Origin of the sequence: Ideonella sp. (assembly GCF_035254525.1) — a bacterium.
Lineage (GTDB): Bacteria > Pseudomonadota > Gammaproteobacteria > Burkholderiales > Burkholderiaceae_C > Ideonella.
Genome location: NZ_DATFAN010000209.1, coordinates 1 through 54,832, shown reverse-complemented (window position 1 = coordinate 54,832; position 54,832 = coordinate 1). Strand labels below are relative to the sequence as shown.

General features: G+C 70.0%; 56 protein-coding genes and 1 pseudogene (1 of these 57 cut by a window edge). 34 read left to right on the top strand and 23 right to left on the bottom strand.

From position 1 onward, the window contains the following. The 3 genes in view from VJ693_RS23430 to VJ693_RS23420 are tightly spaced (each overlapping or abutting the next) and all read right to left on the bottom strand, a layout consistent with a single transcriptional unit that may run on beyond the window. Positions 1-245, bottom strand: partial view of an aspartate kinase gene (locus VJ693_RS23430; protein ID WP_324158262.1) — the beginning only. 361 nt of this gene lie to the left of the window's left edge; the window shows 245 of its 606 coding nt (coding positions 1-245); the start codon lies at positions 243-245; the stop codon falls past the left edge of the window. After that, positions 245-1,357 carry a hydantoinase/oxoprolinase family protein gene (locus VJ693_RS23425; RefSeq protein ID WP_324158261.1) on the bottom strand — a complete coding sequence of 371 codons (1,113 nt, stop codon included), beginning with the start codon at positions 1,355-1,357 and terminating at the stop codon, positions 245-247. Before VJ693_RS23425 ends, VJ693_RS23430 begins: the two co-directional genes overlap by 1 nt. Next, on the bottom strand, positions 1,344-2,306 hold the full coding sequence (locus tag VJ693_RS23420) for an ATP-grasp domain-containing protein (protein ID WP_324158260.1): 963 nt from the start codon (positions 2,304-2,306) through the stop codon (positions 1,344-1,346). The genes VJ693_RS23425 and VJ693_RS23420 overlap by 14 nt, the downstream gene beginning before the upstream one ends. Positions 2,307-2,333: 27 nt before the next feature. Here VJ693_RS23420 and VJ693_RS23415 point away from each other — a divergent pair, with 27 nt between their 5' ends. From VJ693_RS23415 to VJ693_RS23375, 9 genes are all read left to right on the top strand, one after another. Beyond that, the gene (locus tag VJ693_RS23415; RefSeq protein WP_324158259.1) at positions 2,334-3,077 is read left to right on the top strand and encodes a HisA/HisF-related TIM barrel protein; all 744 of its coding nucleotides are present in this window, start codon (positions 2,334-2,336) and stop codon (positions 3,075-3,077) included. 279 nt (positions 3,078-3,356) lie between these two features. Then, positions 3,357-4,574 carry a formylmethanofuran dehydrogenase gene (locus VJ693_RS23410; protein WP_324158257.1) on the top strand — a complete coding sequence of 406 codons (1,218 nt, stop codon included), beginning with the start codon at positions 3,357-3,359 and terminating at the stop codon, positions 4,572-4,574. Positions 4,575-4,716: 142 nt separating this feature from the next. Continuing rightward, positions 4,717-6,396, top strand: a complete 1,680-nt coding sequence (locus VJ693_RS23405; RefSeq protein ID WP_324158255.1) for a formylmethanofuran dehydrogenase subunit A — start codon at positions 4,717-4,719, stop codon at positions 6,394-6,396. Beyond that, a complete protein-coding gene (gene fhcD, locus VJ693_RS23400; protein WP_324158253.1) occupies positions 6,393-7,313 on the top strand; it encodes a formylmethanofuran--tetrahydromethanopterin N-formyltransferase in 921 nt (306 codons plus the stop codon). The genes VJ693_RS23405 and fhcD overlap by 4 nt, the downstream gene beginning before the upstream one ends. After that, the gene (locus VJ693_RS23395) at positions 7,310-8,131 is read left to right on the top strand and encodes a formylmethanofuran dehydrogenase subunit C (RefSeq protein WP_324158251.1); all 822 of its coding nucleotides are present in this window, start codon (positions 7,310-7,312) and stop codon (positions 8,129-8,131) included. The genes fhcD and VJ693_RS23395 overlap by 4 nt, the downstream gene beginning before the upstream one ends. Before the next feature lie 35 nt (positions 8,132-8,166). After that, positions 8,167-8,700 (top strand): formaldehyde-activating enzyme, encoded by a 534-nt coding sequence (gene fae / locus VJ693_RS23390; protein ID WP_324158249.1) that lies wholly within the window; start codon positions 8,167-8,169, stop codon positions 8,698-8,700. 2 nt (positions 8,701-8,702) lie between these two features. Further along, complete coding sequence (gene pabB / locus VJ693_RS23385) at positions 8,703-10,583, top strand: aminodeoxychorismate synthase component I (RefSeq protein ID WP_324158247.1); 1,881 nt, start codon at positions 8,703-8,705, stop codon at positions 10,581-10,583. Continuing rightward, positions 10,580-11,227 (top strand): HAD family hydrolase, encoded by a 648-nt coding sequence (locus VJ693_RS23380; protein ID WP_324158245.1) that lies wholly within the window; start codon positions 10,580-10,582, stop codon positions 11,225-11,227. The genes pabB and VJ693_RS23380 overlap by 4 nt, the downstream gene beginning before the upstream one ends. 164 nt (positions 11,228-11,391) lie before the next feature. After that, positions 11,392-12,576 carry a methyl-accepting chemotaxis protein gene (locus tag VJ693_RS23375; RefSeq protein ID WP_324158243.1) on the top strand — a complete coding sequence of 395 codons (1,185 nt, stop codon included), beginning with the start codon at positions 11,392-11,394 and terminating at the stop codon, positions 12,574-12,576. Between the two features lie 74 nt (positions 12,577-12,650). Here VJ693_RS23375 and VJ693_RS23370 read toward each other — a convergent pair whose 3' ends face one another. Continuing rightward, positions 12,651-13,763 (bottom strand): substrate-binding domain-containing protein, encoded by a 1,113-nt coding sequence (locus VJ693_RS23370; protein WP_414652358.1) that lies wholly within the window; start codon positions 13,761-13,763, stop codon positions 12,651-12,653. A gap of 150 nt (positions 13,764-13,913) precedes the next feature. On the opposite strand from VJ693_RS23370, the gene VJ693_RS23365 reads away from it, so the two are divergent. From VJ693_RS23365 to VJ693_RS23345, 5 genes are all read left to right on the top strand, one after another. Further along, on the top strand, positions 13,914-14,387 hold the full coding sequence (locus VJ693_RS23365) for a formate dehydrogenase subunit gamma (RefSeq protein WP_324158239.1): 474 nt from the start codon (positions 13,914-13,916) through the stop codon (positions 14,385-14,387). Between the two features lie 71 nt (positions 14,388-14,458). Next, the gene (locus tag VJ693_RS23360) at positions 14,459-16,021 is read left to right on the top strand and encodes a formate dehydrogenase beta subunit (protein WP_324158237.1); all 1,563 of its coding nucleotides are present in this window, start codon (positions 14,459-14,461) and stop codon (positions 16,019-16,021) included. A 15-nt stretch (positions 16,022-16,036) separates the two neighbouring features. Further along, positions 16,037-18,907, top strand: coding sequence for a formate dehydrogenase subunit alpha (gene fdhF / locus VJ693_RS23355; RefSeq protein ID WP_324158235.1), 2,871 nt, complete (start codon positions 16,037-16,039; stop codon positions 18,905-18,907). A gap of 11 nt (positions 18,908-18,918) precedes the next feature. After that, a complete protein-coding gene (gene fdhD / locus VJ693_RS23350) occupies positions 18,919-19,752 on the top strand; it encodes a formate dehydrogenase accessory sulfurtransferase FdhD (RefSeq protein ID WP_324158233.1) in 834 nt (277 codons plus the stop codon). Continuing rightward, positions 19,752-19,988, top strand: coding sequence for a formate dehydrogenase subunit delta (locus VJ693_RS23345; protein ID WP_324158231.1), 237 nt, complete (start codon positions 19,752-19,754; stop codon positions 19,986-19,988). The genes fdhD and VJ693_RS23345 overlap by 1 nt, the downstream gene beginning before the upstream one ends. On the opposite strand, the gene VJ693_RS23340 is transcribed toward VJ693_RS23345, so the two are convergent. From VJ693_RS23340 to VJ693_RS23330, 3 genes are all read right to left on the bottom strand, one after another. After that, the gene (locus VJ693_RS23340; protein ID WP_324158229.1) at positions 19,978-20,643 is read right to left on the bottom strand and encodes a M48 family metalloprotease; all 666 of its coding nucleotides are present in this window, start codon (positions 20,641-20,643) and stop codon (positions 19,978-19,980) included. The two genes, VJ693_RS23345 and VJ693_RS23340, sit on opposite strands and share 11 nt — an antisense overlap. An 83-nt stretch (positions 20,644-20,726) precedes the next feature. Then, positions 20,727-21,377 (bottom strand): response regulator transcription factor, encoded by a 651-nt coding sequence (locus VJ693_RS23335; protein WP_324158227.1) that lies wholly within the window; start codon positions 21,375-21,377, stop codon positions 20,727-20,729. After that, the gene (locus VJ693_RS23330) at positions 21,374-22,729 is read right to left on the bottom strand and encodes a HAMP domain-containing protein (RefSeq protein WP_324158225.1); all 1,356 of its coding nucleotides are present in this window, start codon (positions 22,727-22,729) and stop codon (positions 21,374-21,376) included. Before VJ693_RS23330 ends, VJ693_RS23335 begins: the two co-directional genes overlap by 4 nt. A 175-nt stretch (positions 22,730-22,904) precedes the next feature. Here VJ693_RS23330 and pqqA point away from each other — a divergent pair, with 175 nt between their 5' ends. From pqqA to pqqE, 5 genes are all read left to right on the top strand, one after another. Continuing rightward, on the top strand, positions 22,905-22,979 hold the full coding sequence (pqqA, locus tag VJ693_RS25740) for a pyrroloquinoline quinone precursor peptide PqqA (protein ID WP_414652357.1): 75 nt from the start codon (positions 22,905-22,907) through the stop codon (positions 22,977-22,979). A 129-nt stretch (positions 22,980-23,108) separates the two neighbouring features. Beyond that, positions 23,109-24,029, top strand: a complete 921-nt coding sequence (pqqB, locus tag VJ693_RS23325; RefSeq protein ID WP_324158223.1) for a pyrroloquinoline quinone biosynthesis protein PqqB — start codon at positions 23,109-23,111, stop codon at positions 24,027-24,029. Between the two features lie 4 nt (positions 24,030-24,033). Further along, entirely contained in the window at positions 24,034-24,756 is a 723-nt protein-coding gene (gene pqqC / locus VJ693_RS23320) for a pyrroloquinoline-quinone synthase PqqC (RefSeq protein ID WP_324158221.1), read from the top strand. Beyond that, on the top strand, positions 24,753-25,028 hold the full coding sequence (gene pqqD / locus VJ693_RS23315; RefSeq protein WP_324158219.1) for a pyrroloquinoline quinone biosynthesis peptide chaperone PqqD: 276 nt from the start codon (positions 24,753-24,755) through the stop codon (positions 25,026-25,028). Before pqqC ends, pqqD begins: the two co-directional genes overlap by 4 nt. Beyond that, complete coding sequence (pqqE, locus tag VJ693_RS23310) at positions 25,019-26,188, top strand: pyrroloquinoline quinone biosynthesis protein PqqE (protein WP_324158217.1); 1,170 nt, start codon at positions 25,019-25,021, stop codon at positions 26,186-26,188. The genes pqqD and pqqE overlap by 10 nt, the downstream gene beginning before the upstream one ends. A 22-nt stretch (positions 26,189-26,210) precedes the next feature. Here pqqE and VJ693_RS23305 read toward each other — a convergent pair whose 3' ends face one another. The 13 genes from VJ693_RS23305 to xoxF form a co-directional block, all read right to left on the bottom strand. Continuing rightward, positions 26,211-26,735 carry a thioredoxin family protein gene (locus tag VJ693_RS23305; protein WP_324158215.1) on the bottom strand — a complete coding sequence of 175 codons (525 nt, stop codon included), beginning with the start codon at positions 26,733-26,735 and terminating at the stop codon, positions 26,211-26,213. Continuing rightward, positions 26,732-27,562, bottom strand: a complete 831-nt coding sequence (locus tag VJ693_RS23300) for a quinoprotein dehydrogenase-associated SoxYZ-like carrier (protein ID WP_324158213.1) — start codon at positions 27,560-27,562, stop codon at positions 26,732-26,734. The genes VJ693_RS23305 and VJ693_RS23300 overlap by 4 nt, the downstream gene beginning before the upstream one ends. Next, on the bottom strand, positions 27,559-28,542 hold the full coding sequence (locus VJ693_RS23295) for an MBL fold metallo-hydrolase (RefSeq protein ID WP_324158211.1): 984 nt from the start codon (positions 28,540-28,542) through the stop codon (positions 27,559-27,561). Before VJ693_RS23295 ends, VJ693_RS23300 begins: the two co-directional genes overlap by 4 nt. A 7-nt stretch (positions 28,543-28,549) precedes the next feature. Further along, positions 28,550-29,119, bottom strand: coding sequence for an SRPBCC family protein (locus VJ693_RS23290; RefSeq protein ID WP_324158209.1), 570 nt, complete (start codon positions 29,117-29,119; stop codon positions 28,550-28,552). Between the two features lie 53 nt (positions 29,120-29,172). Then, positions 29,173-30,120 carry a YncE family protein gene (locus VJ693_RS23285; protein WP_324158207.1) on the bottom strand — a complete coding sequence of 316 codons (948 nt, stop codon included), beginning with the start codon at positions 30,118-30,120 and terminating at the stop codon, positions 29,173-29,175. Positions 30,121-30,136: 16 nt separating this feature from the next. Beyond that, complete coding sequence (locus VJ693_RS23280; protein WP_324158205.1) at positions 30,137-30,979, bottom strand: quinoprotein dehydrogenase-associated SoxYZ-like carrier; 843 nt, start codon at positions 30,977-30,979, stop codon at positions 30,137-30,139. Continuing rightward, a complete protein-coding gene (locus VJ693_RS23275; protein WP_324158203.1) occupies positions 30,976-31,932 on the bottom strand; it encodes a quinoprotein relay system zinc metallohydrolase 2 in 957 nt (318 codons plus the stop codon). Before VJ693_RS23275 ends, VJ693_RS23280 begins: the two co-directional genes overlap by 4 nt. A 6-nt stretch (positions 31,933-31,938) precedes the next feature. Next, entirely contained in the window at positions 31,939-32,301 is a 363-nt protein-coding gene (locus VJ693_RS23270; RefSeq protein ID WP_324158201.1) for a hypothetical protein, read from the bottom strand. A gap of 58 nt (positions 32,302-32,359) precedes the next feature. Next, positions 32,360-33,013, bottom strand: coding sequence for a hypothetical protein (locus VJ693_RS23265; protein ID WP_324158200.1), 654 nt, complete (start codon positions 33,011-33,013; stop codon positions 32,360-32,362). 81 nt (positions 33,014-33,094) lie between these two features. Beyond that, positions 33,095-34,120: a tetratricopeptide repeat-containing serine protease family protein gene (locus VJ693_RS23260; protein WP_324158198.1), complete on the bottom strand. Its 1,026-nt coding sequence runs from the start codon at positions 34,118-34,120 to the stop codon at positions 33,095-33,097. Between the two features lie 24 nt (positions 34,121-34,144). Further along, the gene (locus tag VJ693_RS23255) at positions 34,145-35,035 is read right to left on the bottom strand and encodes a substrate-binding domain-containing protein (RefSeq protein ID WP_414652353.1); all 891 of its coding nucleotides are present in this window, start codon (positions 35,033-35,035) and stop codon (positions 34,145-34,147) included. Further along, a complete protein-coding gene (locus tag VJ693_RS23250; protein WP_324158196.1) occupies positions 35,032-35,436 on the bottom strand; it encodes a cytochrome c in 405 nt (134 codons plus the stop codon). The genes VJ693_RS23255 and VJ693_RS23250 overlap by 4 nt, the downstream gene beginning before the upstream one ends. A gap of 136 nt (positions 35,437-35,572) precedes the next feature. Then, a complete protein-coding gene (xoxF, locus tag VJ693_RS23245; protein ID WP_324158194.1) occupies positions 35,573-37,393 on the bottom strand; it encodes a PQQ-dependent ethylene glycol dehydrogenase XoxF in 1,821 nt (606 codons plus the stop codon). A 502-nt stretch (positions 37,394-37,895) separates the two neighbouring features. Here xoxF and VJ693_RS23240 point away from each other — a divergent pair. From VJ693_RS23240 to VJ693_RS23215, 6 genes are all read left to right on the top strand, one after another. Continuing rightward, on the top strand, positions 37,896-38,609 hold the full coding sequence (locus VJ693_RS23240; protein ID WP_324158192.1) for an ABC transporter ATP-binding protein: 714 nt from the start codon (positions 37,896-37,898) through the stop codon (positions 38,607-38,609). A gap of 167 nt (positions 38,610-38,776) precedes the next feature. After that, entirely contained in the window at positions 38,777-39,715 is a 939-nt protein-coding gene (locus VJ693_RS23235) for a PQQ-dependent catabolism-associated beta-propeller protein (protein ID WP_414652356.1), read from the top strand. Beyond that, the gene (locus VJ693_RS23230; RefSeq protein ID WP_324158190.1) at positions 39,712-40,872 is read left to right on the top strand and encodes a branched-chain amino acid ABC transporter substrate-binding protein; all 1,161 of its coding nucleotides are present in this window, start codon (positions 39,712-39,714) and stop codon (positions 40,870-40,872) included. Before VJ693_RS23235 ends, VJ693_RS23230 begins: the two co-directional genes overlap by 4 nt. Next, positions 40,854-41,696 (top strand): ABC transporter permease, encoded by an 843-nt coding sequence (locus VJ693_RS23225; RefSeq protein WP_324158188.1) that lies wholly within the window; start codon positions 40,854-40,856, stop codon positions 41,694-41,696. The genes VJ693_RS23230 and VJ693_RS23225 overlap by 19 nt, the downstream gene beginning before the upstream one ends. After that, positions 41,693-42,664, top strand: coding sequence for a sensor histidine kinase (locus VJ693_RS23220; RefSeq protein ID WP_324158186.1), 972 nt, complete (start codon positions 41,693-41,695; stop codon positions 42,662-42,664). The genes VJ693_RS23225 and VJ693_RS23220 overlap by 4 nt, the downstream gene beginning before the upstream one ends. Then, on the top strand, positions 42,661-43,302 hold the full coding sequence (locus VJ693_RS23215; RefSeq protein ID WP_324158184.1) for a response regulator transcription factor: 642 nt from the start codon (positions 42,661-42,663) through the stop codon (positions 43,300-43,302). Before VJ693_RS23220 ends, VJ693_RS23215 begins: the two co-directional genes overlap by 4 nt. Here the strand turns inward: VJ693_RS23215 and VJ693_RS23210 are convergent. Further along, positions 43,283-44,533 (bottom strand): cyclopropane-fatty-acyl-phospholipid synthase family protein, encoded by a 1,251-nt coding sequence (locus VJ693_RS23210; protein WP_324158183.1) that lies wholly within the window; start codon positions 44,531-44,533, stop codon positions 43,283-43,285. The genes VJ693_RS23215 and VJ693_RS23210 overlap by 20 nt on opposite strands. Positions 44,534-44,552: 19 nt before the next feature. Further along, the gene (locus tag VJ693_RS23205) at positions 44,553-45,320 is read right to left on the bottom strand and encodes a Crp/Fnr family transcriptional regulator (protein WP_324158180.1); all 768 of its coding nucleotides are present in this window, start codon (positions 45,318-45,320) and stop codon (positions 44,553-44,555) included. 151 nt (positions 45,321-45,471) lie between these two features. Between VJ693_RS23205 and VJ693_RS23200 the strand changes: the two genes are divergently transcribed. The 9 genes from VJ693_RS23200 to VJ693_RS23160 all read left to right on the top strand — a co-directional run bounded on the left by VJ693_RS23200 (position 45,472) and on the right by VJ693_RS23160 (position 54,678). Beyond that, on the top strand, positions 45,472-45,882 hold the full coding sequence (locus tag VJ693_RS23200) for a DUF302 domain-containing protein (RefSeq protein WP_324158178.1): 411 nt from the start codon (positions 45,472-45,474) through the stop codon (positions 45,880-45,882). Between the two features lie 61 nt (positions 45,883-45,943). Then, a complete protein-coding gene (locus tag VJ693_RS23195) occupies positions 45,944-46,642 on the top strand; it encodes a hypothetical protein (RefSeq protein ID WP_324158176.1) in 699 nt (232 codons plus the stop codon). A gap of 234 nt (positions 46,643-46,876) precedes the next feature. Next, entirely contained in the window at positions 46,877-49,144 is a 2,268-nt protein-coding gene (locus VJ693_RS23190) for a TonB-dependent receptor (RefSeq protein ID WP_324158174.1), read from the top strand. Between the two features lie 159 nt (positions 49,145-49,303). Next, complete coding sequence (locus tag VJ693_RS23185) at positions 49,304-50,326, top strand: MoxR family ATPase (protein WP_324158172.1); 1,023 nt, start codon at positions 49,304-49,306, stop codon at positions 50,324-50,326. A gap of 13 nt (positions 50,327-50,339) precedes the next feature. Then, positions 50,340-51,212, top strand: a complete 873-nt coding sequence (locus tag VJ693_RS23180; protein WP_324158170.1) for a DUF58 domain-containing protein — start codon at positions 50,340-50,342, stop codon at positions 51,210-51,212. After that, complete coding sequence (locus VJ693_RS23175; protein WP_324158168.1) at positions 51,209-52,078, top strand: hypothetical protein; 870 nt, start codon at positions 51,209-51,211, stop codon at positions 52,076-52,078. The genes VJ693_RS23180 and VJ693_RS23175 overlap by 4 nt, the downstream gene beginning before the upstream one ends. A 1-nt stretch (position 52,079) precedes the next feature. Further along, complete coding sequence (locus VJ693_RS23170; protein WP_324158166.1) at positions 52,080-53,132, top strand: vWA domain-containing protein; 1,053 nt, start codon at positions 52,080-52,082, stop codon at positions 53,130-53,132. Further along, positions 53,123-53,674 carry an MxaK protein gene (locus VJ693_RS23165; RefSeq protein ID WP_324158164.1) on the top strand — a complete coding sequence of 184 codons (552 nt, stop codon included), beginning with the start codon at positions 53,123-53,125 and terminating at the stop codon, positions 53,672-53,674. Before VJ693_RS23170 ends, VJ693_RS23165 begins: the two co-directional genes overlap by 10 nt. Continuing rightward, positions 53,671-54,678 (top strand): MxaL protein, encoded by a 1,008-nt coding sequence (locus VJ693_RS23160; RefSeq protein ID WP_324158162.1) that lies wholly within the window; start codon positions 53,671-53,673, stop codon positions 54,676-54,678. Before VJ693_RS23165 ends, VJ693_RS23160 begins: the two co-directional genes overlap by 4 nt. Here the strand turns inward: VJ693_RS23160 and VJ693_RS23155 are convergent. Then, positions 54,627-54,832, bottom strand: a pseudogene (locus VJ693_RS23155) (NAD(P)/FAD-dependent oxidoreductase); the annotation flags it as partial. The gene VJ693_RS23160 and the pseudogene VJ693_RS23155 sit on opposite strands and share 52 nt — an antisense overlap.

Genomic DNA, 54,832 nt, shown 5'->3' with positions numbered 1-54,832 from the left:
AGCTGCAGCGTGGGGTTGATGGCATGGAGCTGGTAGGCGAATTGCGCCATCGCGAGCACGGCCATGTTGTGCGCGGCCAGGTCGCCGAATTGCCAGTGGGATTGGATGCGGCGCACCTCGTCGGAGAACACACCGCCGCCGGCGACGATCGTGACCCGGCCGCCGCCGAGCCGGGCCAGCAGATCCAGCCAGTGCGGCAGCATGGGGTCGGCGCACAGGCTGCCGCCGATTTTCACGACCCACATCAGCGTCGCTCCCGATCGGACAGCATGGCCACCGCCACGCAGGGGGCGCAGACCTGGGCCCAGGCGGCTCTGTCGGCGGCCTGGTCGGCGGCTTGCTCGCTGCCATCGCCATGGGGCGCGATGCGCGCGAGCTCGCTGCCGTAGGGCAGCACGGCAGGCGCGCCGCTCGCCGCGCCAGGCCCGATGGCGCTGGCCAGCACGTCGGGCACCAGGAAGTCGCCGCAGCCGGCGCTGACCACCACGGCCCGCCCGCCGAGGCCATGCATCGTCATCACGCGGCGAAGCTGGCTGCCGATCTCTGCCACCTGGCAGCCGCGCCAAGCCAGCGCGAAGTCGAGCCAGTCGGCGGGGCTGCCGTCGCGGGCGTCCAGCCCGATCATGCGGGCCAGGCGGGCGCGGGTGGCGTTGAGGTCCTTGGCCGCGTTGTCGGCCGGCGGGTACAAGTCATGGGCCGGGTTCAGCTCGCCGGTCAGTCGGTAGACATCGGCCACCGTCGCAAAGTATTCGTTCATCACGTTCAACGGGTTGCCGCGCCACGCGATCTGCCGCGTCAGCGCGCACAAGGGGGTTCGCACCACGCCGTGGTAGACCAGCTCGCCGGTCGCCAGGCGCTGGACGTCGCTGCGGGCGGTGGTGAGCACCCGCCCGCCGCGAAACGCGATCAGGTCGGTGGTGGTGCTGCCGATGTCGACCAGCACGCCTTCGTCCAGGCACTGCGCGGCATGCTGGGCGGTGGCCAGCCAGTTGGCGGAGGCGATCTGGGCCCAGCGCCCGGCCAGCTCGCCCGCGTCGCACCAGCCGTCGTCGCCGGCGAAGTAGCGTGGCGCGGGCAGGGTGGCGGCCATCGTGGCGGCGATGCGCTGCACGCCTTCCTCGCGGTGGCAGAACAGGTCGACCATCTCGCCGGTCATGGTCACCGCGTGCCGCATCGTGTCCATCGCCGGCCAGCGGGCGCGGGCCTGCTGCAGCACGCGCTCGAGCTGGTCCAGCCCCTGCCACAGCGGGCAGGCCCACTGCGCGACGTCGACCACCTCGCCGCCCTGCAGCACACAGGCCTTGACATGGGCGCCGCCGACATCCCAGCCGACCACCGCGTTGTCAGACGAGGGCATCGGACCACTCCCGCGTGTGCGCACGGACCACGTCCGCCGCCAGGTTGCGGCCCAGCGCGGCCGACAGCCCCACGTAGGCACAGGTCACACGCGGGTTGAGCTCGATCACCACCGGTCCGCGTGTTGGATGCCAGACGAGATCGATGCCGACGAAACCGTGCAGGCCCGGCACCGCACGGGCGACCCGGGATGCCAGCGCGCTCAGCGCCGCGCCACGTTCGCTGGTGGGCGGGATCACGTTCACGTCGACGCCGTTGAAGGTCAGCTGGCCGTCGCTCGACATGCCGATGCGCTGGCGGTTCACGCTCAGCAGCTCGGCGCCGGCGTTGCTGCACAGCACGGAGATGCTCAGTGGCTCGCCCTCGACCCAGGGCTCGATCGTGGTCGGGCCTTCGGCCCTCGACCGGGCGTCTTGCTGGGCCGCGGCGTGGCTGGCATGCACCCGGGTCGCCACGCAGCCCGCGCCGTCGTCGGGCTTGACGACCCAGCGGGTGGGCTGCGCGCCGGGTGTGATGCCGAGCGGCGTCGGCAACCCCGCGTCGTGCAGGCGCCTGAGCGTGGCACCCTTGCTGGAGGCCAGCTCGATCGCCGCGCGATCGCAGCCCAGCCAGCGGTCGGCGCCGACGCACCCGTGAAACTGCGCCAGCAGGCCGCCGGTCTCCGGGGCCACGATCCAGGCCAGGTCGTGCTGCGCCGCCTGGCGGGCCACGAAGTCGAACACCGATTCTCCCGCGCATGCCTGCACCGCCCGCGCGCTGCCGGCCGCCAGCGGGGCGCGCTCGCAGGCGGCGACGCTGACGCTGCAACCATCGATGCGCAGCAGGTCGGCCACCAGCGCATCGCGCATCGCGCGGCCCATCGGCATCAGCTCGTCGCCGGCCGCGCCGTCGGTGTCCCCGTCGATCAAACCACCCCCGGTGAGATACTCGAAAACAAGCACTCGGGTCATCGATTCGTCCTCAATTCCATTCCTTCAATGTCGAGCATGCAGGGCGGCGTTCGCCTCATTCCGGTGATCGACCTGCTGGGCGGGCAGGTCGTGCGTGGCAAGGGGGGTGATCGACAGGCCTACCGGCCGATTGTCTCGGCCCTGTGCGGCAGCCACGATCCGCTCACCGTGGCGCGCATCCTGTGTGCGCACTGCCAATCGAAGCAGCTCTATCTGGCCGATCTCGATGCGCTGATGGGCGGCGCGGTGCAGCGACCCGTGCTGCTCGCGCTGCTCCAGGGCCTGCCTGAACTCGAACTGTGGCTGGACGCGGGCTTCGCCGATGCGGCAGGGGCCACGCGCCTGATCGACAGCCTGGGCGCTGCGGGCCGACGCGTGGTGCCGGTGTTCGGCAGCGAGTCGCTGCGTTCGCTGGACGGCCTGCGCGCCTTCGGCCGCACCGGCGACGCGGCCGCCGAGCCGGTGCTGTCGCTGGATCGGCGCGGCCCGCAGCGGCTGGATGCCGCCGGCTGCTGGGATGCCCCGGCGCAGTGGCCCCGCCGTGTGATCGTGATGACGATGGAGCGCGTCGGCTCCGGCGCCGGCCCCGACCTGCAGACCCTGGCCACGGTGCGGCGCCTGGCGCCCGGCGCCACGCTGATCGGCGCCGGCGGCGTGCGCAACGAGGCCGATCTGGTCCAGGCCCGGCAAGCCGGCGCCGATGCGTGGCTGGTGGCCAGCGCGCTGCATGACCTGCAGATCCCGCCACGCGTCGAGCCCGCTGCCTGCTGAGCGCTGGCCCCGCGATCCCGCCGGCGGCTGAATCCGCGGCCGGTGGTGAAGGAGACGCCAGCTTGCCATGCCCTGGGTTGATCACGAATCGTGCCATGCCGGGCCGGACCGCCACAGCCATGCGCGAGGCGGTCTGCGCGGGTCCGGCCCGCCAAAACCGCGACACTGTGTGGCACATCTGGCCGTGACGTCCGGCGGCCATGGCGGACCAGGCCCGGCCGTCCCGAGGCATGGGCGGCGGGATGGGCCCAGGCACGTCGCTTGCGTCGTGACCTTCCCATGACCGATTCCGATTCAGGCTCGGGCGTGGGCGCCGCGCCCTGGACCTGCCCGTTCTGCCCCCTGCTGTGCGACACCTTCGGCGTGACGGCCGCGGCCGGTGCGCCCAGCCTGGCGCTGCAAGGCAGCGATTGCCGCCGCGCCGGCGCCGGGCTCGCGCAGTTCACCCCGCAACCGGCGGCGGCCTCGCCGCAGCGCGACGGCCAGGCCTGCAGCCTGGAGGCGGCCATCGACGCGGCGGCCGCCATCCTCGCGGCCAGCCGGCAGCCGCTGTTCGGCGGCCTGGGCACCGACGTGGCCGGGGCCCGGGCGCTGTACCCGCTGGCCTGCGAGACCGGCGCGATCTGCGACTCGGCGCAAGGTGACGTCCTGATGCACGGCGTGCGCGCCCTGCAGGACCGCGGCCGCTTCTCGACCACGCTGGCCGAGGTGCACGAGCGCGCCGACCTGGTGGTCTGCGTCGGCGCCGACCCGAGCGAGCGCTACCCCTTGTTCCTCGAACGCTGCGGCATCGCCCCGGCCGATCCGCGGCTGGCCATCCTGGTCCCTGCCGAGGGGCAGGATCTGTTCGACACCGTGGCCTTGCTGGCGGCGGCGGTCGAAGGCCGCGCGGTCCAGGGCGGCCTGCCGCCGGCGTTGGCGGCCCTGTGCGAGCGGCTGCACGCGGCGCGCTACGCGGTCCTCGTCTACGAGACCGGCCGCCTGCCGGCGCATGGTGCCTTGATCATCGAGGCCATCAACCGCGTCGTCGCCACGCTGAACCGGCGTACCCGGGCGGCGGCGCTGGCGCTGGCTGGCGGCGAGGGCGCCTCGGCGGTGAACGACGTCTTCACCTGGCTGTCGGGCCTGCCGCTGCGCTCCCGTGCCGGGCCGGCGGGGCTGGAGCACGAACCATTGCGCTTTGGCGCGCCACGCCTGCTGGCGGATCACGCGGTCGACGCGGTGCTGTGGGTGTCCAGCTTCGTGGCGCAGCCGCTGCCCGCGGCGCCGGGCCTGCCGCGCATCGTGCTGGGCCACCCGGCGATGGCCACGGACGACGGCGTCTTCATCCCGGTGTCCACGCCGGGCATCGGCTCGGCAGGACACCTTTTCCGCGTCGACGGCCTGGTCGTCGTGCCCTTGCGGCCTGTGGTTGCTGACCCATTGCCGACCGTGGCCGAAGTGGTTCAGCGCCTGACGGTGGCGGTCCGCGCGCGGCGGCAGGGGGTGGCGGCATGAGCCCCGCCCGGCCGCCCGAAGGGGCTCATTCCCTCTCGGAGGGACGGGGCTGCAGGCCCAAGGGTGCACCAGTGAGCACGCCGGGCCGCCCCAAGGGCGAATTCCCCCTCGGGGGGACGGCGCGAAGCGCCAAGGGGGCTGCATGACAGCCCTGCGATTGAAGGGCGGGCGGGTCGTCGACCCGATGCAGGGTGTCGACGAAATCCGTGACGTGTGGATCGTCGACGGGCGCATCGTCGATGCGGCCAGCGCCCCGGCCGACGCGAGCGAGATCGACGCCAGCGGCTGCGTCGTGATGGCCGGTGGCATCGACATGCACACCCACATCGGCGGTGGCAAGGTCAACCTCTCGCGGCTGCTGCTGCCCGAGGACCACCGCGCCGGCGGCAACCCGATCGCGCTGCCGGCCAACCCGCTGGAGCTCGCCTCCTGCGGCAACTGCGCGCCGGGCACGCTGGCCACCGGCTACCGCTACGTCGAGATGGGCTACACGTCGGCCTTCGAGCCGGCGATGGTGGCCGCCAACGCGCGCCACGCCCACATGGAGATGGGCGACATCCCCATCCTCGATCACGGCGCCTACGTGATGCTCGGCAACGACGAGCTGATGCTGGAGATGCTCGCCCGCGGCGAGCCCTTCGAGCGCATCCGCGACTACATGGGCTGGACGATCCACGCCACCAAGGCGATGGGCGTCAAGGTCGTGAACCCGGGCGGCATCTCGGCCTTCAAGTTCAACCAGCGCAAGCTCGACGTCGACCAGCCGCATGCCCACTGGCAGGTCACGCCGCGCCAGGTCGTGCATGCGCTGGCCCGGGGCCTGCGCGAACTGGGGGTGCCGCACCCGCTGCACATCCACGGCAGCAACCTCGGCGTGGCGGGCAACATCCAGTCCACGCTCGAGACGATCGCCGCGCTCGACGGGCTGCCCGGCCACCTCACGCACATCCAGTTCCACGCCTACGGCACCGAGGGGCCGAAGAAGTTCTCTTCGGCCGCGCTGCAGCTCGTCGAGGCGGTGAACGCGCACCCGAACATCAGCATCGACATCGGCCAGGTCATGTTCGGCCAGACGGTGACCGCCTCGGGCGACACGATGCGGCAGTACGCGCAATCGCACCTGGCCAGCCCGCGCAAGTGGATCGGCGCCGACATCGAGTGTGAGGCCGGCTGCGGCGTGGTGCCGTTCCGCTACCGCGAGCAGAGCTATGTGAACGCGCTGCAGTGGACCATCGGGCTGGAGATCTTCCTGCTGATGAACGACCCCTGGCGCGTGGTGCTGACCACCGACCACCCGAACGGCGGCCCGTTCACCAGCTACCCGCACCTGATCCGCCTGCTGATGGACCGCAGCTTCCGCGAAGAGCAGCTCGCCAAGCTGCACCCCGAGGTGGCGGCCCAATCGGCGCTGCGCTCGATCACGCGCGAGCTGAGCCTTGCCGAAATCGCCATCATGACCCGCGCCGGCCCGGCCCGGCTGCTCGGCCTGAAGGACCGCGGCCACCTCGGCGTGGGCGCCGCGGCCGACGTGGTGATCTACCGTGACCAACCCGACCGCGAAGCGATGTTCACGACCCCCGAATACGTGTTCAAGGATGGCGCGCTGGTGGCCCGCGCCGGGCGCATCACCGCCACGCCGGTGGGCGGCACGCACTTCGTCGAGCCCGACTACGACCACGGCATCGAGAAGACGCTGCGCAAGCACCTGGGCGCCCACGGCTCGGTGAACTTCGACCACCTCGCCATCGGCCACGACGAGCTGTGCAGCTGCTGCAACGGCGGGCGCTTGCTGCCGTCAGCTTGCTTCGAGGCGGCGGCATGAGCGGGGCGCTGATTCTCAACGGGGTCGCGATCGACGACGGTTTCGCCGAAGCCTTCCCGATGAAGGCGACGCGCCTGCTCATCACCGCCCACAACCTGACCTGGGCGCGGCATGCGGCCGTGGCCGCGACCGGCTTCGCGACCTCGGTGATCGCCTGCGGCTGCGAGGCCGGCATCGAGGCCGAGCTGCCGCCCGAGCAGACGCCCGACGGCCGGCCCGGGGTCAGCGTGCTGATCTTCTCGATGTCCGGCAAGGAGCTGGCCAAGCAGGTCGAGCGCCGCGTCGGCCAGTGCGTGCTGACCTGCCCAACGACTGCGGTGTTCGCGGGGCTATCCGAAGGCGAAGCCATCGCGCTGGGCAAGAACCTGCGCTTCTTCGGCGACGGCTGGCAGATCTCGAAAGTGATCGCGGGCCAGCGCTACTGGCGCATCCCGGTGATGGATGGTGAGTTCGTCGCGCAGGAAACCACGTCGGTGACCAAGAGCGTCGGCGGCGGCAACCTGCTGCTGCTGGCACGCGACACCGATGCGGCCCTGGCCGCGGCCGAAGCCGCGGTGGCGGCGATGAAGCGGCTGCCGAACGTGATCATGCCGTTCCCCGGCGGCGTGGTGCGCTCGGGCTCGAAGGTGGGCAGCAAGTACGCGAGCCTGGGCGCTTCGACCAACGATGCGTTCTGCCCCAGCCTGTTCGGGCTGGCGGCGCACACCGAGCTCACGGCCGAGACCCGCTGCGTGATGGAAATCGTGATCGATGGCCTGACCGAAGCCGACGTCGGCGCCGCGATGCGCGCCGGCATGGATGCCTGCATCGCTCTCGGTGCGGCGGGCGGCCTGCTGCGCATCTCGGCCGGCAACTACGGCGGCAAGCTCGGGCCCTTCCACTTCCACCTGCACAAGCTGATGGGGGTGAAGGCATGAGCGGTATCAGGCTGAAGCTGAAGCAGGCGCCGGCCCTGCGGGTGGAGTTGCGCGGTGTGAACCCGGGTGCCGCGGCGGGGCTGGCCATGGCGGAGATCGAGCGCCTGCCGGTGACGCACGGCAACCAGACGCTGCCGTTGGCCGAGTTCTTCTCAGTCGCGGCCGCCGGTGACGATGGCGACTGGCTCTTCGAAGGCGACCTGTCGCGCTTCGACCGCCTCGGCTGGCAGATGGATGGCGGGCGCATCGTCGTCGACGGCCCGGTGGGCGACTACGCCGGCGCGGGCATGACCGGCGGCGAAGTCCACGTGAAGGGCTCGGCCGGGGCGCTGGCGGCCTGCGAGATGGCCGGCGGCTCGCTGCAGGTCGACGGCGACGTGGGCGACTTCGCGGCCAGCACGCTGCCCGGCAGCATGGACGGCATGCGCGGCGGCCAGCTGATCGTGCGCGGCAACGCCGGCGAGCGTTTCGGCGACCGCATGCGTCGCGGCACCGCGCTGGTGTTCGGCGATGCGGGCGACTTCCTCGCCTCGCGCATGGTCGCCGGCACCATCGCCGTCGGCGGCCGCGTCGGCGCCCACCTGGGCTACGGCATGCGGCGTGGCAGCGTGGTGCTGGCCGGCAGCGCGGCCGCGGGCGTTAAAGTGGCGCCCACTTTCGTGCCGGCGCTCGTCGAGCCGCTGGTCTTCTGGCAACTGCTGTCGCGCGACCTGTCGCGCCACGGCGGGCCGTTCGCGGCGCTGCCTTCGCGGCGCATCCAGCGCCACCTTGGCGATGTCTCGTCTTCGGGCATGGGCGAGCTGATCCTCGCGCTCTGAACACGCCGTCCCTTTCTCTTCACCTCAACGATCCCATGAGCAGGAATTACCTCTTTCACGCCGGCGAGGCGACCGTGCTGGCCAAGGAAGGCCAGTTCACCGATGCGATGCCCGAGATCCTGATCGGCCGCACCGACGGCCCGGTGGGCCAGGCTTTCGCCAACATGATGGCGCAGAGCAAGGGCCACACGGCGATGTTCGCGATCCGCGCCTGCAACCAACTGGTGCGGCCGGCGACCATCATCGTGCCGAAGGTGACGCTGAAGGACGCGGCCAACATCGACCTGTTCGGTGGCGTGGTGCAAAGCGCCACCGCCGATGCGGTGGTCGATTGCCTGATCGAGGGCATCATCCCCAAGGACATCGCCAACGAGCTGTGCATCATCAGCCTGGTGTGGATCGACCCGCGCTGCGCGAAGGACGAGAACCTCGACAAGAAGGACATGTACCGCACCAACCTCGAGGCCACCAAGCTGGCGATCCGGCGTGCGTTGAACAACGAGCCTTCCGTCGACGAGTTGATCGCCAATCGGCACAAGATCAAGCACGACATGGACGACTGGAGCTGAAGGTGGACGTCTTCGCGCTGCTCGACGATTGCGAGGCCACGGCCGAGCGCCCGTCGAGCCGGCTGTACGAAGGCTTCGTGCGCGAGCACCGCTGCACCGACCCGGCCGAGCTGGAAGCCGTCTGGGCCCGGGTCGACGAGGACCAGCGCGCCGGGCTGCATGCGGTGCTGCTGGCTGACTACGAGTGGGGCGCGAAGCTGCTGAAGGCGGGGCACGCCGGGCTTGCGCCGGCCGATGCATCGTGCCTGCGCGTGCTGATGTTCGAGCGCCTGCAGCGGCTTTCCCGCGAGGAGGTCGATGTGTGGCTGGCCGAGCGCGCGCTGCAGGAGCCGCCGGGGGCCGCGGGCGTGATGAGCCTCGAGCCCAGCGTCGACCGGGCGGCCTTCACCGAGGCCATCACCCGGGTTCACGAGGCGATCCGCGCCGGCGAGACCTACCAGATCAACTACACCTACCGGCTTCATGGCCAGGCCTACGGCTCGCCGCTGGCGCTGTACCGGCAGCTGCGCCAGCGCCAGCCGGTGGCTTACGGCGCTTTCATCGGGCTGCCCGGCGGCGAGGCGGTGCTGTCGTGCTCGCCCGAGCTGTTCGTGCGCCATGAATGGCGCGATGGGGCGGGGCTGCTGACGGCACGGCCGATGAAGGGCACCGCGCCGCGCATCGCCGAGCCGCAAAGCGACAGCGAGACCGCGCGTTTGCTGTCGCTGGACATCAAGAACCGGGCCGAGAACCTGATGATCGTGGACTTGCTGCGCAACGATCTCGGCCGCATCTCGCGCATCGGCTCGGTCAAGGTGCCGGCGCTGTTCGCGATCGAGCCCTACGCGACGGTGTTCCAGATGACCTCGACCGTGCAGGCCGAGATCCAGCCCGAGCTCGGCTTCGGCGAGCTGCTGCGCGCGGTCTTCCCCTGCGGCTCGATCACCGGCGCGCCCAAGCACCACACGATGGAGTTGATCGCCGAGATCGAGACGACGCCGCGTGGCCTGTACTGCGGCGCGATCGGCTGGGTCGATGCCCCGAAGGGCGGGGCGCGCCTGGGCGATTTTTGCCTGTCGGTCGTGATCCGCACGCTGACGCTGGGCGCGCCGGCGCAGGGGCTGCGGCCCGCGCGGCTGGGCATCGGCGCCGGCATCGTGCTGGACAGCCAGGCGGACGACGAGTTCGAGGAGTGCCGGCTGAAGGCCCGCTTCCTGACCGGGCTGGACCCGGGTTTCGCGCTGTTCGAGACATTGCGCTGGACGCACGACCAGGGCCTGCATCAGGTCGACCGCCACCTGGCGCGCCTGGCGCACAGTGCCCGAGTGCTGGGCTTCGCGTTCGACGAGGCGGCCGCGCGCTTGGCCCTGGCCGCCGCGGCGAAGCGCCTGCCGGCGGGCGGGGCCGCGCGGGTGCGGCTTGCGCTGGCACACGATGGCCGTCTGGCCTGCAGCCACGGCCCGCTGGCGCCGCTGGCCGCGCCGGAGGTGACGCTGCTGATCGCCGACGAAGCCTTGCCCGACCACAACCCGCTGGCCGCCCACAAGACCACGCTGCGCCGTCACTACGATGCCGGCGTGCGGGCGGCGGAGCAGGCTGGTGCCTTCGACAGCCTGTTCTTCACGACGGACGGCCGCCTTGCCGAAGGCGGCCGCAGCTCGGTGTTCCTGAAGATCGGTGGCCAGTGGTGGACGCCGCCGGTGGCCGACGGCGCGCTGCCCGGCGTGATGCGCGGGCTGCTGCTCGAGGACCCGGCCTGGGCCGCGCGCGAGCGCAGCCTGCGGCGTGGCGACCTGCTGGGCGCCGAGGCCATCGTCGTCTGCAATGCCTTGCGTGGAGCGCTGCCCGCCCGCCTGAGCGACGGGATGTCGATTGGCGGCCTGCCGGGGCGCGACGCGGCGTGAAGCTGGCCCTGTTCGACCTGGATCACACGCTGATCCCGTTCGACAGCGGCATGGCCTGGATGGGCTTCGCGGCCTCCCGTGGCCTGCTGCCGCCGCAGGCCGAGGCCGAGTACCTCGCGTGGTGCCAGCGTTATGTCGCCGGCGCCGTGGACATCCAGGCCCTGCACCGTGGGCTCGTGCAGCCGCTGGCGTGCTTCACGCTGGCCGAACTGGCGCCGTGGCTTGTGCAGTTCGAGGCGGAAATGGCACCCAGGTTGCCGGCCCACATGCGTGCGCTGGTCGAGCGGCATCGGGCCGCCGGCGACCTGTGCGCCATCGTCACGGCAACGACCCGCCTGATCGCCGAGCCCTTTGCGCGCGCATTCGGCGTGCCGCACCTGGTGGCCACCGAGGCGCAGGCCGTGGCTGGTTCACTGACCGGTGAGATTGCTGGCGAACCCTGTGCCCGGCAGCACAAGCTCGCGCGTGTCGAGCAATGGCTGGCCGGCCAGGGAAGCTGCCTCGCGGCCTTCGAGCGATCGTGGTTCTATTCCGATTCGGCGAGCGACTTGCCGCTGCTGTCCGCGGTGAGCCATCCAGTGGCGGTGCGGCCCGATGACCGCCTGCGCCGCCATGCCGAACAGGCCGGCTGGCCGGTGTGGTAGCCAGGCGCCGGGGCGGCACTTGACCGAAGACAAGCGACCAACCCGCCAAAAACTGCCGTCCCTTCGGCTCACTTCCGGCTAATGCTCGGACGCCTCGTCACCGATATTGCGGGTACACGGGCGCCACCGCGTTTGATCGAGCGCCCGGTTCCCGGAGACAGCACATGCAGTGGATTCGTCAAGTCAGCCTGGTCAAGCGGGTCACGATCGGCTTTGCCGCGATGGGGGCCCTGGTGGGCGCTGCCGGCGGCTGCGCCGCCTGGGCCCTGGTGCGGCAGGCCGACGCCCTGGAGGCCCTGGCAAAGGCGCCCGGCGGCATCAAGCCGGCGGACCTGCTGGCACAGCACGAATGGGCGGCCAGCCTGTCCTGGGGTTTCGGCGCGACGGCACTGGCCGGTGCGGCGGCGGCCCTGCTGGCCGGCTGGCTGATCCGCGGCAGCATCAAGGATTCGGTCGAGTCGACGGTGCACTGCGTGGTGCGCATCGCCGGTGGGGACCTCGAAACCAAGATCGATTCGCCGGGGAAGGACGAGATCTCCTGGCTGCGCGCCGAGCTGAACTCGATGCGCAAGAAGCTTCGCTCGGCGGTGCTGGAGGTGCGCCAGACGGTCGACAGCGTGAACCACGCTTCCGACGAGATCGCCAGCGGGAACACCGACCTGTCCACGCGCACCGAGAACCAGGCCAGCGCGCTGCAGGCGACCACCAGCGCCGTGCGCCAGCTGGCCGACACCGTGCGCAGCAATGCCGACAGCACGCGGGAGGCCCGCAGCGTCGTGGCCCAGTCGAGCGCGGTGGCCGAGCGCGGTGCACAGACCATGCGCGAGGTCGTCGAGCGCATGGGCGAGATCAACGCCAGCTCGAACCGCATCTCCGAGATCATCGGCGTGATCGATGGCATCGCATTCCAGACCAACATCCTGGCGCTGAACGCCGCGGTCGAGGCAGCGCGGGCCGGCGACCATGGCCGCGGCTTCGCGGTGGTGGCTTCCGAAGTGCGCAGCCTGGCCCAGCGCAGCTCGACGGCGGCGCGCGAGATCAAGGTGCTGATCGGCGATTCGAGCGAGCGTGTCGACGCGGGCTCGAAGCTGGTCAACGACGCCGGCCAGACCATGCAGGAGATCGTCGACAGCGTGACCCGCGTGTCGGGCCTGATCAACGACATCGCCGAAGCCGGCCAGTCGCAAAGCAGCGACATCGGCCAGGTGGACAACGCGATCACCCAGATCGACACCATGACGCAGCAGAACGCTGCGCTGGTCGAGCAGCTGGCCGCGTCGGCCCAGGCGCTGCGCGGCCAGTCGACCCGCCTGCACGACTCGATGAAGAGCTTCCGCGTCGCGGCCTGATGTCGGCCCCTACGCCGCTTCGCGTCGGTCCCCCACGGGGATCAGGCCGCTTGGGGCGGCCCGGCGCGGCCTGATCAGCGGCTGCTGGCGCCGCGCCGCTTCGATGCCGCGGCGGCCGCCGGCTGCGGGAAGGCCTCGGCCAGCGTCATCACCCGGCCCGCGCCTTCGGCGGCATAGCCGGAGATGCGGTCCACCGTCTGCCGGAAATCGTCGCTGGCCATGATCTGCAGCGCCTGCTGCACATGCGGCAGCTCGAGCGAGCGCTCGTCGCACAGCAGCAGGTAGCGCTCGGTCTGCAGCGGGATGAAATCGAGCTTGAACCGGCGTGCCGGCGCCTCCAGCCCGAAGCCCACGTCGGCCATGCCGCTGGCCACGTAGGCCGCCACCGCGGCGTGCGTGTATTCGCCTTGCTCGTAGCCGGCGATGCGGGCCGGTGCGATGCCGGCCCTCTCGAGCAGCAGGTCGAGCAGGAACCGGGTGCCCGAGCCGGGCTGGCGGTTGATGAAGCGCACGCCCGGGCGGGCCAGGTCAGCCACCTCGTAGACCTTGCGCGGGTTGCCCGCGGCCACCATCAGGCCCTGGCGCCGCGTGGCCACGTGGATCAGGCGCCGGCTCGCTGGCTCCAGCCAGGGCGCGTAGTGCGCCACGGTGCGGGCCTCGAACTCGCCCAGCGGTACGTGAAAGCCCGCGAGCTCGCAGGCGCCGTCGTGCAGGGCCGCGACCGCTTCGACGCTGCCGCCGTACTTCAGCTCGACCGGCACCTGCGCCGCGACGAGGCGGTCATGCAGCGTCGCGACCGCAAAGCCGTGGCTGGCATGGATGCGCAGCGAGCTGGGCCGCTCCATCAGCACGCTGCGCAGCTCGACCTCCAGCTCCGACGCCAGCGTGTCCAGCACGGGCGACAGCCGCGCCGCGATGCGCCGGTCGGCCCAGACGAGCTTCTCGGCCAGCGGCGTCAGCAGCGAGCCCTTGCCGCGCTCCATCAGCAGCAGCGGTGCGCCGAACAGCGCCTCGCCCTGGCGGATCAGCGCCCACGCGTGGCGGTAGGACACCTGGGCCTTGCGGCAGGCGGCGAGCAGGCTGCCGTGCTCCTGCACATCGACCAGCAGCCGGATGACGCGGGCCGGCAACTCTTCGCCGCCGGGCTGGCGGATGGACCACTGGGGCTGGATCGAGACGCGGTGCATGGTGGTGATCAGGGTCATCCTTCGGCTGTCGACAGCATAAGGCATTCGCCGCCGTTGTCATATTGCGCCCAATGGAACAGCTGCCTACAGTCGGCGCAACGGCAGCGATTGCTTTATGCCTGCCGCGGCACATGATTGGAGACACAGCCCATGGCAGAAGCGATCGACATCGACAGCGTGCGCCGGATCGCGGCCGCGCACCAGGCCACGCCCGGCGGCTTGCTGCCGGCGCTGCATGCGATCCAGGAGGCGCTGGGTCACATCCCGCCCGATTCGGTGGGGGCGATCGCTGAAGCGTTCAATCTGTCGCGCGCCGAGGTGCACGGCACGATCAGCTACTACCCGCACTTTCGCAGCCAGCCCGCCGGGCGCTGCGTGGTGCAGGTGTGCCAGGCCGAGGCCTGCCAGGCGATGGGGGCGCCGGCGCTGATGGCCCACGTGCGGCAGCGGCTTGGTTGCGCGCCGCACACCAGCTCGCCGGATGGCGCATTCACGTTGGAGCCGGTGTACTGCCTGGGCCTGTGTGCCTCGTCGCCGGCGGTGGTGATCGACCAGGCGGTGCACGGCCGCATGACGCCGCAGAAGTTCGACCGGCTGGTGGCCGAGACGGAGAAGTCGGCATGAGCCTCGCCCGGCCGCCCGAAGAGGCGAATTCCCTCTCGGAGGGACAGGGCCGCAGGCCCAAGGGTGCACCAATGAGCCGGCCGGTGACGGTGTACGTGCCGCGTGATTCCGCGGCGCTGGCGGTCGGGGCCGATGCGGTGGCGGCAGCCATCGCGCACGAGGCCGCGCAGCGCGGCGTGGGCGTGCAGATCGTGCGCAACGGCTCGCGCGGCCTGTTCTGGCTGGAGTCGCTGGTCGAAGTGGCCACGCCGCAGGGGCGGGTGGCCTACGGCCCGGTCGAGCCGGGCGATGTGCCGGCGCTGTTCGATGCCGGGTTCCTGAGCGGCGGCGCGCATGTGCTGTCGCAGGGCCTGACCGACGCCATTCCCTACCTCGCGACGCAGCAGCGCCTGACCTTCGCCCGCATGGGGATCACCGACCCGCTGTCGATCGCCGACTACGAGGCGCACGAAGGCTTCGCCGGCCTGCGCCGCGCGATCGCGGCCGAGCCGGCGGCGGTGGTGCAGCAGGTGCTCGACTCGGGCCTGCGCGGGCGCGGCGGCGCCGCCTTCCCGACGGGCATCAAGTGGAAGACCGTGCTCGCCACCGAGGCGGCACAGAAGTACATCGTCTGCAATGCCGACGAGGGCGACTCCGGCACCTACTCCGACCGCATGACGATGGAGGGCGACCCCTTCATGCTGATCGAGGGCATGACGATCGCCGGCCTGGCCGTGGGCGCCACGCGTGGCTACGTCTACGTCCGATCCGAATACCCGCATGCCATCGCGACGCTGAACGAGGCGATCGGCATCGCCCGCCGCGCCGGCTACCTCGGCCCCGACGTGCTCGGCTCGGGTCGCGCCTTCGAGCTCGAGGTGCGCGTCGGCGCGGGCTCCTACGTCTGCGGCGAGGAAACCGCGCTGCTCGAAAGCATCGAGGGCCGGCGCGGCGTGGTGCGCGCCAAGCCGCCGCTGCCGGCGATCGAGGGCCTGTTCGGCCAGCCGACGGTCATCAACAACGTGATCACCTTCGCCAGCGTGCCGATCGTGATGGCGCGTGGTGCCGCGCACTACCGAGACTACGGCCAGGGCCGCTCGCGCGGCACGCTGCCGATGCAGCTGGCCGGCAACATCAAGCGCGGCGGTCTGGTCGAGCGCGCCTTCGGTGTGACCTTGCGCGAGCTGCTGTTCGACTACGGCGGCGGTAGCGCGACCGGCCGGCCGATCAAGGCCGTGCAGGTCGGCGGGCCCCTGGGCGCCTACGTGCCCGAATCGCAGTGGGATGTTCCGCTCGACTACGAGGCCTACGCGGCGGTCGGCGCCACCGTCGGCCACGGCGGCATCGTCGCGCACGACGACACGGCCGATCTCTCGAAGCTGGCCCGCTACGCGATGGAGTTCTGCGCCATCGAAAGCTGCGGCAAGTGCACCCCGTGCCGCATCGGCTCGACCCGCGGGGTGGAGGTGATCGACAAGATCACGTCGAACCAGAACCGGGTGCAGCAGGTGAAGCTGCTGCGCGACCTGTGCGACACGATGGTCCACGGCTCGCTGTGCGCGATGGGCGGCATGACGCCGTTCCCGGTGTTGTCCGCGCTGAACCACTATCCCCAGGATTTCGGGATCGAGACGCCCGACCGCGAAGCCGCCTGACCTACCGGAGCCAACATGCACGATTCCCTGCACGACATCGATCGCGGCACCCCCAAGCGCGAATCGGCCGAAGAGGTCACGCTCGAGATTGACGGCCAGCTCGTCACCGTGCCCAAGGGCACCTCGCTGATGCGCGCGGCCACCGACGCAGGCGTGATGGTGCCCAAGCTGTGCGCCACCGACAGCCTCGAGCCTTTCGGTTCGTGCCGGCTGTGCCTGGTGGAGATCGAGGGCCGCCGGGGCTTTCCGGCCTCGTGCACGACGCCGGCCGAAGCCGGCATGAAAGTGCGCACCCAGACGCCGCGCCTGCAGGAGCTGCGCAAGGGCGTGATGGAGCTCTACATCTCCGACCACCCGCTCGATTGCCTGACCTGCGCGGCCAACGGCGATTGCGAGCTGCAGGACATGGCCGGCGTCACCGGCTTGCGCGAGGTGCGCTACGGCTTCGACGGCGCCAACCACCTGCAGGCGAAGAAGGACGAGTCCAACCCGTACTTCACCTACGACGCGAGCAAGTGCATCGTCTGCAACCGCTGCGTGCGGGCCTGCGAGGAGACGCAGGGCACGTTTGCGCTGACCATCAGCGGGCGCGGTTTCGAATCGCGCGTCTCGCCGGGCCAGGACCAGGCCTTCATGGATTCCGAGTGCGTGAGCTGCGGCGCCTGCGTGCAGGCCTGCCCGACCGCGACGCTGCAGGAGAAGTCGGTCATCTGGCTGGGCCAGGCCGAGCACAGCGTGACGACCACCTGCGCCTACTGCGGCGTGGGTTGCGGCTTCAAGGCCGAGATGAAGGGCAGCGAGGTCGTGCGCATGGTGCCCTGGAAGGACGGCGCTGCGAACGAGGGCCACTCCTGCGTCAAGGGCCGTTTCGCCTGGGGCTACGCGACCCACAAGGACCGCATCACCACGCCGATGATCCGCAAGAAGATCACCGACCCGTGGACGGTGGTGAGCTGGGACGAGGCCATCCAGTACGCCGCCAGCGAGTTCAAGCGCATCCAGGCCCAGCACGGGCGCGACGCGATCGGCGGCATCACCTCGTCGCGTTGCACCAATGAGGAGACCTACCTCGTTCAGAAGCTGGTCCGCGCGGCCTTCGGCAACAACAACGTCGACACCTGCGCCCGCGTGTGCCACTCGCCCACGGGCTACGGCCTGAAGCAGACGCTGGGTGAATCGGCCGGAACGCAGACCTTCAAGTCGGTCGAGAAGGCCGATGTCGTTCTCGTGATGGGCGCCAACCCGACCGACGGCCACCCGGTGTTCGCGTCGCGCCTGAAGAAGCGGCTGCGCCAGGGCGCGAAGCTGATCGTGATCGACCCGCGCCGCATCGACCTGGTGAAGTCGCCGCACATCCGCGCCGCGCATCACCTGCAGCTGCGGCCGGGCACGAACGTGGCGATGATCACCGCGCTGGCGCATGTGGTCGTCACCGAAGGCCTGCTGGCTGAAGACTACATCGACGAGCGTTGCGACCTGAAGTCCTACCGCGAGTGGAAGGAGTTCGTCGCCCGGCCCGAGAACTCGCCGGAGGCCACCGAGGCCATCACCGGCGTGCCGGCCGCCGAGGCGCGCGCCGCGGCGCGGCTGTTCGCCACCGGCGGCAATGCTGCGATCTACTACGGCCTGGGCGTCACCGAGCACAGCCAGGGCTCGACCACCGTGATGGGCATCGCCAACCTGGCCATGGCCACTGGCAACGTCGGCCGCGAGGGCGTGGGCGTGAACCCGCTGCGCGGCCAGAACAACGTGCAGGGCTCGTGCGACATGGGCTCGTTCCCGCACGAGCTGCCGGGCTACCGCCATGTGTCCGACAGCAGCACCCGCGCGCTGTTCGAGGGCGCCTGGGGCGTGCCGATTCAGCCCGAGCCGGGCCTGCGCATCCCGAACATGTTCGACGCGGCGCTGTCGGGCAGCTTCAAGGGCCTGTACTGCGAGGGCGAGGACATCGTGCAGTCCGACCCCAACACGCAGCACGTGGCCGAGGCGATGATGGCGATGGAGTGCGTCGTCGTGCAGGACCTGTTCCTGAACGAGACCGCGAAGTACGCGCACGTCTTCCTGCCCGGCTCCAGCTTCCTCGAGAAGGACGGTACCTTCACCAACGCCGAGCGCCGCATCTCGCGGGTGCGCAAGGTCATGCCGCCCAAGGCCGGCTATGCCGACTGGGAGGTCACTCAAGCGCTGTCGAACGCGCTGGGCTACCCGATGAGCTACCGCGACCCGGGCGAGATCATGGCCGAGATCGCCGCGCTGACGCCGACCTTCTCGGGCGTGAGCTTCGACAAGATCGACCGGCTCGGCAGCATCCAGTGGCCCTGCAACGACGACGCGCCCGAGGGCACGCCGACGATGCACATCGACCGTTTCGTGCGCGGCAAGGGCAAGTTCATCATCACGCAGTACGTGGCGACCGACGAGAAGGTCACGCGCCGATTCCCGCTGATCCTCACGACCGGGCGCATCCTGTCGCAATACAACGTCGGCGCGCAGACGCGGCGCACCGAGAACAACCGCTGGCACAGCGAGGACCGGCTCGAGATCCACCCGCACGACGCCGAGGAGCGCGGCATCAAGGACGGCGACTGGGTCGGCATCGCCAGCCGCGCCGGCGACACGGTGCTGCGCGCGCTGGTCAGCGAGCGCATGCAGCCGGGGGTCGTCTACACGACCTTCCACTTCCCCGAATCGGGCGCCAACGTGATCACCACCAACAGCTCCGACTGGGCCACCAACTGCCCCGAGTACAAGGTGACGGCGGTGCAGGTGATGCCGGTGCAGCAGCCGTCGCAGTGGCAGCGCGAGTACAGCCGGTTCAACCAGGTGCAGAACGAGCTGCTCGAGGCGCGCCGCGCAGCTCCAGTGGAAACGGTGGTGGCCAAATGAAGCTCTGCGACATGCCTTCTTTCGCTTCGCCCGAAGGGGTGCGCCACGCCGCGGTGGTGCGCTGGCGCGACGGCCGGCGCAGCGAGCTCGACGATCAGCTCGTCGAGGAGGTGCCGGTCGCGCTGGCCTTCAACGGCATCTCGCATGCGGTGATGCTGGCCAGCCCGCTCGACCTGGAAGACTTCGCGCTCGGCTTCGCGCTGAGCGAGGGCATCGTCGACAGCGTCTGCGATGTCTACGGCTGCGAGGTCGAGCACAGTGCTGCCGGGGTCACCCTGCAGATCGAGGTTTCGTCGCGCAGCCTGGCGCGGCTGAAGGAGCGGCGGCGTGCGCTCGTCGGCCGCACCGGCTGCGGCCTGTGCGGCGCCGAGAGCCTGGCGCAGGTGCACCGCCCGCTGCCGCTGGTGGCCGCAGGCCCGGCGCTGTGTGCCACGCACATCAGCCGGGCCGTGCGCTCGCTGCGCTCCTTGCAGACCCTGTGCCTGGCCACCGGCGCCGTGCACGCGGCCGCCTGGTGCGCTGCCGACGGCCAGGTGCAGCTGCTGCGCGAGGACGTCGGACGGCACAACGCGCTGGACAAGCTGATCGGCGCCGCCGCGGGCGAGCCGGCGCTGGTCGACGGCTTCATCGCCATCACCAGCCGCGCCAGTGTGGAGATGGTGCACAAGGCCTGCGTGGCCGGTGCCCGCCTCGTGGCGGCCGTTTCGGCGCCGACCCACCTGGCCGTGCAGGCCGCGCACGAGGCCGGGCTGTGCCTGGTGGGCCTGGTGCGTGGCGACGACCTGGTGATCTACACCCACCCGCAGCGCGTGCTGCTCGACGAGACGATGGGGGCGACGCACTGATGGATGCCGACAACCTGGTCCAGATGGCCAACCGCATCGGCAGCTTCTTCGAAGCCATGCCCGACCGTACCGAGGCCATCGAAGGCATCGCGCTGCACATCCAGCGCTACTGGGAGCCGCGCATGCGGCGCGAGCTGCTCGCGCACGTCGACGAGGCGAAGGGCGCCGGGCTGAGCGAGATCGTTCGGTCGGCGATCGACGCGTACCGCGCCAGCCTGGAGCCGGTCACGGCGTGAAGTAGGCATGCGCCCGCAGCGCGGCGAGTCGCTTGCCGGCGCTGGGGTGGGTGAGCGTGTCGCCCGCGCTGCCTTGCTGCTGGAAGACCGTCAGCATCTCGTCGTGGCAGCTCAGGCCGCCCGCCTCGGCCTGCGGCCGGCAGCGGCCCATGGCCTGCAGGGTCTGTGCGGCGAAGGCGTCGGCCTGGTACTCCTGCTGGTGGGCCAGGCTCGACGCGTCGCGCTGCAAGCGGGCGTTGACGGGGTCGGTGCGCTCGCGCGTCACCTCGCCCGGCACCCACTTCTGGTAGAGCATGACCATCTGCCGCCAGTGGCCCTGCATGACGTGCCCCATCTCGTGGGCGAGGATGAAAAGCCGCACGTCTTCAGGCAGCCCGGCCAGCTGCTCGTTGGCCACCACGACGTGGCCGTGCAGAGTCTCGGCCATCACCGGGCCGCGGATGACGTGCAGCGCCACCTCGGGGCTGCCGGGCGGCAGCGCTCGGCGCAAGGCATCGAAGCTGGCGAGGATGGTCTGCGCCTCGGCGCTGTCCGGCTCGGCCGCCGCCATCGAGGCCAGCCGCATGTCCTGCGAGCGCCGCAGAACATCGACGATGTCCTCGCACCACGCTGGGCCCGCGGTCGCCAGCGCCAGCACCAAAATCAACCATCTCATGCTGCATCTCCGCACACTGGGCGCTCCATCACCCACCATGCAGGCTTCTTCGGCAACAAGCGTGCCGGAACTGAGGGTAAGTCCTAGCGCGGCTGGGAACCCGGGTTGCCTTCGATCAGCCCCCAGTTCAAGGCGACCAAGGTCAGCTCCGACTGGTTGGCGGTGCCGAGCTTCTGCTTCACGTGGTACAGGTGCGTGCCCACGGTGCTGGGCGACAGCTTCAGGTTCTCGGCGATCTGGGCCACGCTCAAGCCCCGGGCCAACTGCACGAAGACCGAGAACTCGCGCTCGCTCAGGGCCTCGGCCGGGCTGGTCTCGCCGCGCACCTGGGCCATGGCCAGCGCCTGGGCGGTCTGCGGGTCGACATAGGCCTTGTTGGCCGCCACCGCGGTGACGGCGGCGATCAGCGCGTCCGGCGCGCTGCGCTTGGTCAGGTAGCCCAGGGCCCCGGCGCGCAGCACGCGCCGCGGGTGGGCGGTGTCCTCGTGGGCCGACAGCACCAGCACCCTGGCCTTGGGGTCTTGCGCCAACAGCCGGCGCACCGCCTCGAGGCCGCCCATGCCGGGCATCGAGATGTCGAGGATGACCACGTCCGGCTTGGCCCGGGGGTACTCGGCGCAGGCCTGCTCGCCGCTGTCGGCCTCGGCCACCACCTCGACCTGGGCATCGGCCAGCAGCATGCGAAAACCCATGCGCACCAGCGCATGGTCGTCGACGAGCATCACTCGGATCATGGGGCAGCCGCCGGAACCGGCAAGTGGACCTGGAGCTGCACACCCTGGGGGGCGGCAGGCGAAATGCTGAAACGGCCACCGAGGCCCTGGAGCCGCTCGGCCAGCCAGCGCAGGCCATAGTGCCCGTCGTGCGCCGGCCAGCCGGGCGGCAGGCCCCGGCCGTTGTCGGTCACCGTGAGCACGACCTCGGCGCCGTCGTAATCGACCGCCAGCGCGACCCGGCTGGCCTGGCCGTGGCGCAGGGCGTTGGTCACGCCTTCCTGCGCCGCGCGGTACAGGGCCAGCGCCGCGTCGGCCCCGATCGGCGCCTCGGCCAGGGCCACCTGCGCATCGATGGCCAGGCCGGCGTGGCTGCGGCGCGTGCGCTCGACGAGGTCGTTCAGCGCCTCGGCCAGGCCGAAGCTGTCGAGCACCAGCGGCGTCAGCCGCGGGATGATGCCGTGCATGGCGTCGTACAGATGCGAGGCCTCTTCGGCGATCAGGCGCGCGGCGTGCTCGGCCTGCGGGTCGAGGGCGTGCATGCGCTGGGCGATCGACAGCGCCATGCTGCGCATCGCGGTCACCGACTGGCCGAGTTCGTCGTGCAGCTCGCGGGCGATGACGCGCCGTTCATCCTCGACATGGCGATCGACCCAGCGCGACAGTTCGCGCTTGTCGTTCAGCTCCATCTCCGCGCGCGCCGCGCGCCGTTCGGCCTCGATGTGTTGCTGCAGCTCGCCGACCATGCGGTTGAAGGCCGCGCCGATCGCGGCGGCCTCGGTGCCGGGCAGGGGCGGCAGGCTCACGTCGAAGCGGCCGGTCTGCAGCCGGTTCAGCGCCTCGACGATCTGGCCGAATGGCCGCACCGTGCGCCCCACGAGCCAGAACACGCCGCCGTTGACGGCCACCAGCAGGGCCACCGCCGACAGGCACAGCACGACGGCTTCGTCCCACGCATCGAGCACCGCACGCGAGGCGTTGGAGCGCACGATCAGCTTGCCGTCCGGGAAGGCGATCGACCGCTCGGCCTGGGACGGCGCGATCAGCTGGGTGAACCAGCCGGGTGCGTCGCGGCCGGCCTTGTACTCCGACGGCGGCGAGTGGTAGAGCTCGGCACCCCGGGTGTCCAGCAGCATGATGTCGTTCGAGCGCACCCGCCCGACGCCTTGCAGGAAGGCCAGCATGCCGCTCGTTCCTTGCGCCGCGTAGAGCCACACGGTGCGGTCGAGCAACTGGGCGGTCACCCGGTTGGCGGCCACCACCTCTTCGCGTACCGAGGCGTGCATGCTGCGCAACTGCAGCCCCAGCACGATCGCCAGGAACATCAGGGTGAGCACACCGACGATCAGGTTGATCTTGAGTCGGAGGTTCATTGCAGCCCGATGGTACCCACCGATACCCTAGGCACTCTCATGAAAATCATGAAGTGCGATTCATGATGACACGGCTGGAGTGTGCGGCAGGGTCGAGCGACCATGCGTCACGGGACTTCGCTGTCCCCGCGGCCGCCGACCGGCGGTCGTGAGACCCTGTCAAGGAGACCCCCTCATGCAATGGCAAACCCCCACCGCGGTCGACTACCGTTTCGGCTTCGAAATCACCCTCTACATTTCGGCACGCTGAAATAGCGTCCTCGCGCTCTTCACTGGCGCTGACCCATCAAGGGCCTTGCGCGGATCCGGCTCTGCCGGTCTGCTGCAAGAGCCCCCTTGGGGGGCAGCGACCGGAAGGGAGCGTGGGGGCCAACAACCCATGCGTATCACTGTCCTGGGCGCCTCGGCGGGCGGCGGCTTCCCCCAGTGGAACTGCAATTGCCGCAACTGCGCGGGCCTGCGGGCCGGTACCGTACGCGCCAAGCCCCGCACCCAATCGTCCATCTTCGTGCAGCCCGATGATTCGGCCGATGGCGTGCTGTTCAACGCCTCGCCCGACATCCTCGAGCAGATCCGCGCCAACCCGGCGCTGCAACCTGGCCGCGCGCTGCGCGACACGGCGATTGCCGGCGTGGTGCTGATCGACGGGCAGATCGACCACGCCACCGGCCTGTTCATGCTGCGCGAGCGCGGCTCGGCGCTGCCGCTGTGGTGCACCGACGCCGTCGCCGACGACCTCACGCAGGGCAACCCGATCCTGCGCGTGCTCGGCCACTTCTGCGGCGTGCAGCGCCATGCCATCGAGCTCGACGGCCGTGCCTTCAGCGTGCCGGGCGTGGCGGGCCTGTCGTTTCGCGCGATGCCCTTGTCGAGCAAGGCGGCGCCGTACTCGCCGCACCGCGACGACCCGGCGCCGGGCGACAACATCGGCGTCACCATCACCGACCAGCGCAGCGGCCGCAGCGTGTTCTACGCGCCGGGCCTCGGCGTCATGACGCCGGCGGTGTTCGATGCGATGGCCAGCGCCGACGCGGTGATGGTCGACGGCACCTTCTGGACCGACGACGAGATGATCGCGCTGGGCCTCAGCAGCAAGCACGCGCGCGAGATCGGCCACCTGCCGCAATCGGGCGAGGGCGGCATGATCGAGTGGATGGCCAAGCTGCCCAAGCACACGCGGCGCCTGCTCATCCACATCAACAACACCAACCCGATCCTCGACGAAGACTCCGAGCAGCGCGCCGTGCTGACGCGCGCAGGAATCGAATTGTGCGAAGACGGTATGCGCATCAAGCCCTGACACCATGAGCCACATCGAAAACACCGCGGCCTGGAGCCGAGTCGAGTTCGAACAGCAGCTGCGCGAGCGCGGCCGCTCGTACCACATCCACCACCCATTCAACGTGATGCTCAACACCGGCCGCGCGACGCGCGAGCAGGTGCGCGGCTGGGTGGCGAACCGCTTCTACTACCAGATCGCGATCCCGATCAAGGACGCGGCGGTGATGTCCAACTGCCCCGACCGCGAGGTGCGGCGCGGCTGGATCCAGCGCATCCTCGACCACGACGGCTTCGAGATCGGCGGCATCAAGGACCCGGGCGGCATCGAGGCCTGGCTGCGGCTGGCGCAGGCCGTGGGCCTGACGCGCGAGGAGGTGCTCGACCAGCGGCATGTGCTGCCGGCGCTGCGCTTCGCGGTCGATGCCTACGTGAACTTCGCGCGCCGTGCGCCGTGGCAAGAGGCCGTGTGCTCGTCGCTGACCGAGCTCTTCGCCCCCGAGATCCACAAGCAGCGCCTGGCGACCTGGCCCGAGCACTACCCGTGGATCGAGTCCGAGGGCCTGGGCTACTTCCGCAACCGCGTCACCCAGGCGCGGCGCGATGTCGAACAGGGCCTGGCCGTCACGCTGGACTACTTCAACACCCGGCCGCTGCAGGAGCGCGCCCTCGAGATCCTGCAGTTCAAGCTCGACATCCTGTGGGTGATGAACGACGCGATGGCCGGGCACTACGGGGTGAACCCGTGAGCCCAGTGACGCCGGCCATCCAGCCGCGCGTCTCGCCGGGCTTCCGGCTGCAATGGGAGCCGGCGCAGGATTGCCACGTGCTGCTCTACCCCGAAGGCATGGTCAAGCTCAACGGCAGCGCGGGCGAGATCATGAAACGCTGCGATGGCGAGAAGACCGTGGCGGCGATCGTCGCCGACCTGGAGCAGGCCTTCTCGGCCAGCGGCCTGGAGCCGGACGTGCTCGCCTTCGTCGCGCTGGCCGGCAAGCAGCGGTGGTTGACATGGACATGAACTCGACCGTCTCGCAGCAGGCAGCGCGACCTGGGCCGCCGCTGTGGCTGCTCGCCGAGCTGACCTACCGCTGCCCGCTGCACTGCGTGTTCTGCTACAACCCGGTCGACTTCGCGCGGCAGGAGGAAGAGCTCGACACCGAAGGCTGGTTCCGCGTGCTGCGCGAGGGGCGTGAACTCGGCGCGGTGCAGTGCGGCCTGTCGGGCGGCGAGCCGCTGGTGCGCGACGACCTCGAGCTGATCGTGGCCGAGGCCCACCGGCTGGGCTACTACACCAACCTGCTGACGTCCGGCGTGGGCCTGACGGCCGCGCGTGCCGAGGCGCTGAAGGTCGCCGGGCTGGACCATGTGCAGCTGTCGTTCCAGGATTCGACGCGCGAGATGAACGACTTCCTCTCGCACACCAAGACCTTCGAGCTGAAGAACCGCGTGGCCGGGCTGATCAAGGCCCAGGGCTGGCCGATGGTGATGAACGTGGTGATCCACCGCCTGAACATCGACCACATGGACCGCATCATCGGCATGGCCGCCGAGCTCGGCGCCGAGTACCTGGAACTGGCCAACACCCAGTACTACTCGTGGGCGATGGTCAACCGCGACCAGCTGCTGCCCACCCACGAGCAGCTTCGCCGCGCCGAGGCCACCACCGACGCCTGGCGCGCCCGCCTGGGTGACCGCATGCGCATCTTCTTCGTCACGCCCGACTACCACGAAGGCAAACCGAAGAAGTGCGTCAACGGCTGGGGCAACATGTTCCTGAACATCGCGCCGGACGGCACGGCCTTGCCGTGCCACACCGCGCGCATGCTCCCGGGCCTGAGCTTCCCGAGCGTCAAGTCGCACAGCCTGCGCGAGATCTGGTTCGACTCCGAGGGCTTCAACCGCTACCGCGGCACCGGCTGGATGAAGGAGCCCTGCTCCAGCTGTGAACACAAGGAACAGGATCTCGGCGGCTGCCGCTGCCAGGCCTACATGCTGGCCAACGACCCGGCGGCGGCCGACCCGGTGTGCGTGAAGAGCCCGCACCACGGCTTGGTGACCGAGGCCGTGCGCCAGGCCACCGAGGCTGCATCGGTGTCGAAGGTGGTCGAGCATCCATTGGTGTTCCGAGACCCCGCCAACTCGCGCCGCCTGAGCGCGCCGGCATCGGCCGTCGACTGAACGCGAAACGGCGCCGCGCCGCCTACTGCACCAGGTTCAGGATTTCCAACTGCTCCGGCACGGTTTCGAAGGTGCCGGTGCCGGCGGGCATCTGCATCAGCGGCCGGGCGTTCGCATCGAGCAGCCAGACGCTGGGGTAGACCAGCAGGCGGGCGCGCTGGTCGCCGATGGCTCGCTGGAAATCCGCATAGGCCCGGCTGGTGGTGCCGATGCGGAAGTACAGCGTGTCGGCCTGGACCGACAGCTCACTGCGCAGGTCGACGACGATGTAGCCCGAGAAATGCGGCACCAGCTCGCGCGCGTTCGTCGCGAGGAAGGCCTCGTACCGGCGGCAGTAGCGGCAGTCGCTCGCGCCGAGGTAGACGTACAGCGGCTTTTTCTCGTGCCGCGACCGTTGCAGCGCGGCGCTCAGGTCGAACTCGCGGTGCGCCGGCGGGCCGCGCGGCGCGATGACCATCGGCGAATAGTCGCTGGGTACCCCGGCCAGCACCGGTGCGGCCGCCAGCAGGACGGCCAGCGCACCCAGGGCGGCGCGTAGTGTCGTCATGGCACCGCCAGCGAGCCGACGAAGTGGGCTTCCTTCGAGTCTTCGACCTCGGCCCGCAATTCGCCCGGCCCATGCGGCACGAAGTTGAAGCGCAGCGTGGGGTTCTCGCTGACCGAGAAATCGAGCTCGGCGTCGAAGACCTTGCGCCCGCCATAGCTCACCTTGATGCTGCGCACGAAATGCGGCGGGATGAACATCACCGTCTGGTTGTTCAGCTCGAAGCCGGTGTCGTTCGGGTGCACGACCGTCACATCGGCGGTGGTCGGCGCGTCGAGGTGGACGCCCTCGGGCAGCCTGAACACCGTCTTGCCGATCAGCTGCGGCGCGTCGCGGTTGGGCGGTGCCGAGCAGCCGCCGGAGGTCTTGACGTAGCGCGAGTCCATGTGCAGCTCACCGTTCGACAGCTCGCTGACCACGCGCACGTGGCTGTATTCGTCCACCCGCAGCCGGGTCTCGAAATCGGCCTGGCCGACCTCGGTGCTCAGGTCGATCACCGCGGCCACCGGCGACGGGTTCTTGTCGATCACCAGGTAGATGCGCTTGACGTAGAGGTCGGCGGTCTGGGGCAGCTTCGACACCACCTTGACCGGCACCGAGGCGCCGTAGGCCGCCCGCAGCGGCACGATCAGCTGCACACGGGTGCCGTCGGCCACGACCTTGCGGGCTGGGAATAGCCGCTCGCGCAGCGCCTCCCACTGGGGCGACGAATCGGTGTGGGCGGCGGGCGGGGGCAAGCCGCCGATCGCTGCCTGCACCGGCGCCGGCGCCAGCATCGACAGCGTCATCGCCAGCAGGGCCCCGCTGAAGGGGCCGGTCAGCCAGGTCATCGTGGGGCTCCCGTTGGTGGCTCGCCGAACATCAGCGCGCGCTCCAGGCGCAAGAAGACGATCGAGGCATTGCGCCGGTGGATGGTGTCGTACTGGTCCCACTGCCGGTACTCGGGCAGGTCCGCGGCATCGGGCACTTCGCTCAGCGGGGCGCCCTGGCGAAGCAGCGCGGCCACGCGCGCTTCGAGCCGCAGCAGGTAGCGCTCGACCGAGTCGATCACGTCCGGCGTGGTCATCGTCCCGTGGCCCGGCACGACGGTGCTGAGCTTCAGCGTGCGCAGGCCGGCGAGCGCTCGCTTCCAGCCTTCGAGATCGCTGTCCTGCACGTCGGGGATGCGCCGGTGGTCGATCAGGCCGCCGCCGAACAGCGTGCCGGTGCGCAGGTCGAACACCGCGATGTCACCGGGCCCGCTGGAGTGCCCGTGATACTGCACCAGCACCGGCCGGCCGATCATGTCCATCGCATGCGAATCGTCGAAGACCTCGTCGGGCCGGAACACGGTGGTGCCGCGCATCGCCTCTTCGCCGAGTTCGCGTTGCAGCGCCTTCAGGCACCCGTCGCAGCGCGAGGCCATCAGCTGCGCCGCGCGGCGATGCATCTGCACCGGGATGCCGCGGGCCTGGAAAGCCGCCGCGCCGAACAGGAACTCCTGCCGGGCGTGGGTGACCAGCGCCAGCCGGACCGGCTTGTCGGTCACCTGGGCGATGGCCTGCAGCAAGGCCTCGCCATGCTGGAACGAGGTGCCGGTGTCGACCGCGATCACCCCGGCGCGGCCGACGATGAAGCCAGCGTTGCCGACACGGCCCAGGTTGGCCGCGCTCGCTTCGCCGGGCGCACCCTGCATCATGTAGACGCCGGCTTCGACCTCGATCGCCGTGCTGGTCGTGGCCGAGGGCTCGGCGGCGCGGGCGCGCGCCAGCCAGGGGGCCGTCGACGCGAGCGCCAGCGCGGTGAGCAAGGAGCGGCGACCGGCCTGCATGACGGACCTACTTCGTCTCGATAAGCTTCTTCAGGTTGGCCAGGCCGCTCGTGTACACGCCGGTGATGGCCTTGACGGCGGCTTCGTCGTTGCGATCGGGCGGCGGGTCGTTGTTCGGGTAACCGCGGTAGAAGGCGCCGCGCCACTCGACGAGCGCCTTGCCGCCCTCGTCGCTGACCGAGAGGGTGGAGGTGTAGTTCGTCACCGGCAGCGCACCGCCATCCTTGGCGCGGTAGCTGTATTTCTTCAGCGCGTCGTTGTAGCTCTCGAGCGATTCGATCACCTCGCCGCCGCCCTTGAGCTTGAGCGTGCGCACCGAGCCTTCGTTGTTGCCGTTGTCGGCGGGGCTCTCGGCCACCGCCGGGTGCCAGTCCTTCAGCGAACCGAAGTCCTTGATCCTTGCCCAGACGACATCGGCCGGCGCGTCGATGGTGATCCGCTCGACCACCTTCTGGCGGGTCGGGCCGTGGGCTTGTGCAGTGCCGGCGAGGCTGGCCATCAGGCTGAGGGCCAGGGCGGGTGCGACCGCGGGGGCGGTCCATCGGCCGAACCATCGGCCAAGCACGCGTTGCAGCATGGGAAGTGTCTCCTTGGGGGGTGTGAGGGGAAAGGGTGTGTCGATCGAACGGCTCATGGCGGCGTGCCGATGAAGGCGCCGAAGCCGCGGCTGTTGCTTCCGGTGGCGATCTGGGCGGTGACCTGCCCGGTGCGGGCATCGAGCACGCTGACGCGGTCGTCCATCCAGTTGACGACATACACCTGGCCCCTATGCGCGGCAATGCCCTCGGGGTAGCCGAAGCCGGTCAGCGTGCGCAGCACCGAGAGGGCCCGGGCGTCGATCACCGTGACCGTGTCGTCATGCTGGTTGGTCACGTACAACAGCGTGCCGCCATCGGCGAGCGCCGCGCCGTAGGGCGCCTTGCCGACAGGCACGGTCGCGATCACGGCGAGCGTGCGGGTGTCGATGACCGAGACGTCGTTGCTCTGCACGTTGAGCGCATACAGCCGCTGGCGGGGCGCATCGTGCAGCAGCGCGAAGGGGTGGGAGCCGACGTGCACCCGCGCGCGCACCTGCCACAGCGCGGTGTCGATCACCGCCACGCTGTCGTCGTCGCGTTCGGCCACGAAGACGGTGGTGCCGGCGGCGTCCACCGCCACGCCGGCCGGCGCCTTGCCGACGGCGACCGTGGCGATCGCCTGCCCGTCGCGCGTGTCGAACACCAGCAACTGGTTGGCGTACCAGTCGGCGGCGTAGAGCCGGGTGCCATCTGCCGACGCGGCCAGGCCCACCGGGCCGCTGCCGGCGGGCCACTGGGCGATCTGCTTCTGCGTGCGCATGTCGATCACCGAGATCGATTTGCTGTCGGGGTTGGAAATGAAGACCTTGCCGACCGCGCTGGCCGCGGCGACGCCGGCCGGCGATCGACCGACCGGCACGGTGGCCACCACCTGCTGCGAGGCGAGGTCGATCACCGAGACATCGTGGCTGCCCTGGTTGGTGATGTAGGCGAACGGCGAAGCGAGCGCCGCAAGGGGCGCGGCCAGCATCCACGCGGCCACCCATGGCGCGCGGCGCACGCCGGCCGGAGCCGGCTCAATTTGAGGGTCGCAGCGTGAGGGCGCTTTCAAATCGAAGGTCCTTCGAATCGACCACCTCGGCCTTGAGCTCGCCCTCGCCGGTGGGCACGAACCAGAAGCGGAAGTTCGGGTTCTCGCTGATCGCGAAATCGAGCTCGGCCGACAGCACGGGCTTGCCGGCGTAGCTGATGTCGAGCTTCCGCACGAAATGGGCTGGCGTGTACTGGCGGGTCGACTGGTCCATTGCCAGGCCCGAGTTGTTCGGGTGGCTGATCATCAGCTGCGCCAGCACCGGCTTGTTGCGTGTCACGTCGCCGTCGACCCGCAGGCGCATCTTGCCCAGGCTGGCCAGCGCGGCCTGCGCATCCTTGCCGGGCGGCGCCGAGCATCCGCCCGAGGCCTTGACGAACCTCGTGGTCATGTAGAGCTGGCCGTCGTTCGTCTCGGCGATGGCCCGCACATGGGTGTACTCGTCGACGCGGACGCGGGTCTCGATGTCGGCCTGGCCGCTCTGCGGCGTGAACTGGAAGACCGCGGCGAGCGGCGTGGGGTTGTTGTCGATGATCAGGTAGAGCTTGTCGACACGTCGCGTGGCCGACGGCGGCAGCCGGGTGCGCACGGCGATCGGCACCACGGCGGCATCTTCCGCGCGGGTCGGCGCATCGAGCTGCACCACCTCGTCGGCGCCGGCCTTGATCGGCCGGTCGGCGAAGAGGGCGGCGCGCAGCTTCTGCCACACCGGGTTGGCCTCGGGGTTGTCGGCGGATTTCAGCTGCGCCTGCGCGCTGCCTGCAGCAAGCAGCCCGGCGACGGCCAGGCCCGCCATCCGGGCGAGCCAGCGGCGCTTGGATGCGATCATTCTTCCCACTCCAGTTCGGCGTAGGCCGCGGTCACGTTGCGGCGGTGAAAGCGCTCGGCCAGCAGCCAGCCCGCGGCGCCGGCGTCGACCCGGTCGACCGCCTGCTGGATGGTCAGCTTGTTCTTCAAGGCGGCGCGCGTCTCGGCGAGCAGCGCGCCGAGGTAGCGCTGCTCGGCCACCAGCGCCCCCGGCCACTGGTGGCTCGTCGGTCCGTGGCCGGGGATCGCGAGCGCGACGTCGTCCCGGCGTGCGATCTGCGCCAGCACGTCCAGCCAGCCGCGCAGGCTGCCGTCGAGCACCGGGATGTGGTCGGCGAAAAGCAGGTCGGCCAGGAACAGGGTGCGCGTGGCCGGGTCGTAGACCGTGAGGTCGTTGTCGGTGTGCGCCGTCGGCCAGGCCTGGAGCTGCAGCACCCGTTCGCCCAGGTCGAGCTCGATCGGCTGATCCACCGCCACGCTCGGGAAGATGATCTGCTCGGCGCCGAGCGCCAGCGCGAAATCGCGCTGCAGGGTGTTGCGGAAGTAGCGCTCGCGCGCGCCCAGGGCCGCGCCGAAGCGGGCGCTGGCGACGAAGCGGGGCGGCGCGGAGCCACCCGCGAAAGCGCTGTTGCCCAGCACGTGGTCGGGGTGGGCGTGGGTGTTGATCACGTAGCACACCGGCAGCGGCGTGGTGCGCTCGATCGCCGCACGCAGCGCCTGGCCGACGGCCGGCGTGCCGCCGGTGTCGATCACCGCCACGCAGCGGCGGCCAACCACGAAACTCAGGTTGGCGATGTCGCCGCCGTTGCTGGGCACCCAGTCTTCGAGCCGTCCGGCATGCAGGTACACGCCGGGCGCCACCTGCGAGACCGACAACGGCACCACGCTCGCCGTGGCCTGCGCCCACGCGCACCCCGCCCAGGCCAGCAGGCCGAGGGCCAGCCGGCGCCAGGCTGAGGTGGCGCTGCGTGACATGCCGGGCTACCGTGTCGCGGGCGAGAGGAAGCACCCCTTCTCGGCCTCGGCCTTGATGCCGCGGTAGCGCTTGATCTGGTCTTGCAGCCCCTCGCTGTCGCGGATGTAGCCGCCCCGCTCACCGCTGATCGAGGTGGCTTTGGCGGCGGTGCTCATCTCGACGTAGTCGTCGAAGCTGAGCTTGGACGCCAGCGCATCGAGCGCACAGGCGCACTTGTTGACCATCTCGAAGTGCGGCCCGGGGTGGGCGTCCATGCATTCGTGCACGTAGAGCACGCGGTCGACGGTCGGGAAATCGTTGGCCAGCGCGTCGGCGGCGGCGCCCAGGGGCAGGAGGCACAGCGTCAAGCGGGCGAGCGGGTGTTTCATGGTGTTGGAAGGTGCAGGGCGTGGGATCGGGGTGGCTCGGGGTGCCGGCGGCGACGGGTCAGAGCTCGGCGCCCTCGGCCTGAAGCTCTTCGACGATCAGCGGCGCGGCCTGGGTGTCGCTCGAGGCGCCCGAGGGGATCTCGGTGCGGATGGCGTAGACGCCGCCGGGCACGGCCTCCGACAGCACGAAGCGGTACTGCTTGCGCACGAACTTCTCGTACTTCGGCCGGTTCGGGTCGTCGAGGAACGGGCTGAAGCTGATCTCGGTCGCCTTCACGGCCTGCCCGCGCCAGCGCACCGACAGCTCGCGCAGCGCGGCGCCCTGGTAGACGGCCATGCGGATGCGCTGGCGGAAGTGGTTCTGCGAGCCTTTGGTCAGGCGCTGCATCTCGCGCACGTCGTGCTCGAGGAAGTACAGGATCACCGGGTTGCCCTCGGCGGTCGGCACCTCGGGCAGGTTCAGCCGGCGCTCGCCGCTGAGGAATTCGCTGCGCGCGGCGCAACAGCTGCCGTCGGGCGCGGCGGTGAACGCCACGGCCACCTTGTCGTCGAAGCCGGGCTCGAAGCTGCCGGCCTTGCGAAACGAATAGCGCAAGGTCTGCGGCGGCTTCACGCGGCCCAGTTGCGGTGACATGAACAGCAGCCGCTCGGCGGGCGAGTAGTCCTGCTTGTCGGTCTGCGCCGGCGCCGATGCCGTAGCGGGTTCGGGCACGGCGGCGCCGGCGGGGGTCGTCAAAGCACACAGGGCCAGTGCAGCCAGGGTGAAGGGCAGACTCGTTTTCGGCAAGGGCATTCAGCGGCTTTCGATGGCGTGCAGCAGATCGCGTGCGAAGTCGGATTGAAGGGTCTCGAGTTGGGCCTGGGCCTGCAGCGCGCGGTCACGCAGGCCCTGGTGCAGGTAGACCAGGCCGAGCCGGAACCAGGCCTCGCGCCATGCGGGCGCGAGCGCCAGCGCGCGCTCGAGCGCACGCTGCGATTCGGGCAGGCGGTGCAGCGCGTCGAGCGCGAGCCCGTGCAGGTACCAGGGCTCGGCGTCGTCCGCGTCGACACGGGTCCAGTTGAAGGCCAGCGATTCCAGCTCGTCCCAGCGGGACTCGTGTTCGAGCACCGCCGCCTTGAGGAAGTTCGGCTGATCCTGTGGGGGTTGTTCCCAGTACGACCGGCTGGCGCTGCCCGCCGGCATCACCGCGCGGTAGGCGCTCTCGTCGGCCAGCAGGGGCTGCAGCCACTCGACGGGCGCGGCGAAGTAATGTGCATCGCCGCCGCGCAGCCGGAAGGTGAGGATGCCGACCAGGCGCAGCTTGTCGTCGAACAGGCCGCCGCCGCTGGCGCCCGAGCTGAACCAGTTCGAGCTCTGGGCGACCTGGCTGCCGTCCAGCTTGTGCAGCGCAACAATCGTCCCTTCGCTGCTCTGGATGCCCATGCCGCCCGAGTAGCCCAGCGCCATCACGGCCTGGCCGATCGACAGGCCGCCGGAGCGGCCCAGGCGAACCGTGCTGGCGGTCATCGTGGGCACACGCAGCACGCACAGGTCGTGTTCCACATCGCTGGCCTGCGCGTCGGCCAGCCAGCGCGCGGCGCCGCGCAGCACATGCACCTCGCGGGCATCGCGCGTGACATGGCAATTGGTCACCACCTTGTCGGGGGCCACCACCACGCCGGAGCCGAGCCCGTAGCCACCGCGGGATTGCAGCACCTCGATGCGCAACACGCTCGCGCCGAGCTGGACGAAGGCCGACGGCGCGATCGCCGCGCTGCACGGCGCCGCGGCGGCGAGCCACAGCGCCAGGCACAGGCTCGGGGCGCTCAGCGGCTTCATCGACGCCTGCCATGCAGTGCCGCACTACCTCTGCTCGGCGGCGTACGAGGCGTCGACCAAGGGCACGCCGTATTCCTTCAGGATGGCCTGGATCTCCGCCTGCTTCGACTGGATCAGCCCTTCGACCTGCTGCTTCCATTCGCGCTCGCCGTAGCGCACGCCCATCGCGATCTCGTAGTCGAACTTGACGCCCGGCTCGGACTTCAGCGGCACCACCGTCATCGGCGGGGCCTTGATGCGCTGTGCGAAGAAGCCGGCGATCGGGCCCCAGACGATGGCCACGTCGATCTTGCCGGCGGCCAGGTCCTTCTCGATGATCTCGCCGGGGTACTGCGCCGGGTCGGCGTTGAGCATCTTGTAGGGCACGCCCTGCTCGACCAGCTGGTGCTTGGCCAGCCAGTCGGACGCCGGCGAGCGGTCGTAAATGCCGATGCGCAGCGTCTTGAGCTTGGCGGGCGGCAGGCTCAGGAAATCGGCGGCGGTGGCCACGTCGTCCAGGCCGCGGCCCTTGGGGACGACCAGCGCGTAGGTCGAGCGGTAGTAGGGCTTGGTGACCGACACCTGGTCGAAGCCGGCAGGCACGCCCATCATGATGTCGCAGGGGTAGTCGCGCCCCGGCAACTTGAAGCGCAGCGTGTTGCGCACGAAGGCAAAGCGCTGCGGGTAGGAGTAGTAGGTGACGGGCAGCCCGAGCGCCTTGCCGAACAACTCGGCAATGCGGTTCTCGATGCCCTCCTTGTTGTCGTTCGAGAAGGGCAGGTTGTTCGGGTCCTGGCAGACCTTCAGCGCCTCGCGGGGCGCCGGCGCGTCAGCGGCCTGCGCCATCGCCAGAGGCGAGGACAGGGCCAGCACCGCGCTCACCGATGCGATCGCGGTGCGGCGCCGCGCCTGCTCGAGCCGCCGGTCGGTGTTCATTTCTTCTCTTCGACCTTGGCGCGCGTGATCGCGCCGTCCGAGCGGCCTTTCAGGTAGGCGTAGAGCTGGTTGATGTTCTCCATCACCACCGGGCTGTTGCCGAAGCTCTGCATGCCCTTCTCGAGCCGGCCGTTCGTGACCGTCGTGACGAACTCTTCCTTGGTCAAGGTCTTCAGGCTGTTGACCAGCGAGGGGCCGACCAGGCCTTCCTGGTTGGCGCCGTGGCAGCGGTCGCAGGCGGCGGCGCGCCAGGTGCGGAAACCCTTCATGGTTTCGGAATCGACCTTGTACCCGTCTTCCACTGTGTACAGCGGGGTCTTGATTTCCTCGGCATTGACTGTGGCGCTGGCCGTGCCGGCGAAGTAGGCGAGGGTGCACAGCGTTATCGAGCGAAGCTTCATGTCCGTAATCCAGGTAACAAGGTTGGTACAGAGGCCAGTAACTGGAAGGGGGAGGGCTCCTGGCTGAGCGCCTCCCCCTTTGGTCGATCATCGGGTCGCGCCAGAACCTTTCAACGCGCGACCCTTGTTCGCGTTGTCAGTTCGGCAGCGCGAACACCGTCAGGGAGCCACCGAGTTCGGTGTACTGGTTCAGCTCCCGGTAGCCACCCACGGCGCCCAGGCCCTCGTTGTCCTTCTCGAGACCCGCGGCCATGCCGATGCCGGCCCAGCCACCGATGCCAGAGAACACACCGATGTATTGCTTGCCCTTGTGCTCGTAGGTGAACACGTTGCCGATGATGCCGGACGGGGTCTTGAACTTGAACAGTTCCTTGTTGATGTCCTTGGCATCGACGCACTTCAGGTAGCCTTCCAGCGTGCCGTAGCAGGAGATGCCGCCCGCGGTGTTGAGCGAGCCGCTCCACACCGAGAACTTCTCGGGGTGGCTCTGCACGATCTTGCCGTTGCCGGCGTCCCAGGTGATGTAGTTGCCCATGCCGCCATGGCTACCCGGGGCCGGGTACATCGACAGCGTGGCGCCCACATACGGCTGGCCCGCGGTGTATTCGACCTTGAACGGCTCGTAGTCCATGCAGACGTGGTTCGTCGGCACGTAGAACAGCTTGGTGTTCGGGTCGAACGAGGCGGGTTGCTGGTCCTTGCTGCCCAACGCCGCCGGGCAGATGCCCTTGGTGTTGACGTCAGGACCGTTCTGCGCCGTGGAGTACTTCGACACGACCTGCGGGCGGCCGGTCTTCATGTCCACGTGCGTTGCCCAGTTCACCTTCGGGTCGTACTTCTCGGCCACCAGCAGGGCGCCGTTCGTGCGGTCCAGCGTGTAGGCGAAGCCGTTGCGGTCGAAGTGCACCAGCGCCTTGGTCGGCTTGCCCTTGACGTCGATGTCGGCCAGGATCATTTCGTTGATCCCGTCGAAATCCCACTCGTCGAACGGCGTCATCTGGTAGACCCACTTGACCTTGCCGGTGTCGACATCACGGGCCCAGATGCTCATCGACCACTTGTTGTCACCCGGGCGTTGCGACGGGTTCCAGGTCGAGGGGTTGCCGGTTCCGTAGTAGACGAGGTTCAGCGCCTTGTCGTAGCTGTACCAGCCCCAGGTCGTGCCGCCGCCGATCTTCCACTGGTCGCCCTTCCAGGTCTTCAGCGAAGAATCCGGGCCCACGGGCTTCACGGCACCGTCGGTCCAGGTGGTGGTCGTGTTCGGGTCGATCAGCATCTCGGCGTCGGGGCCGACGCTGTAGCCCTTCCAGGCCAGCTTGCCGTCCTTCAGGTTGTAGGCGGCCAGGAAGCCGCGCACACCCCACTCGCCACCGCTGATGCCGGTGATGACCTTGTCCTTGAAGACGTGCGGCGCGTTGGTGTTGACGGCCCCCAGCTTCGGGTCGCCGTTCTTCACGCTCCACACCAGCTTGCCGGTCTTGGCGTCGAGCGCCACCAGGTTGCTGTCGGCCTGCTGCAGCAGGACCTTGCCTTCGGCAAAGGCCAGGCCGCGGTTGACCGTGTCGCAGCACATCTGCGGGATGACCGCCGGATCCTGCTTGGGCTCGTACTTCCACAGGATCTTCTGCGTGTCGAGGTCGATCGCGAAGACCTTGTTCGGGAAGGGCGAGTGCAGGTACATGACGCCGTCGATCACGAGGGGCGAGCCCTCGTGGCCGCGCAGCACGCCGGTGGAGAAGGTCCACGCGACCTGCATCTTGCCGACGTTGCTCTTGGTGATCTGGTTCAGCTTCGAGTAGCGCTGGTTGTAGAAGTCACCAGCCTGGGTCGCCCAGTTCTTGGAGTTGGCGATGTTCTTTTCAACATCGGCGTTGGCCGTTACCAAGGTTGGTAGTGCCAGCAGTGCGATCCCAAGACCACTTGCGACGGCTGCGCTCGGTTGTCGGAAATATCTCATTGATGTCTCCTGGATTAGACGGGTTTCCGAGGACGTGCACGCCAAGCCACTGGTGCCTGATGCGCACTGCCTGGAAGCTCCCGTCCGCAACAACCATGCCGGATCGAGTTGTTTAGCCAAGCGTCACGTTTGTGCCGCTTTTTTGTGCCTCTTTGACAATCCTCATGGGCTCCTGGGGGTCTGGAAGTGCGTGGAAACCCTCGCTTTCAAGGCCTGCCGGCGCCTCGAATCGGCCGGCTCGAAAAGGACACGCGGCGCGACCGCTTCCACTTTTGGCGCAGAGTGTTTCACTGTGCCCGCGGCAGTGTCGTGTTGGCGTGATGCGCTCATGTCTGCGCATCGTCGCGCCGCCCGCGAGGGGCGCGAAAGTTGCAGGGCAAAGAGCTCACTGCACCTAGGGTGAACCCCCGGATCGCCGCGTGCGCCGCAGCCTCGAAACTCGGTGTCGCACATACATGGATACACACATACATACACACCCCATGCGCCCGCACGACCGCCCATGCTGAAAACGACCGGCCTGACCAAGCGATATGGCAAGAGCACGGCGCTGCAATCCCTCTCGCTGCAGATCGATGCAGGCCAGTTCGTCGCCTTGCTCGGGCCGAACGGTGCCGGCAAGTCGACGCTGTTCCAAGTGCTGACCGGCCTGTTCGCCGCCGACGAGGGCGAGGTCGAAGTCGCCGGGCATTCGCTGCGGCACGCGGCCACGGCCGCCTTGCGCCACATCGGCGTGGTGTTCCAGCAGGTGTCGCTCGACCTCGACCTGAGCGTGCGCCGCAACCTGCTGTTCCAGGCCGACCTGCACGGCCTGCCGCGCCGGGTCGCGCTGCAGCGCATCGAGGCAGGCTGCGCGCGCCTGGGGCTCGCTGCCGAGCTCGAGCGCAAGGTGCGCGAACTGTCGGGCGGCAACCGGCGCAAGGTGGAGCTGGTCCGTGCCGGGCTGCACGCGCCCTCGGTGATGCTGATGGACGAGGCCACCGTCGGGCTGGACCCGAAATCACGCCACGATCTGCTGAGCGCCTTGCATGCCGACGTGCGCGAGCGCGGCGTGTGCGTGCTGTGGGCGACGCACTGGGTCGAAGAGGCCGAGGGCGCCGACCGCGTGCTGGTGCTGCACCGCGGCACGCTGCTGGCCGACGGCACCCCCGCGCAGGTGACCCAGGCGCTCGGTGCGCCGACGCTGGAGGCTGGTTTCATCCAGCGAACGTCATGAGCCACTCCCGAAGCGCCTTCGGCGCCTCTTCCTCAAGGGGGCTGAGCCCGGACCCGAAAGGTCCAGTGGATCTTTTGTGCCTGGCGAAGGGCTGGGCCGCCAGGCCCGGCGCGGCCTGCAAGGCCCGCCAGCGGCCCGGCAGAGCCGGTTCCGCGGCGGCTGCTTGGCTGGGCCTGGCGATTTGGGCCAGCAGTGCTGCGGGCCAAGGCACGGCCTATGTGTCGAGCGAGAAGGACGACGCGCTGACCCTGATCGACCTGGCCACGCTGAGCGTCAAGGGCACCCTGCCGACCTGCCAGCGCGGCCGGCACCTGCAGATCACACCTGATCGCAAGCTGCTGGTGGCGTGCACCGACGCCAACGCGGCGGATCTGATCGATCCGGCCACGGGCAGGTCGCTGCGCCGCATTCCGCTCGGTGACGCGCCCGAGGCCTTCGATCTCTCGCCCGACGGCAAGGTCATCTACGTGTCGAACGAGGATGCGGGCGCACTGAGCTTCATCGATGCGGCCAGTGGCAAGCTGCTCAAGTCGGTGAAGGTCGGCGAGGAGCCCGAGGGCGTGAAGGTCAGTGCCGACGGCAAGACCGTGTACGTGACCTCCGAGGTTGCGAGCATGGTCCACGTGATCGACACCGCCTCGGGCCGGGTGGTGAAGAACATCCCGGTCGGCAAGCGCCCGCGCCGGATGGCGCTGACACCGGACGGCAAGGAGCTGTGGGTCACCAACGAGCTCGGCGCCAGCGTCAGCATCGTCTCGACCGCGACCCAGGCGGTGTCGGCCACGCTGACGTTCGAGCTGAAGGGGGCGCGCGCCGAGGACATCACGCCGGTGGGCATCCAGATCAGCCGCGACGGCAAGCGTGCCTTCGTCGCGCTCGGCCGGGCCAACCACGTGGCCTTCGTCGACGTGCCGGCGCGCAAGGTGGCGAGCCTGGTGCTGGTCGGCAAGCGCGCCTGGAACGTGGCGCTCGACAAGGCCGAGGCGCGCCTGTTCGTGGTCAACGGCCTGAGCGACGACGTCACGGTGGTCGACGTGGCCTCGGCGAAGGCGCTCAAGAGCATCCCGGTCGGCCGGGTGCCCTATGGCCTGGTGACGGTCGAATGAGGCGGTCATTCGTCGCCACCGCCCTCGCGGCCGCGCTGTTGCCCCTGGCCGCCGGCGCCGCCGCGCTCAAGGCCACCGTGATCGGCCTCGAAGACGACCCCCGGCTGGAGCGCACGCAGCTCGAACGCGCCTACCTGGGCCACCCCGGCGGCCCGGCGCTCGATGGCCTGAAGGTGGCGCTCGACGAAGGCCGCTTCGAGCTGGAGGCGGCCGGCGCGGCCGTCGACCTCGCCAGCGCCCGTGCCGGCAGCCTGGCCGCGGCCCGGGCGGCGGCCCAGGCGGCCGAGAAGGGCGGCGCCGCCGTCCTGCTGACCGACCTGCCGGCCGACTGGACGCTGGCGGTGGCCGATGCCGTCAGGCTGCCGGTGCTGAACCTCGGTGAGCCGGCCGACCGGCTGCGCCAGCAGGATTGCCGGCCCCGGCTGCTGCACCTGATTCCCAGCGAGCGCATGCGCAGTGATGCGCTGGCCCAGACACTGGTGTCACGAAAGTGGAACAAGCTGCTGCTGCTGGTCGGCCCCCGGCCGGACGACCAGCAGCGCGCGGCGGCGGCCCAGGCGTCGATCCGGCGCTACGGCCTGCAGGTGGTGGCCAGCAAGCCCTTCAAGCTCTCGGGCGACCCGCGCGAGCGCGAACTGGCCAACCCGTTGCTGCTGACCGCCGGCAGCGGCTACGACGCGGTCTGGGTGGTCGACAGCGACGGCGAGTTCGCACGCAGCCTGCCCTACCGCACCGTGCTGCCGCGACCGGTGGTCGGCGATGCCGGCCTGGTGGCGCTGGCCTGGCATGCGCAGTTCGAGCGCTTCGGCGCGCCGCAGGTGTCGCGCCGCTTCGCCAAGGCCGCCAGGCGGGCGATGACGGCGCAGGATTGGGCCGCGTGGATGGGCGGCAAGGCGCTGGTGAGCCTGGCCGCCTCGCTGCCCAAGGGGCCGGCGGCGGCCTGGGCGCAGGCGCTGCCCAAGCTGGCGCTCGACGGCTCGAAGGGCACGGCGCTGAGCTTTCGCCCCTGGGACGGCCAGCTGCGCCAGACCCTGCTGCTGACCGACGGCCAGGGCGTGGTCTCGCAGGCGCCGATCGAAGGTTTGCTGCACCCCAGCAACGTGCTGGACACCCTGGGCGCGGATGCGCCGGAGAAGTCATGCAAGACCGCACCCTGAGCCGCGGGCCCGTGCTGCACGCGCTGCAGGCCCTGCGCGCCATCGTGCTGCGCGAGCTGTACAAGTTTTCCCAGCAGACCGGGCGGGTCGTGTCGGCGCTGGTGCGGCCGCTGCTGTGGCTGGCGGTGTTCGCGGCCGGCTTTCGCAACGTCTTCGGCGTGGCGATCGTCGAGCCCTACGACACCTACATCCCTTACGACGTCTACATCGCGCCCGGGCTGGTGGGCATGGTGCTGCTGTTCAACGGCATGCAGTCGTCGCTGGCGATGGTCTACGACCGCGAGATGGGCCTGATGCGGCTGCTGCTGACCGCGCCGCTGCCGCGGCCCTGGCTGATGTTCTCCAAGCTCTGCGCCACGGCCGTGCTGTCGGTGCTGCAGGCGCTTGCCTTCGTCGTGCTGGCGGCGCTGCTCGGCACGGCGCTGCCGCTGTGGTCGCCGGCGGGGCTGCACGCGCTGCTGGCGTTGATGGCCGGCGCGCTGATGCTCGGCTCGCTGGGCCTGCTGCTGTCGGTGCACATCAAGCAGCTCGAGAACTTCGCCGGCACGATGAACTTCGTCATCTTCCCGATGTACTTCCTGTCGACCGCGCTGTACCCACTGTGGAAGCTGCAGGAATCCGGCGCCGAGTGGGTCTACCAGCTGGCCCGCTTCAACCCCTTCACCCACGCCATTGAATGGCTGCGCTTCGCGCTCTACGGCAAGGACCCGGGGCTGTCCCCCTGGGTCGTGCTGGGCTGCGCGGCGGTCTTCTTCACGCTCGCCTGCTGGGGCTACGACCCGCAGCGCGGCTTCGGTGGCCTGACCAAGCGAGGTGCGGCATGACGGCGACATTCCCCAGGCGCGATCGGAAGGTCGCTTGGCGCAGCGACCTGTGGTGGGTGCTGGCGGCGGTGCTGCTGTGCTACGCCGCCGCCTCGGCGATCGACCTGCACGAGCTACTGGGCCGCTGGCTCGCGCCCTACGAGCGCTGGAACGCCGACGAGCTGCCGCTGGCCGGCGGCGCGCTGACGGCCGGCTTGGCCTGGTATGCGATGCGCCGCCGGCGCGAGGTGCAGGCCGAGCTGCGGATGCGCGAGCGCGCCGAGGCGCGGGCCGCCGAGCTGCTGCTGCACAACCGCGAGCTGGCGCGCCAGCTCATCGCGCTGCAGGAGAGCGAGCGCACGGCGCTGGCGCGCGAGCTGCACGACGAGCTCGGGCAGCGCTGCAGCGCCTTGCTGATCGAGACGGCGGGCCTGCGGCGCGAGGCGCGCGAAGCGGGCCCGCAGATGCTGGCCGCCGCCTCGCGCGCCCACCTCGCGGGCCAGAGCGTCTACCAGCTCGTCGGCGACCTGCTGCGCCGGCTGCGGCCGGCCAACCTGGACACGCTGGGCCTGGTGGCCGCGCTGCAGGAACTGTGCGAGGCCTGGGAAGAGCGCAGCGGCGTGGCCTGCGTCTTCCATCACGAAGGATTGCTGGACGGCCTGCCCGACGCCGTGAACATCACGCTCTACCGTGTCACCCAGGAAGCGCTGACGAACGTCGCGCGCCACGCCCAGGCCAGCGGTGCCCACATCCGGCTGGCGCGCACCGGGCCGCAGGCGCTGTGCCTGAGCATCCAGGACGACGGCCGTGGCATGGACCCGCAGGCCGCCACGCGCGGCCTGGGCCTGCTGGGCGCCGGCGAGCGCGCCGCGGCGATCGGCGGCGAGCTGCAATTGCACAGCCGGCCGGGCGAGGGGCTGCGGCTGCGCCTGAGCGTGCCGCTGCCGGCGCCCGGGCTGGCAATGCCCAGCGAAAGGGTGGCGGCATGATTCGTGTGCTGCTGGCCGACGACCACCCGGTGGTGCGCAGCGGCTACCTGCGCCTGCTGGAGCAGACCCCCGACATCCGCGTCATCGCCGAGGCCTCGACCGGCGAAGCCGCCTACGCTGCCTGGGTCGAGCACGAGCCCGACCTGCTGGTGACCGACATCTCGATGCCCGGTGCAGGCGGCCTGGCGCTGATCCGCCGGGTGCGCCTTCGCTCCCCCACGGCCCGCGTGCTGGTCTTCAGCATGCACGACAGCGGGCCGCTGGTGCGCCAGGCGCTCGATGCCGGCGCGCGCGGCTTCCTCACCAAGGCGAGCGCCCCCGAATGCCTGGTCGACGCCGTGCGTGCGCTGCAGGCGGGCCAGCCCTACCTCGACCCGGCCCTGCCGCCCAGCCTGCTGCGGCGCGACCCGGCGCAGGAGGCCGAGCGCCTGGCGAGCCTGAGCCCGCGCGAGTTCGAGATCTTCCGCCTGCTGGCCCAGGGCCATTCGCCCGGCGAGTGCGCGCAGCTGCTCAAGCTCAGCTCCAAGACCGTCTCCAACCAGCAGACCCTGATCAAGGAAAAGCTCGGCGTGGCCACCTCGGCGGCGCTGGCACACCTGGCGATCCGGCACCAGGTGATCAGCACGGCGGGGGCTTGAAGTAGTGCCCCTTCACGAAGGTGATGTGGTAGCAGTTGATGATCTCGCGTGCGGCCTCGAAGGTCTCGGCGGCACCGCCGAGGTAGAACAGCCACGTCCTTCGGAACTTCTCGCTGAAGCGCTGGGGATCGATCGCACGGATGCGCTCCCAGTTGGCTTCGAGATTCCTCAGCCACTGCTCCACGGTGCGGTGGTAGTGGTACGAGACGTTGTCGATGGCCTGGACGTCCAGGCCATGCTTTTCCATGAAGATCAAGGTCTGCGCCAGGCTCGGGATGTAACCGCCGGGGAAGATGTGCTTGATCGTGCAGTAGTTGGTCGGCCGCTGCTTCATGTTGAAGGTCGCCGAGATGAGGCCGATGCCTCCGGGGCGCAGGCCGCGGGCGATGCTCTCGATCCATTGCTCGTTGCAGTCCCGCCCGGCGTGCTCATGAACGCCTATCGACACGAACCGGTCGTAGCGCGCAGGCTCGTCGGCCAGCTCCCGGTGATCCTTTTCGACGAGCGTGAGCTTGCCACTGAAGTGGCGGGCTTTCATCAGCATGCGCATCGCGTCGTTCTGGCTGGCAACGAGCCCGTAGCTGGTCACGTCGGCGCCGTACTTCTCGGCCGCGAGCATGGACATGTATCCCCAGCCGGGGCCGATTTCGACCAGCTTGTCACCGGGCTTCAGCCGAAGTTTCCGGCAGATCAGGTCGAAGTTGTTGTGCTGTGCCTCGTCGAGGCTGCGCGTGTCTTCCGTCCAGAACCCCTCGGTGTAGCCGAACGTGTCGCCGAGCACGAGGCGAAAGAACTCCGTCGGCAGGCCGTAGTGGAAGGTGGCGTTGCGCTTGGCCTGCGCGAAGTCCTTGTTGTTCTGCTTCCACTCGAGGACATGCCGCTTCACGAGGGTCAGCGGGTGTTCGAATCGCCCGAAGGTCTTTCGGTATCCGATGTTGACCAGCTTGCGCAGGCCTTGTTCGCCGACGATGTCGACGTCGCCGTCGAAGTACGACTCGAGGAACTCGAACATCCCACCCAGCACCATGCGCCACTCGGCCCGGCGATGGCGGAAGATGATCGTGACGTCCGGGTCGCCCAGGCGCGTGGTCTCGTGCGTGGTGTGGTCGGAAAAGACGACCTTGAGGTGATATTTCTGGCCTGCGGCAACGCCATCGACGATTCTTCGGATGAGCGCCCGCACCACGGAAGGCGCCGCCGCATCGGCGGTTCGCGAATCAGTGGCGGACATGCTTGTTCACCCGGCCGGTTCAGGCCGCGTGGGCCTCGGCGGCGGCTCTTGCGGTCGGCCGCGGCTGCGGAGCCGTCACCGTCTCCGGAAGCAGCCGGTCGTATTCCTTCTTGACCACGGCATAGCACTCGCAGGCCTGCTTCTCCAGCCCTTGGCGATCGAGCGCCAGGATGTGCCCGCGCGCGTAGCGGATCAGACCGAGCCCCTGCAGGCGCAGCGCGCCCTCTGTCACGCCTTCGCGGCGAACGCCGAGCATGTTGGCGATCTGTTCCTGCGTCGCGACGACTTCGTTGCCCTGAACACGGTCCAGGCTCATGAGCAGCCAGCGGCACAGCCGCTGGTCCAGCGAATGGTGGCGGTTGCACACCGCCGTTTGCGCCAACTGGGTGATCAGGGCCATGGTGTAGCGCAGCAGCAGGTGCGCCGCCGAACCGGCCCGGGCGAACTCGTCCTGCATCATCCGTGGCGGCAGCCGAAGCACCTCACCGGCCGTTCGCACCACCGCACTGCTGGTCGTGGACCCGCCTCCCAGGAGCAGTTCCACGCCGACGATGCCCTCGTTGCCGACGACGGCGAGCTCCGTCGATGCGCCGTCTGCCGTCTCGTAGACCAGGGAGACGACGGCCGTCGTCGGGAAGTACGCGTAGCTCATCTGGCTGCCTGACTGGTGCAGCGCCAGGCCCTGCGGGACCTCGACCCGTTCGAGTCGTGGCAGCCACCGCTGCCGCGCGTCGATCGGCAGTCCGGCGATGAGATGGTTCGATCGTGGCGTGGACGCGATGCACATCACACGGCTCCCGTGACCTTTGAACTCGCTTTGCCGACCTTTGTAGGCGGCCCGGGACTCGGTTCCTTTGATCGCGCGCAAGCGATGAATCGGCCTATGTTCGACAGTGGACAAAGTGGCCTGGAAACCTCCAGGCACCCGTGGAGCAGTCATGTACGGATTCACCACCACACTGACAGGCGTTTCCTTCGATCAGGCGTTGGCCAAGACCATCGATGCCCTGAAGGCCGAGGGCTTCGGCGTGCTGAGCGACATCGACGTTCAGCGTGCAATGAAGGAAAAGCTGGGCGCGGCGATGCCGCCTTACCGCATCCTGGGCGCCTGCAATCCAGCCCTGGCACACGAAGCGCTGCAGGCCGAGCCGGACATCGGCTTGCTGCTGCCCTGCAACGTGATCGTGCGCGAGGACCCGTCGGGCCGCGTGGTGGTGGGCTTTCTCGATCCACAGACCATGGTCGGCCTCGTCGGCAGGCCCGAGGTGCAGGCGGTGGCCGACCAGGCCGAGCAGCGCCTGCGCCGGGCCTGCGCAAGCCTGGCGGGGCAGGAGAGGGTGCCGCCCTAAGGTTTCCTTAAAGCTTGCCAGGCCCAATGTGCATCATCGATTCCACTGCTGGAGCTTATTCATGATGTGCACAAGAGACCTGGCCTGGGGGTTGCTCGCGGTCAGTGCGAGCCTGGCGTTCACGTCCGCTTCGGCGGCGACCGGCATCCAGATTGGCGCCAGTGGCAAGACCTACGCCTCTGCCGCCTGGCAATGCGGCCTGCATCCGGTGGACGGGTTGGCGCCGTTCGTCCAGGCCGGCCTGTACAACCCGAAACGGGCGAGCGGCACGGTGTCGCTCAATGGCAGCGCGGTCGCCACGGTCAGCCCGCGCAGCCCGGACGCCACCGTCTGGCTGAGCAACGGGCTCGACACCGTCACGGTCGCGACCGGCAAGGTGGTGGACAGCTACAGCTTCGACGTGAGCGTCACCTACCCCGGCCAGCCGAACATCTGCATTCCGGATACCGGGGCCAACACCTACAGCGGCGACCTGGAATACGCAGCCAGCCTCAAGTCGTATGCCGTGGTGACGCCGGGCTGCGCGTTCAACGCGCTGACGGGCCGCGCCCAGCCGTTCGTGAACCTGTTCGACAACGGCCGATACCTGCTGAACGTGTCGGTCAACAACATCCCGCTCACCCAGCTGAACGGCACGACGCGGGCGCATGTGCCCGTCTTCCTCAGCGCGGGGCTGAACGTGATTTCCGCGGCCAACGGCTCGCTGTCGACTGACTACTACGTGCGCGACGGCGGGACGGGCACCTGCGCCTTGCCTTGAGCAACGCGCGAAGGTAGAGATCGGGCACAGCGCAAACGCCGGGAAGGCTTCCCTATCGCCCGGGCACGGCACTGGCTAGGGTAAAGGGCAAGGGCAGGGCCGCACGGCTGGCCCATGCCCCCAACCATGCCAAGCCCGGAGACCAGTTCTGTGAAGTGCCCAACGCCGCAGCGGCGCCGCCCGGCCGCTCGCCCCACAGCAGCCCTTGCCGCCCAAGCCGCCATTCAAGCGGCCGTGCTCGCCGCCTTTGCGCCCGCCACGTTGGCGCAGGACCTGGCCGCCGCCGCGGCCGACGCCACCGCCCCGCAGCGGGTGGAGATCATCGGCACCACGCCGGTCCCCGGCGCAGGCGTGGCGAAGGACTTCATCCCGGCCAACGTGCAGACGGCCGACGATGAGCGCCTGCGCCAGCTGCAAAGCCTGAACCTGCCGGATTTCCTGTCGAGCCAGCTGCCCAGCGTCAACGTCAACGAGGTCCAGGGCAACCCGTACCAGATGGACCTGAACTACCGCGGCTTCTCGGCCAGCCCCTTGCTGGGCACGCCGCAGGGCCTGTCGGTGTTCCAGGACGGCGTGCGCATCAACGAGCCCTTCGGCGACGTGGTGAACTGGGATCTGATCCCCAAGGCTGCGCTGGCCCGGCTCACGCTGCTGCCGGGCTCGAACCCGCTGTTCGGGCTGAACACGCTGGGCGGCGCGCTGTCGCTGGAGACCAAGCGCGGCGACACCCACCCCGGCACCGAGGCCGAGCTGCAGGCCGGCTCGTTCGGCCGCGTCAGCGCCCAGCTGTCGCACGGCCGCTCACTGGGCGACCATGGCCACCTGTTCCTCGCGGTCGAGACCTTCGACGAAGACGGCTGGCGCGACTACTCGCCCTCGCGCGTGCGCCAGCTGTTTGCCAAGACCGGCCAGCACACCTCGGCAGTCGACTGGGACGTCAGCCTGACGCACGGCGACAACCGGCTGATCGGCAACGGCCCGCTGCCCGAGAGCATGCTCGCCGCCGACCGGAGCCAGGTCTACACCCGGCCCGACATCACCGACAACGAGATGACGATGCTGACGTTCAACGGCCGCGTCCGGCCGAGCGCCGCGCTCGAGATCTCGGGCACCGCCTACAGCCGCCACGCCCGTGCGGCCACGCTCAACGGCGACCTGAACGACGCCTACGACCCGCCCGAGGTCACCGCCGTCGCGGTGGAGCACCGCACCCACACCCGACAGCAGGGCGAAGGCCTGGCGCTGCAGGCCAGCTACGGCATCGACGCCCATCGCCTGGCCGCCGGCGTCACGCTCGACCGGGCGCGCAGCCGCTTCAGCCAGACCACCGCCGAGGGCGATCTCGACGCGACCCTGCTGGTGCTGCCGACCGGCGAGGCGGTGGTCGACGCGATGATCGGCGGCCACAGCCGCAGCGGCGGCCTCTACGCCACCGGCCTGTTCGAGCTCGACCCCACGCTGCACCTGAGCGTCTCGGGCCGTTACAACGACACCCGCGTCCAGACGGTGGATCTGGGCCGTGCGACGCTGGGCCTGGACACCCAGCTCGACGCCAACGCCCGCTACCGCAAGTTCAACCCGGCGCTGGGCCTGACCTGGCAGGCCAGCTCAGGCGTCACCGCCTACGGTGGCTTCAGCCAGGGCAGCCGGGCACCCAGCCCGATCGAGCTCGGCTGCTCCGACCCCGAGCACGCCTGCGTGCTGCCCAACGCGCTGCAATCCGACCCGCCGCTGAAGCAGGTGGTCTCGCGCACGCTGGAAGGCGGCCTGCGGGGCCACTGGGATAACAGCCCGATCGGCGAGCTGCGCTGGAACGCCTCGGCCTACCGCACCATCAACCAGGACGACCTGCTGTTCATCAGCAACGGGCTGGCGGCGGGCTACTTCACCAACTTCGGCCGCACGCTGCGCCAGGGGCTGGAGTTGGGCCTGTCGCAGCGCCGGGCCGCTGTCGACTGGGCGGTGTCGTACAGCTACCTGCGCGCGACCTTCGATTCGTCCGCCTGCCTGTTCGCCGAGGCCAACAGCACGGCCGAGACCAGCGCCGCCTGCACCGGCCAGGGCGAAATCGAGGTCCGGCCGGGCAACCACCTGCCGGGCCTGCCGGCGCACAGCCTGAAGATGAGCCTGGATGCGCGCTTCGGCGAGGCCTGGACGGCCGGGGCGCAACTGCAGGCGTACTCCAGCCAGTTCGCGCGCGGCAACGAGAACAACGCGCACCGGCCCGATGGAGAAGCGTTCAACGGCTCGGGGCGCGTCGGCGGCTACGCGCTGCTGAACCTGACGGCGAGCTGGAAGCCCGCTCCCGCCTGGGAGTTGTTCGCCCGGCTGACCAACGTGTTCGACCGCCGTTACGCCAGCTCGGGCCTGCTGGGCGAGAACGCCTTCGATGCGCAGGGCCGGCTGCTCGCGCCGGACGCCCGGCCCACGGCGCAGTTCGTCGGCCCCGGGGCGCCCCGGGCGCTGTGGCTCGGCCTGCGGTGGTCGCTGGACGGCGCCTGATCCCGCGCAGGGTCGACATCTCGGCGCGTCTCTTGCTCTGAGCCTGCCGGGAGTGGTCAGCCGATCACCACCGTGCCACGGAGGTGACAGTCTGTCCTGTTGCCCTCGGCCACCTGGAGCGCGCGCATCGATGGATTCAAACCCTTCCCGGGCCTCGGCATGAACCGCGACGGCAGCCTGCTGCAGGATTGGCGCCGCATGGCCCTGGCGCTGGAGCAGGAGGTGGCGCAGGCCGTGATCGGCCAGGCGCGGGTCATCCGGCTCATCACCACGGCGGTCTTCGCCCGCGGCCACGTGCTGCTGCAAGGCGACGTGGGCGTCGGCAAGACGACGCTGCTGCGCGCCTTTGCCCGTGTGCTGGGCGGGGCCTTCGCGCGCACCGAGGGCACCATCGACCTGATGCCCAACGACCTCATTTATCACACCTACATCAGCGCCGAGGGCCGGCCGGCGGTGGAACCGGGGCCGCTGATCCAGCACGGCGAAGACCTGGCGATCTTCTTCTTCAACGAGATCAACCGCGCCCGGCCGCAGGTCCACTCGCTGCTGCTGCGGGTGATGGCCGAGCGCAGCGTGTCGGCCTTCAACCGCGAGTTCCGCTTCCCGCACTTGCTGGTCTTCGCCGACCGCAACCGCGTCGAGCGCGAGGAGACTTTCGAGATCTCGGCGGCCGCCCGCGACCGGTTCATGATGGAAGTGACGGTGGACGCGCCGGCCACCGACGAAGACCGGCAGACGCTGATGTTCGACCCCCGCTTCCACGACACCGATCGCCTCGTCGGCGGCCTGGCCGAGGCGATGATCGACCACCGCGAGCTCGGGCCCGTGGCCGAGCTGATCCAGCGCAGCATCCACGCCTCGCCGACGCTGCAGCAGTACGCGCTGGCCCTGTGGCGGGCCACCGCCGTGCCGGCCGACTACGGGGTGCAGCTGCCCGACATCGACAGCGCGCAGTTGATGCTGGCGGGCGCCAGCCCGCGCGGCATGAGCATGCTGCTGCGTGCGGCGCGCGTCGTGGCCTGGCTGGACGGCCGCGACCACACGACGCCCGAAGACGTGCAGGCCGTCTTCCTCGAGACGATCGCCCACCGCCTGTGCTTCCAGCCGGTCTACGAGATGCGCCGCCAGGAGATCACCGGGCCGCTCGTCGCGGGCATCCTGGGCGCCGTGGCGGCACCCTGAGCGATTGCTCCCAATGGCCGCGCCCGACAAGCCACCGGCACCGATCCGCGAACTGCACTACCGGGTCGACGCGCCGGTGCTCGGCCACTTCCCCGGCCACCACCGCAGCCGGCGAGGCGACAGCGGTTTCGAGTTCCGCGGCCACGCCAGCCTGCTGGATGCGCCGGATCCGCGCCGGCTCGACCTGCACGCCAGCCTGCGCGATCCCTTCGGCAACTGGATGGTGCGGGTCTACAGCCAGCGCAAGTCGATCCCGGTCGTCGTGATCGCCGACCTGTCGGCGTCGATGGGCTTCGAGGGCGCGCGGCGCAAGCTCGATGTGCTGGCCGACTTCGTCGACAGCCTGGCCTGGTCCGCCTGGCGCACCGGCGACAGCTTCGGCTTCATCGGCTGCGACGCCGAGGTCAGGGCCGATTTCCTCCAGCCGGCCACCCGCGCGCGTGGCGTCGGCAGCCCGCTGGCGCAGCGCCTGCGCGAGTGGCAGCCGGACGAGCGGCAAGGCCGCTCGGCGCAGGGCCTGCTTGCCGCGCAGCGCTACCTGGGCCGGCAGCGGGCGCTGGTGTTCCTGGTGTCGGATTTTCATTTGCCGCCGCGCTTGATCAGCGACGTGCTGGGCAGCCTGGCCCACCACGATGTCGTGCCGGTGGTGCTGTGGGACCCGGCCGAGTTCGGCTTGAGCGCCCCGCGCGGCCTGGCCCAGGTGGTGGACCCGGAGACCGGCCGGCAGCGGCTCGTCTGGTGGCGGCCGGCGCTGCGCACGCGCTGGCAACAGCATCACCAGGCGCGGCATGACGCGCTGCAGCAGCTGTTCCGTGCCCGGCGGCTCAAGCCGCTGTTCATCGAAGGCGGGTTCGACGCCGAGGCCGTCACCCGTCATTTCACATGAACTGTCTCCGTTCGTGTTCGGTCCTGGCGCTGCTGTGCCTGCCCATGATGGCCTCGGCGCAGACGGCCAACACCAGCGAGCCGCGCGCCTTCGGCTATTCGGTCGGCGATGTGGTGACGCGCCGCATCCACCTCGACCTGCCCGCCGGCATGCGGCTGGACGAATCGTCGCTGCCGCAGGTCGGCGGCCGCGGCCGGTCGCTGGAGCTGCGCAGCGTGGAGCGGCGGGGCAGCGAGATCGAGCTGGCCTATCAGGTCTTCCTGGCGCCGCGCGAGGTGCGCACGCTGGAGTTGCCGCCGCTGGCCTTGCGCATCGAAGGCGGTCCGCGGGTCGTGGACCTGCGGGTCGACGCCTGGCCGCTGACGGTGGCGCCGCTCGGGCCCGTCGACGCATCGCCGCGCCATGGCCTGGGCGAGATGCGGCCCGACGCGCCTCCCCCCTTGATCGACACCTCGGCCTTGCGCCGGCGCCTGCTGGGCTATGGCGCGCTGGGGCTGTTGCTGCTGGGTTACCTGGCGCATGTCTACATCGGCCTGCCCTGGTGGGCGCGCCATCGGCGGCCCTTCGGCCTGGCCTGGCGAGCCGTCCGGCAACTGCCGGCGCAGCCGGGCGCCGAGCAGTGGCGCGAGGCCTGGGCGAGGGTGCATGGCGCGCTGAACCAGACGGCGGGTGAAGCGGTGTTCGAGCCCGGGCTGGAGCGCTTCCTCGCCGCCCACCCCGGTTTCGAGTTGCTGCGCGACGAGCTGCTGCAGTTCTTCCAGCGCTCGCGGGCCGTGTTCTTCGCGGGCGACGCGCCGCAGGTCGACCGCCGCTGGCTGCTGGACTTCTGCCGCCGCTGCCGCGACGCCGAGCGGGGGAGTGCATGACATGAGCCTGGATGCACCCGGCTGGCTGTGGCTGTTGCCGTTGGCGCTGCTGCCGCTGTGGGCGCGGCGCGGTGTTGCCTTGCCCAACGCCTGGGTGACGCTGGTGCCGCACGACGCCGCGTCCGACCTGCTGCAGTGGGCGCTGCGCGGCGCGGCGGTGCTGGCGCTGGCGGCGCTGATGCTGGGCCTGGCCGGCCCGTACCGGCCCGAGTACCCGGTCGAGCGGGTCGGGCGGGGCGCCGAGATCGTGCTCGTGCTCGATCGCAGCCGCAGCATGGACCAGGGCTTCGCCGGCGGGCGCAACGCCCAGGCCGAGGCCCTGCTCGGCAGGGGCCCCGAGGCGCTCGATTACTACGCCCGGCTGCGTGCCAACGAGGCCCGCCAATCCAAGGGCATGGTGGCCCGGCAACTGCTGTCGGAGTTCGCAGGCAAGCGGCCGGAAGACCGCTTCGGCATGGTCGTCTTCAGCACGCTGCCGATGCGGGTGCTCGATTTCACGCAGAAGAGCGACGCCATCCAGGCCGCCATCGGCGCCGGCAACATCGGGCGCGGCCTGTCGGAAACCAACATCGGCCTGGCCATGCTGGCGGGCTTGAGCTTCTTCGAGGACCGGCCCTACACCGGCTCGCGCATCATCATGCTGGTCTCGGATGGCGGCGACCACATCGATGGCGACGTGCGCGATCGCATCGCCCACCTGGCCCGCAAGGACCGCGTCGGCGTGTACTGGCTCTACATCCGCTCGGCACGCAGTGCCGGCCTGGGCCCGGCGGCGGCCGACGGGCCGTTGACGGCCGGTGGCGATGCGGCGCCCGAGGTCGCGCTGCACCATTTCTTCGAATCGCTGGGCACGCCCTACCGTGCCTATGAGGCCGAGAACCCGCAGGCGCTGCAGAAGGCCATCGAAGACGTGGACCGGCTCGAGAACCTGCCGATCAACTACCTCGACACCGTGCCCCGGCGCGACCTCTCCGCCTGGGCCTTCGGCCTGGCGCTGGCCTGCGTGCTGCTGACGCTGGGCGCCAACCTGACGGAGATCCGGCGATGGCGCTGAGCTGGAGCGGGCGCAGCCGCACGAGGATGGTCATCGGCCTGTTGCTGCTGGTGGCGGCCGCCGCAGTGGCCGACGGCGTGCGGCTGTGGCGCGATGAAGGCTGGAACCACCTGATCCAGGCCAGCCCACCGCCGCCTGCCGCCGCGGGCGAACCCGCTGAAGCGCGCTTTGCGCGGGCCCACGCGCAAGCCGCCAGCGAAGCGCTGGAAGACGCGCTGAACGGCTACCGTGCGCTGCAGGGCGACACGCCGCTGGGCCAGGCGGCGCGCTACAACAGCGCCAACCTGTTGATGCGCCAGGCCATCGCCCAACGCGCCACGGGCGAGCCGGGGCAGGCGATTGCGCTGCTGGAGCTGGCCAAGGAGAACTACCGCGAGGTGCTGCGCCACGACCCGCAGAACTGGGACGCGCGCTACAACCTCGAGCGCGCCCAGCGCCTGCTGCCCGACCCGGACGATGCCGAAGAAGAGGCCGCCGCGCAGCCGCGCAACCGCGAGCGCGCCGCCACCACGATGCGCGCCTACACGCCGGGGTTGCCGTGAATCCGGTCTGGCTCGACCGCGGCTTGCTGGGCGGCGCGGCGCTGGCGCTGGCCATCGGCTTCATGCGGCCCACCTGGCCGACCGAGCGGGCGCTGTTCGAGCAGGTGATCGTGCTCGACGTGACGCAGAGCATGAACGTGACCGACACCGTGCTCAATGGCAAGCCTGCTTCGCGCCTGGCCTTTGCCAAGCACGCCTTGCGCGAATCGCTGCTTCGGCTGCCCTGCGGTTCGCGCATCGGCTGGGCGGTGTTCACCGAACACCGCTCGTTCCTGCTGTACAGCCCGATCGAGGTCTGCGCCCACCTGAACGAGCTGCGTTCGACGCTGGACCGCATCGACGGCCGCATGGCCTGGATCGGCGGCAGCGAAGTCGCCAAGGGCATTCACAGCGGCATCGGGCTGGTCAAGCAACTGCCTCGCCCGACGGCGCTGGTGTTCGTCACCGACGGGCACGAGGCGCCGCCGCTGAACCCGCGCCACCGCCCGGCGTTCGACGGCCGGCCGGGTGAGGTGGCCGGCTTGATCGTCGGCGTCGGTGACCTGCTGCCGTCGCCGATCCCGAAGACCGACCCCGATGGGCGCGCGCTCGGCTTCTGGCGCGCCGACGAGGTGATGCAGACCGACCCGCGCAGCCAGGGGCGGGGCGCCAGCGTCGGCGGCGAAACGATGGTTGAAGACTCGGCGGCTGCGGCGCCGCTGCCGGATGCGTCCACCGGCAGCGAGCACCTGTCTTCACTGCACGACGCCTACCTGCGGCTGCTGGCCTCGGAACTGGGGCTGGGCTATCACCGCCTGCAGTCGTCCGAGGCCCTGAGCGCCGCGTTGACGGCGCCGGTGCTGGCGCGGCCGGTGCCGGTGCAGGCCGACGGCCGGGCCGCGCTGGGTGTGCTGGCGTTGGTGCTGTTGCTGGTGCGGCACCTCGGGCACATGCCGCTGCCGCGAAGGCTGCGCTACTTGGCCAGCCGCACGATGCCCAAGGCCTTGAGCACGTACTTCTCGTAGATCGGGTCCGAGTTGCCGGTCTTCATCTTGCGGATGAAGTACTTCTCGAAGGCGATCTTGGCCAGGTGGACCCACTTGCCCTTCTTGAACCAGTTCACGTTGCGCGGCGGGATCTGCGGCAGCGCGACGAAGGCCGCCCCGGTGTCGCCCATGT

Excerpts from the sequence above, each read along its gene's own strand:
- VJ693_RS23290 (WP_324158209.1), bottom strand. The coding sequence starts at position 29,119 with ATGCTGCAACGCGTGCTTGGCCGATGGTTCGGCCGATGGACCGCCCCC.
- VJ693_RS23375 (WP_324158243.1), top strand. The coding sequence starts at position 11,392 with ATGCAGTGGATTCGTCAAGTCAGCCTGGTCAAGCGGGTCACGATCGGC.
- VJ693_RS23360 (WP_324158237.1), top strand. The coding sequence starts at position 14,459 with ATGAGCCGGCCGGTGACGGTGTACGTGCCGCGTGATTCCGCGGCGCTG.
- fae (WP_324158249.1), top strand. The coding sequence starts at position 8,167 with ATGAGCAGGAATTACCTCTTTCACGCCGGCGAGGCGACCGTGCTGGCC.
- VJ693_RS23335 (WP_324158227.1), bottom strand. The coding sequence starts at position 21,377 with ATGATCCGAGTGATGCTCGTCGACGACCATGCGCTGGTGCGCATGGGT.
- pqqB (WP_324158223.1), top strand. The coding sequence starts at position 23,109 with ATGCGTATCACTGTCCTGGGCGCCTCGGCGGGCGGCGGCTTCCCCCAG.
- VJ693_RS23295 (WP_324158211.1), bottom strand. The coding sequence starts at position 28,542 with ATGCAGGCCGGTCGCCGCTCCTTGCTCACCGCGCTGGCGCTCGCGTCG.
- VJ693_RS23200 (WP_324158178.1), top strand. The coding sequence starts at position 45,472 with ATGTACGGATTCACCACCACACTGACAGGCGTTTCCTTCGATCAGGCG.
- VJ693_RS23260 (WP_324158198.1), bottom strand. The coding sequence starts at position 34,120 with ATGAAGCCGCTGAGCGCCCCGAGCCTGTGCCTGGCGCTGTGGCTCGCC.
- VJ693_RS23415 (WP_324158259.1), top strand. The coding sequence starts at position 2,334 with ATGTCGAGCATGCAGGGCGGCGTTCGCCTCATTCCGGTGATCGACCTG.
- VJ693_RS23275 (WP_324158203.1), bottom strand. The coding sequence starts at position 31,932 with ATGTCACGCAGCGCCACCTCAGCCTGGCGCCGGCTGGCCCTCGGCCTG.
- fhcD (WP_324158253.1), top strand. The coding sequence starts at position 6,393 with ATGAGCGGGGCGCTGATTCTCAACGGGGTCGCGATCGACGACGGTTTC.
- xoxF (WP_324158194.1), bottom strand. The coding sequence starts at position 37,393 with ATGAGATATTTCCGACAACCGAGCGCAGCCGTCGCAAGTGGTCTTGGG.
- VJ693_RS23405 (WP_324158255.1), top strand. The coding sequence starts at position 4,717 with ATGACAGCCCTGCGATTGAAGGGCGGGCGGGTCGTCGACCCGATGCAG.
- VJ693_RS23180 (WP_324158170.1), top strand. The coding sequence starts at position 50,340 with ATGGCCGCGCCCGACAAGCCACCGGCACCGATCCGCGAACTGCACTAC.
- VJ693_RS23370 (WP_414652358.1), bottom strand. The coding sequence starts at position 13,763 with ATGCACCGCGTCTCGATCCAGCCCCAGTGGTCCATCCGCCAGCCCGGC.
- VJ693_RS23365 (WP_324158239.1), top strand. The coding sequence starts at position 13,914 with ATGGCAGAAGCGATCGACATCGACAGCGTGCGCCGGATCGCGGCCGCG.
- VJ693_RS23220 (WP_324158186.1), top strand. The coding sequence starts at position 41,693 with ATGACGGCGACATTCCCCAGGCGCGATCGGAAGGTCGCTTGGCGCAGC.
- VJ693_RS23170 (WP_324158166.1), top strand. The coding sequence starts at position 52,080 with ATGAGCCTGGATGCACCCGGCTGGCTGTGGCTGTTGCCGTTGGCGCTG.
- VJ693_RS23425 (WP_324158261.1), bottom strand. The coding sequence starts at position 1,357 with ATGCCCTCGTCTGACAACGCGGTGGTCGGCTGGGATGTCGGCGGCGCC.
- VJ693_RS23250 (WP_324158196.1), bottom strand. The coding sequence starts at position 35,436 with ATGAAGCTTCGCTCGATAACGCTGTGCACCCTCGCCTACTTCGCCGGC.
- VJ693_RS23240 (WP_324158192.1), top strand. The coding sequence starts at position 37,896 with ATGCTGAAAACGACCGGCCTGACCAAGCGATATGGCAAGAGCACGGCG.
- VJ693_RS23255 (WP_414652353.1), bottom strand. The coding sequence starts at position 35,035 with ATGAACACCGACCGGCGGCTCGAGCAGGCGCGGCGCCGCACCGCGATC.
- VJ693_RS23165 (WP_324158164.1), top strand. The coding sequence starts at position 53,123 with ATGGCGCTGAGCTGGAGCGGGCGCAGCCGCACGAGGATGGTCATCGGC.
- VJ693_RS23215 (WP_324158184.1), top strand. The coding sequence starts at position 42,661 with ATGATTCGTGTGCTGCTGGCCGACGACCACCCGGTGGTGCGCAGCGGC.
- VJ693_RS23410 (WP_324158257.1), top strand. The coding sequence starts at position 3,357 with ATGACCGATTCCGATTCAGGCTCGGGCGTGGGCGCCGCGCCCTGGACC.
- VJ693_RS23210 (WP_324158183.1), bottom strand. The coding sequence starts at position 44,533 with ATGTCCGCCACTGATTCGCGAACCGCCGATGCGGCGGCGCCTTCCGTG.
- VJ693_RS23225 (WP_324158188.1), top strand. The coding sequence starts at position 40,854 with ATGCAAGACCGCACCCTGAGCCGCGGGCCCGTGCTGCACGCGCTGCAG.
- pqqE (WP_324158217.1), top strand. The coding sequence starts at position 25,019 with ATGGACATGAACTCGACCGTCTCGCAGCAGGCAGCGCGACCTGGGCCG.
- VJ693_RS23330 (WP_324158225.1), bottom strand. The coding sequence starts at position 22,729 with ATGAACCTCCGACTCAAGATCAACCTGATCGTCGGTGTGCTCACCCTG.
- fdhD (WP_324158233.1), top strand. The coding sequence starts at position 18,919 with ATGCCTTCTTTCGCTTCGCCCGAAGGGGTGCGCCACGCCGCGGTGGTG.
- VJ693_RS23345 (WP_324158231.1), top strand. The coding sequence starts at position 19,752 with ATGGATGCCGACAACCTGGTCCAGATGGCCAACCGCATCGGCAGCTTC.
- VJ693_RS23300 (WP_324158213.1), bottom strand. The coding sequence starts at position 27,562 with ATGACCTGGCTGACCGGCCCCTTCAGCGGGGCCCTGCTGGCGATGACG.
- VJ693_RS23185 (WP_324158172.1), top strand. The coding sequence starts at position 49,304 with ATGAACCGCGACGGCAGCCTGCTGCAGGATTGGCGCCGCATGGCCCTG.
- pqqC (WP_324158221.1), top strand. The coding sequence starts at position 24,034 with ATGAGCCACATCGAAAACACCGCGGCCTGGAGCCGAGTCGAGTTCGAA.
- VJ693_RS23420 (WP_324158260.1), bottom strand. The coding sequence starts at position 2,306 with ATGACCCGAGTGCTTGTTTTCGAGTATCTCACCGGGGGTGGTTTGATC.
- VJ693_RS23305 (WP_324158215.1), bottom strand. The coding sequence starts at position 26,735 with ATGACGACACTACGCGCCGCCCTGGGTGCGCTGGCCGTCCTGCTGGCG.
- VJ693_RS23340 (WP_324158229.1), bottom strand. The coding sequence starts at position 20,643 with ATGAGATGGTTGATTTTGGTGCTGGCGCTGGCGACCGCGGGCCCAGCG.
- VJ693_RS23205 (WP_324158180.1), bottom strand. The coding sequence starts at position 45,320 with ATGTGCATCGCGTCCACGCCACGATCGAACCATCTCATCGCCGGACTG.
- VJ693_RS23270 (WP_324158201.1), bottom strand. The coding sequence starts at position 32,301 with ATGAAACACCCGCTCGCCCGCTTGACGCTGTGCCTCCTGCCCCTGGGC.
- fdhF (WP_324158235.1), top strand. The coding sequence starts at position 16,037 with ATGCACGATTCCCTGCACGACATCGATCGCGGCACCCCCAAGCGCGAA.
- VJ693_RS23230 (WP_324158190.1), top strand. The coding sequence starts at position 39,712 with ATGAGGCGGTCATTCGTCGCCACCGCCCTCGCGGCCGCGCTGTTGCCC.
- VJ693_RS23280 (WP_324158205.1), bottom strand. The coding sequence starts at position 30,979 with ATGATCGCATCCAAGCGCCGCTGGCTCGCCCGGATGGCGGGCCTGGCC.
- VJ693_RS23175 (WP_324158168.1), top strand. The coding sequence starts at position 51,209 with ATGAACTGTCTCCGTTCGTGTTCGGTCCTGGCGCTGCTGTGCCTGCCC.
- VJ693_RS23395 (WP_324158251.1), top strand. The coding sequence starts at position 7,310 with ATGAGCGGTATCAGGCTGAAGCTGAAGCAGGCGCCGGCCCTGCGGGTG.
- VJ693_RS23195 (WP_324158176.1), top strand. The coding sequence starts at position 45,944 with ATGATGTGCACAAGAGACCTGGCCTGGGGGTTGCTCGCGGTCAGTGCG.